This is a genomic window from Amycolatopsis anabasis, from assembly GCF_009765355.1.
GTDB classification, from domain to species: domain Bacteria; phylum Actinomycetota; class Actinomycetes; order Mycobacteriales; family Pseudonocardiaceae; genus Amycolatopsis; species Amycolatopsis anabasis.
Genome location: NZ_VTHK01000033.1, coordinates 1 through 57,671, shown reverse-complemented (window position 1 = coordinate 57,671; position 57,671 = coordinate 1). Strand labels below are relative to the sequence as shown.

At 69.2% G+C, this 57,671-nt stretch carries 47 protein-coding genes, 4 tRNA genes and 4 pseudogenes (1 of these 55 running past the window's edge); 21 read left to right on the top strand and 34 right to left on the bottom strand.

Annotated features, from left to right (window positions below):
• From FXO23_RS33790 to FXO23_RS33780, 3 genes are all read right to left on the bottom strand, one after another.
• Positions 1-277: the beginning of an aspartate 1-decarboxylase gene (locus FXO23_RS33790; protein WP_218952228.1), read on the bottom strand. It extends 518 nt beyond the left edge of the window; the window shows 277 of its 795 coding nt (coding positions 1-277); the start codon lies at positions 275-277; the stop codon falls past the left edge of the window.
• A gap of 88 nt (positions 278-365) precedes the next feature.
• On the bottom strand, positions 366-1,532 hold the full coding sequence (locus tag FXO23_RS33785; protein ID WP_158889801.1) for an FAD-dependent oxidoreductase: 1,167 nt from the start codon (positions 1,530-1,532) through the stop codon (positions 366-368).
• A gap of 33 nt (positions 1,533-1,565) precedes the next feature.
• The gene (locus FXO23_RS33780) at positions 1,566-2,942 is read right to left on the bottom strand and encodes an MFS transporter (RefSeq protein WP_158889799.1); all 1,377 of its coding nucleotides are present in this window, start codon (positions 2,940-2,942) and stop codon (positions 1,566-1,568) included.
• A 62-nt stretch (positions 2,943-3,004) separates the two neighbouring features.
• Here FXO23_RS33780 and FXO23_RS33775 point away from each other — a divergent pair, with 62 nt between their 5' ends.
• Complete coding sequence (locus tag FXO23_RS33775) at positions 3,005-3,730, top strand: ArsR/SmtB family transcription factor (RefSeq protein WP_158889797.1); 726 nt, start codon at positions 3,005-3,007, stop codon at positions 3,728-3,730.
• Between the two features lie 416 nt (positions 3,731-4,146).
• Here FXO23_RS33775 and FXO23_RS33770 read toward each other — a convergent pair whose 3' ends face one another.
• The 9 genes from FXO23_RS33770 to FXO23_RS33730 form a co-directional block, all read right to left on the bottom strand.
• Positions 4,147-5,064 (bottom strand): endonuclease/exonuclease/phosphatase family protein, encoded by a 918-nt coding sequence (locus FXO23_RS33770; protein WP_158889795.1) that lies wholly within the window; start codon positions 5,062-5,064, stop codon positions 4,147-4,149.
• 79 nt (positions 5,065-5,143) lie between these two features.
• Complete coding sequence (locus FXO23_RS33765; RefSeq protein ID WP_158889793.1) at positions 5,144-6,154, bottom strand: ABC transporter permease subunit; 1,011 nt, start codon at positions 6,152-6,154, stop codon at positions 5,144-5,146.
• The gene (locus FXO23_RS33760; RefSeq protein ID WP_246258197.1) at positions 6,151-7,071 is read right to left on the bottom strand and encodes an ABC transporter ATP-binding protein; all 921 of its coding nucleotides are present in this window, start codon (positions 7,069-7,071) and stop codon (positions 6,151-6,153) included. The genes FXO23_RS33765 and FXO23_RS33760 overlap by 4 nt, the downstream gene beginning before the upstream one ends.
• Positions 7,068-7,457, bottom strand: a complete 390-nt coding sequence (locus FXO23_RS33755; protein WP_158889791.1) for a GntR family transcriptional regulator — start codon at positions 7,455-7,457, stop codon at positions 7,068-7,070. The genes FXO23_RS33760 and FXO23_RS33755 overlap by 4 nt, the downstream gene beginning before the upstream one ends.
• A 143-nt stretch (positions 7,458-7,600) precedes the next feature.
• Positions 7,601-8,122, bottom strand: coding sequence for a DUF4262 domain-containing protein (locus FXO23_RS33750; RefSeq protein WP_158889789.1), 522 nt, complete (start codon positions 8,120-8,122; stop codon positions 7,601-7,603).
• Positions 8,123-8,190: 68 nt separating this feature from the next.
• Complete coding sequence (locus tag FXO23_RS33745) at positions 8,191-8,940, bottom strand: YebC/PmpR family DNA-binding transcriptional regulator (protein ID WP_158889787.1); 750 nt, start codon at positions 8,938-8,940, stop codon at positions 8,191-8,193.
• 77 nt (positions 8,941-9,017) lie between these two features.
• Positions 9,018-9,632, bottom strand: coding sequence for a pyridoxal 5'-phosphate synthase glutaminase subunit PdxT (gene pdxT, locus FXO23_RS33740; RefSeq protein ID WP_158889785.1), 615 nt, complete (start codon positions 9,630-9,632; stop codon positions 9,018-9,020).
• 123 nt (positions 9,633-9,755) lie between these two features.
• Complete coding sequence (locus tag FXO23_RS33735) at positions 9,756-10,079, bottom strand: AzlD domain-containing protein (protein WP_158889784.1); 324 nt, start codon at positions 10,077-10,079, stop codon at positions 9,756-9,758.
• The gene (locus FXO23_RS33730) at positions 10,076-10,774 is read right to left on the bottom strand and encodes an AzlC family ABC transporter permease (RefSeq protein WP_158889782.1); all 699 of its coding nucleotides are present in this window, start codon (positions 10,772-10,774) and stop codon (positions 10,076-10,078) included. The genes FXO23_RS33735 and FXO23_RS33730 overlap by 4 nt, the downstream gene beginning before the upstream one ends.
• A gap of 67 nt (positions 10,775-10,841) precedes the next feature.
• On the opposite strand from FXO23_RS33730, the gene FXO23_RS33725 reads away from it, so the two are divergent.
• Entirely contained in the window at positions 10,842-11,411 is a 570-nt protein-coding gene (locus tag FXO23_RS33725) for a helix-turn-helix domain-containing protein (protein WP_158889780.1), read from the top strand.
• 37 nt (positions 11,412-11,448) lie between these two features.
• Here FXO23_RS33725 and pdxS read toward each other — a convergent pair whose 3' ends face one another.
• The gene (gene pdxS / locus FXO23_RS33720; protein WP_158889778.1) at positions 11,449-12,363 is read right to left on the bottom strand and encodes a pyridoxal 5'-phosphate synthase lyase subunit PdxS; all 915 of its coding nucleotides are present in this window, start codon (positions 12,361-12,363) and stop codon (positions 11,449-11,451) included.
• Positions 12,364-12,701: 338 nt separating this feature from the next.
• Between pdxS and FXO23_RS33715 the strand changes: the two genes are divergently transcribed.
• Positions 12,702-14,819 carry an elongation factor G-like protein EF-G2 gene (locus tag FXO23_RS33715; RefSeq protein WP_158889776.1) on the top strand — a complete coding sequence of 706 codons (2,118 nt, stop codon included), beginning with the start codon at positions 12,702-12,704 and terminating at the stop codon, positions 14,817-14,819.
• 13 nt (positions 14,820-14,832) lie between these two features.
• Here the strand turns inward: FXO23_RS33715 and FXO23_RS33710 are convergent, their stop codons facing one another.
• The 6 genes from FXO23_RS33710 to FXO23_RS33690 all read right to left on the bottom strand — a co-directional run bounded on the left by FXO23_RS33710 (position 14,833) and on the right by FXO23_RS33690 (position 19,860).
• Positions 14,833-15,339, bottom strand: a complete 507-nt coding sequence (locus FXO23_RS33710) for an XdhC family protein (protein ID WP_158889775.1) — start codon at positions 15,337-15,339, stop codon at positions 14,833-14,835.
• 249 nt (positions 15,340-15,588) lie between these two features.
• Positions 15,589-16,578, bottom strand: coding sequence for an NUDIX hydrolase (locus FXO23_RS33705; RefSeq protein ID WP_158889773.1), 990 nt, complete (start codon positions 16,576-16,578; stop codon positions 15,589-15,591).
• A complete protein-coding gene (locus tag FXO23_RS33700; protein ID WP_158889771.1) occupies positions 16,575-17,720 on the bottom strand; it encodes a glycosyltransferase family 4 protein in 1,146 nt (381 codons plus the stop codon). The genes FXO23_RS33705 and FXO23_RS33700 overlap by 4 nt, the downstream gene beginning before the upstream one ends.
• Positions 17,717-18,640, bottom strand: a complete 924-nt coding sequence (locus tag FXO23_RS51885) for a phosphatidylinositol mannoside acyltransferase (protein ID WP_246258196.1) — start codon at positions 18,638-18,640, stop codon at positions 17,717-17,719. The genes FXO23_RS33700 and FXO23_RS51885 overlap by 4 nt, the downstream gene beginning before the upstream one ends.
• On the bottom strand, positions 18,637-19,248 hold the full coding sequence (pgsA, locus tag FXO23_RS51880; RefSeq protein ID WP_246258195.1) for a phosphatidylinositol phosphate synthase: 612 nt from the start codon (positions 19,246-19,248) through the stop codon (positions 18,637-18,639). The genes FXO23_RS51885 and pgsA overlap by 4 nt, the downstream gene beginning before the upstream one ends.
• A gap of 108 nt (positions 19,249-19,356) precedes the next feature.
• Positions 19,357-19,860 carry a MarR family winged helix-turn-helix transcriptional regulator gene (locus tag FXO23_RS33690; RefSeq protein WP_158889767.1) on the bottom strand — a complete coding sequence of 168 codons (504 nt, stop codon included), beginning with the start codon at positions 19,858-19,860 and terminating at the stop codon, positions 19,357-19,359.
• Between the two features lie 111 nt (positions 19,861-19,971).
• On the opposite strand from FXO23_RS33690, the gene FXO23_RS33685 reads away from it, so the two are divergent.
• Positions 19,972-20,517, top strand: coding sequence for a YceI family protein (locus tag FXO23_RS33685; protein ID WP_158889765.1), 546 nt, complete (start codon positions 19,972-19,974; stop codon positions 20,515-20,517).
• A 202-nt stretch (positions 20,518-20,719) separates the two neighbouring features.
• On the opposite strand, the gene FXO23_RS33680 is transcribed toward FXO23_RS33685, so the two are convergent.
• From FXO23_RS33680 to FXO23_RS33660, 5 genes are all read right to left on the bottom strand, one after another.
• Positions 20,720-21,265, bottom strand: coding sequence for an HIT family protein (locus tag FXO23_RS33680; protein ID WP_158889763.1), 546 nt, complete (start codon positions 21,263-21,265; stop codon positions 20,720-20,722).
• Positions 21,262-23,289: a threonine--tRNA ligase gene (gene thrS / locus FXO23_RS33675; protein ID WP_158889761.1), complete on the bottom strand. Its 2,028-nt coding sequence runs from the start codon at positions 23,287-23,289 to the stop codon at positions 21,262-21,264. The genes FXO23_RS33680 and thrS overlap by 4 nt, the downstream gene beginning before the upstream one ends.
• 143 nt (positions 23,290-23,432) lie before the next feature.
• On the bottom strand, positions 23,433-24,047 hold the full coding sequence (locus FXO23_RS33670; protein ID WP_158889759.1) for a malonic semialdehyde reductase: 615 nt from the start codon (positions 24,045-24,047) through the stop codon (positions 23,433-23,435).
• Between the two features lie 90 nt (positions 24,048-24,137).
• Complete coding sequence (locus FXO23_RS33665; RefSeq protein WP_246258194.1) at positions 24,138-25,409, bottom strand: MATE family efflux transporter; 1,272 nt, start codon at positions 25,407-25,409, stop codon at positions 24,138-24,140.
• Positions 25,410-26,894, bottom strand: coding sequence for a P-loop NTPase family protein (locus tag FXO23_RS33660; RefSeq protein WP_179956957.1), 1,485 nt, complete (start codon positions 26,892-26,894; stop codon positions 25,410-25,412).
• 309 nt (positions 26,895-27,203) lie between these two features.
• Here FXO23_RS33660 and FXO23_RS33655 point away from each other — a divergent pair, with 309 nt between their 5' ends.
• From FXO23_RS33655 to FXO23_RS33645, 3 genes are read left to right on the top strand one after another with little or no spacing between them, the layout of a single operon-like run.
• Entirely contained in the window at positions 27,204-27,950 is a 747-nt protein-coding gene (locus tag FXO23_RS33655; protein ID WP_158889757.1) for a CDP-alcohol phosphatidyltransferase family protein, read from the top strand.
• Entirely contained in the window at positions 27,947-28,366 is a 420-nt protein-coding gene (locus FXO23_RS33650) for an FAD synthase family protein (RefSeq protein ID WP_158889755.1), read from the top strand. The genes FXO23_RS33655 and FXO23_RS33650 overlap by 4 nt, the downstream gene beginning before the upstream one ends.
• A gap of 16 nt (positions 28,367-28,382) precedes the next feature.
• A complete protein-coding gene (locus tag FXO23_RS33645; protein WP_158889753.1) occupies positions 28,383-30,155 on the top strand; it encodes a right-handed parallel beta-helix repeat-containing protein in 1,773 nt (590 codons plus the stop codon).
• Between the two features lie 69 nt (positions 30,156-30,224).
• On the opposite strand, the gene FXO23_RS33640 is transcribed toward FXO23_RS33645, so the two are convergent.
• Positions 30,225-31,889 (bottom strand): delta-60 repeat domain-containing protein, encoded by a 1,665-nt coding sequence (locus FXO23_RS33640; RefSeq protein ID WP_179956956.1) that lies wholly within the window; start codon positions 31,887-31,889, stop codon positions 30,225-30,227.
• Positions 31,890-31,929: 40 nt separating this feature from the next.
• On the bottom strand, positions 31,930-33,054 hold the full coding sequence (locus FXO23_RS33635) for a DUF1972 domain-containing protein (protein ID WP_246258193.1): 1,125 nt from the start codon (positions 33,052-33,054) through the stop codon (positions 31,930-31,932).
• Between the two features lie 113 nt (positions 33,055-33,167).
• On the opposite strand from FXO23_RS33635, the gene FXO23_RS33630 reads away from it, so the two are divergent.
• Positions 33,168-34,421 carry an O-antigen ligase family protein gene (locus FXO23_RS33630; RefSeq protein ID WP_158889749.1) on the top strand — a complete coding sequence of 418 codons (1,254 nt, stop codon included), beginning with the start codon at positions 33,168-33,170 and terminating at the stop codon, positions 34,419-34,421.
• A complete protein-coding gene (locus tag FXO23_RS33625; RefSeq protein WP_246258192.1) occupies positions 34,418-35,554 on the top strand; it encodes a glycosyltransferase family 4 protein in 1,137 nt (378 codons plus the stop codon). The genes FXO23_RS33630 and FXO23_RS33625 overlap by 4 nt, the downstream gene beginning before the upstream one ends.
• Here the strand turns inward: FXO23_RS33625 and FXO23_RS33620 are convergent.
• Both FXO23_RS33620 and FXO23_RS33615 read right to left on the bottom strand, forming a co-directional pair.
• Positions 35,548-37,068: a sugar transferase gene (locus FXO23_RS33620; RefSeq protein WP_158889747.1), complete on the bottom strand. Its 1,521-nt coding sequence runs from the start codon at positions 37,066-37,068 to the stop codon at positions 35,548-35,550. The two genes, FXO23_RS33625 and FXO23_RS33620, sit on opposite strands and share 7 nt — an antisense overlap.
• A gap of 786 nt (positions 37,069-37,854) precedes the next feature.
• Positions 37,855-37,926 (bottom strand) — tRNA-Val (locus FXO23_RS33615).
• 417 nt (positions 37,927-38,343) lie between these two features.
• Between FXO23_RS33615 and FXO23_RS33610 the strand changes: the two genes are divergently transcribed.
• From FXO23_RS33610 to FXO23_RS33595, 4 genes are all read left to right on the top strand, one after another.
• Positions 38,344-38,769 carry an SsgA family sporulation/cell division regulator gene (locus FXO23_RS33610; protein WP_020672550.1) on the top strand — a complete coding sequence of 142 codons (426 nt, stop codon included), beginning with the start codon at positions 38,344-38,346 and terminating at the stop codon, positions 38,767-38,769.
• A 126-nt stretch (positions 38,770-38,895) separates the two neighbouring features.
• Positions 38,896-38,968 (top strand) — tRNA-Gly (locus FXO23_RS33605).
• 72 nt (positions 38,969-39,040) lie between these two features.
• Positions 39,041-39,112, top strand: a tRNA-Cys gene (locus FXO23_RS33600).
• A 1-nt stretch (position 39,113) separates the two neighbouring features.
• A tRNA-Val gene (locus tag FXO23_RS33595) sits at positions 39,114-39,188 on the top strand.
• 51 nt (positions 39,189-39,239) lie between these two features.
• Here FXO23_RS33595 and FXO23_RS51875 read toward each other — a convergent pair.
• The 4 genes from FXO23_RS51875 to FXO23_RS33580 all read right to left on the bottom strand — a co-directional run bounded on the left by FXO23_RS51875 (position 39,240) and on the right by FXO23_RS33580 (position 41,928).
• Positions 39,240-39,992 (bottom strand): site-specific integrase, encoded by a 753-nt coding sequence (locus FXO23_RS51875; protein ID WP_246258191.1) that lies wholly within the window; start codon positions 39,990-39,992, stop codon positions 39,240-39,242.
• 114 nt (positions 39,993-40,106) lie between these two features.
• Positions 40,107-40,292 (bottom strand): hypothetical protein, encoded by a 186-nt coding sequence (locus tag FXO23_RS51870; RefSeq protein WP_246258190.1) that lies wholly within the window; start codon positions 40,290-40,292, stop codon positions 40,107-40,109.
• A 353-nt stretch (positions 40,293-40,645) separates the two neighbouring features.
• Complete coding sequence (locus tag FXO23_RS33585) at positions 40,646-40,990, bottom strand: helix-turn-helix domain-containing protein (protein ID WP_158889898.1); 345 nt, start codon at positions 40,988-40,990, stop codon at positions 40,646-40,648.
• Positions 40,991-41,127: 137 nt separating this feature from the next.
• The gene (locus FXO23_RS33580; RefSeq protein ID WP_281356664.1) at positions 41,128-41,928 is read right to left on the bottom strand and encodes a DNA-methyltransferase; all 801 of its coding nucleotides are present in this window, start codon (positions 41,926-41,928) and stop codon (positions 41,128-41,130) included.
• 212 nt (positions 41,929-42,140) lie between these two features.
• Between FXO23_RS33580 and FXO23_RS33575 the strand changes: the two are divergent.
• The 7 genes and pseudogenes from FXO23_RS33575 (at position 42,141) to FXO23_RS33550 (ending at position 53,374) form a co-directional block, all read left to right on the top strand.
• Positions 42,141-43,303, top strand: a pseudogene (locus tag FXO23_RS33575) (PrgI family mobile element protein).
• Positions 43,300-45,216, top strand: a complete 1,917-nt coding sequence (locus FXO23_RS33570; RefSeq protein WP_425484934.1) for a VirB4 family type IV secretion system protein — start codon at positions 43,300-43,302, stop codon at positions 45,214-45,216. Before FXO23_RS33575 ends, FXO23_RS33570 begins: the two are co-directional and overlap by 4 nt.
• Positions 45,152-45,766 carry a hypothetical protein gene (locus FXO23_RS33565; RefSeq protein ID WP_158889745.1) on the top strand — a complete coding sequence of 205 codons (615 nt, stop codon included), beginning with the start codon at positions 45,152-45,154 and terminating at the stop codon, positions 45,764-45,766. Before FXO23_RS33570 ends, FXO23_RS33565 begins: the two co-directional genes overlap by 65 nt.
• Before the next feature lie 214 nt (positions 45,767-45,980).
• Positions 45,981-46,391 (top strand): annotated as a pseudogene (locus FXO23_RS50865) (hypothetical protein); the annotation flags it as partial.
• Between the two features lie 351 nt (positions 46,392-46,742).
• A pseudogene (locus FXO23_RS50860) lies at positions 46,743-47,471 on the top strand (C40 family peptidase); the annotation flags it as partial.
• A gap of 442 nt (positions 47,472-47,913) precedes the next feature.
• Positions 47,914-52,659: a PA14 domain-containing protein gene (locus FXO23_RS33555; RefSeq protein ID WP_158889743.1), complete on the top strand. Its 4,746-nt coding sequence runs from the start codon at positions 47,914-47,916 to the stop codon at positions 52,657-52,659.
• 241 nt (positions 52,660-52,900) lie between these two features.
• On the top strand, positions 52,901-53,374 hold the full coding sequence (locus FXO23_RS33550; protein ID WP_158889741.1) for a hypothetical protein: 474 nt from the start codon (positions 52,901-52,903) through the stop codon (positions 53,372-53,374).
• On the opposite strand, the pseudogene FXO23_RS33545 reads toward FXO23_RS33550, so the two are convergent.
• Positions 53,371-53,931, bottom strand: a pseudogene (locus tag FXO23_RS33545) (hypothetical protein); the annotation flags it as partial. The gene FXO23_RS33550 and the pseudogene FXO23_RS33545 overlap by 4 nt on opposite strands.
• Before the next feature lie 633 nt (positions 53,932-54,564).
• The gene (locus FXO23_RS33540) at positions 54,565-55,434 is read right to left on the bottom strand and encodes a TetR/AcrR family transcriptional regulator (protein WP_158889737.1); all 870 of its coding nucleotides are present in this window, start codon (positions 55,432-55,434) and stop codon (positions 54,565-54,567) included.
• A gap of 89 nt (positions 55,435-55,523) precedes the next feature.
• Here FXO23_RS33540 and FXO23_RS33535 point away from each other — a divergent pair, with 89 nt between their 5' ends.
• The gene (locus tag FXO23_RS33535) at positions 55,524-57,314 is read left to right on the top strand and encodes a right-handed parallel beta-helix repeat-containing protein (protein ID WP_158889735.1); all 1,791 of its coding nucleotides are present in this window, start codon (positions 55,524-55,526) and stop codon (positions 57,312-57,314) included.
• Positions 57,315-57,671 lie beyond the last annotated feature (357 nt).

Below are 57,671 nucleotides of genomic sequence, written 5' to 3'. Positions count from 1 at the left end.
GGCTCTGATCCAGCGTGGTCCGCGAGATCGCGCAGCAGACGTCCCCGCTGCCGAGCAGGTGCGCCACCGATCCGCGCGCCTCCACCTCCTCGGTGTCCCCGGGCAGCACGTAGGTGTACATGCGATTCATCCAGTTGTCGCCACCGATCTTGGTGACGATCACCTGCTCGAACGGGACCAGATCGGCCAGGGCCAGCATCGCCTCCGGCAGCACGAGCCCCTCGGGAACTTCGGCGTCGGAGAACGGCACGGCCGAAGTGACCCGGATGTTGTGCAAGCAGGATCTCTTGACCCCATGTAACGTAACATTCATCACATTACCCCAATTTCTGCGATTCCTTCGCGCCCTTAGGTCAGGGCGGAGTTCAGGACGAATTCGCGCGCACGGCCTCGGTGATCATGCGGGCGGAAATCCGCGCGGCCGCGGTGAAATCGAAGAAGTGCCCGAAATCGCGCACGGCGAATCTGCTCGTGAAATACAGGCCGGGAACGGTGCTGCGGAAGAATTCGTCCAGGACCGGGAACCCGTCGGCCACCTCGACGCCGCCGAGCGCCGAACCCGCGGTCAGGAACGGCAGCCGCCGGACGTCCATCCGGTAGCCGGTGGCCAGCAGGATCCGGTCGGCCGTGAGGGTGGTCCCGGTGTCGAGTTCGACCCGCACCGCGCCGCCGGGCGTGCGGTGCGCGGACCGCACCCGGGACTCCGGCCACAGGCGCACCGCGGGCCGGTCGAGCCGGGGCGCCAGCCAGGCCTCGAGCTGCATCCGGCCGATGCGCCACATCCGATGCGTGATCTCGTCCCGTTCCGCGCCGGTCAACTCGCGGTACCAGCCGGGATCGGCTTCGAACCGGTCCAGCAGCGGGGTGACCCAGGTCCAGTCCGCCGGCGCGAACCGCGGGGTGGCGTGCCGGTGGGAGACGTGCACCTCGGCGGCGCCCGCCTCGGCGGCCAGCGCCGCCCATTCGAACGCGCTCTGCCGGCCTCCGACGATGAGGCAGGACTTCCCGGACAGCGCGGTCAAGTCGGCGCAGGCGCTCGTGTGCGCGAACGATCCGGCGGGCAGGCGTTCGGCGAGTTCGTCCGGGATGTGCGCGCAGGCGCCCATCCCGGTGGCCACGACGACCTGCCGCGCCTCGAGTTCGGTCCCGTCGTCCAGCGCGAGCCGGAACCGGCCGGGCCGCGCGCTCACCAGGTCCAGCCGGGACACCAGCCGCGGATCGGTGACCAGGCCGCGTTTTTCCTGGAACCAGGCGGCGTAGTCGAGGTAGCGGGGCAACGGGATCGGGTCCAGTTCCCCGGGGCCGAGCCCGTGGTCGGCCGCGTAGCGCTCCAGGGTGTAGGTCTCCAGCGGGTCCAGATGCCAGTCGCAGGTGGACCGCAACAGCATCCCGGACGGCATCTGCTCGCTCCAGAACGACATCGGCCGACCGAAGACGAGGTGGTCGACGCCCGCCTGCCGGCACTGCGCCGACAGGGCCAGGCCATACGGTCCGGCCCCGATGATCACCAGCGGTACTGTCGCGTTCCGCATCGATTCTCCTTGCCGGGCAGGGGTTTGTCGCGTTCAAGTGCGGGCGCCGCGCGCGGTGGCCAGCACGGCGAGCGCGAGGACGACGGCGGCGACCGCCTCGGCGGCCGGGATCCGGGCGGTGACCTGGTCGGCGGTCAGGGAACCGAGCAACGCGACGCCGAGCACCCCGCCGAACTGACGGCTCGCGTTGAGCAGGCCGGAGGAGACGCCCACGCCGTCCGCAGGGGCGTGCGCGAGGACGAGCGCGGTCATCGACGTGGTGATCAGTCCCGAGCCGAGCCCGAACACCAGCAGCGCCACCGCGAGCAGCGGGTAGGACGTCGAGCCGGCGAAGGCGAACCCGGCCGTTCCGGCGGTGGCGCAGAGCTGCCCGATCAGCAGCGGTCCGCGCGGGCCGCGCCCCGCGGTCCACGGGCCGGCGAGCCAGGTCGCCACCGGGGTGTGCATGGCGGTGAGCGGCAGGAAAGCGAGCCCGGTGAGCAGCGGCGAGTACCCGCGATCGTGCTGCAGGGCGAGCGTGTACACGAAGAACGAGCCGTACAGCGAGAAGTTGAACGCCGCGCCCGCGATGAGCCCCGCGCGCAGCGGCGGGGAGGTGAGCACCGCACGCGGGATCAACGGCTGGTCCAGGCGCCGTTCCCAGGCGACGAAACCCACCAGACCGGCCAGCGCGAGCGCGAAGGCGCCGAGCACCAGCGGTGCGTCCCAGCCCAGCCGGCTGGCCTCGATCAGCCCGGCCGTGGCGGCGGTCAAGGTGATCGCCGCCAGGACCTGACCGGTGTGGTCGAGGGCGATGCGGCGCGACGGCGATCGGTCCAGATGCCACCACACCAGCAGGATCGCCGCGGCGCCGAGCGGGATGTTGATCAGGAAGATCCCCCGCCAGCCGATGGTCTGGACGAGCCCGCCCCCGACGACGGGCCCGGTGGCGAAAGCGATCCCGGAGATCGCCGCCCAGGTGCCCAGCGCCTTGGCCCGCGCCCGTTTCTCGCGGTATGCCGCGTGGATGAGCGCCAGCGAGGTCGGGGCCAGCAGGGCCGCGCCGATTCCCTGCAGCACCCGCGCCGCGATCAGCCAGGCCACATTCGGGGCGAATCCGCAGGCGAGCGAAGCCGCGGTGAACACGATCGCCCCGGCCAGGAAACCCCGCCGCGCCCCCCAGCGGTCCCCGAGCAAACCGGTGGACAGCAGGAGCCCGGCGAAGGCCAGCGTGTACGCGTCCACGATCCAGAGCAGTTCGCTGGTGTCGGCGCCCAGCTGATCGCGCAAGGTCGGCACCGCGACGTTCAGCACGTTGGCGTCGAGAATCACCAGCGCGAAGCCGAGGCACACCCCGGCGAGCCCCCAACCCCGCCGCCGCCCACCGGATCTTTCCGGCCGCACCGCGGCGACGGGAGCACTGTCGGTCACGCGATTGATACTGCCCCGAAGTTATTTCCAGCCAGACAGAAATGTCTGGCAACATCGAAGTCATGACGATCTGCGGCCGAGACGGCGAGGGAGGGGACGCCGACGTGGCCGCCGTCGCGGCCCTGTTCGGCGAGCCGGCGCGGGCGCGCATCCTCCTCGCCCTCGCCGCGAACCACGAACTGCCCGCGACCGCGCTGGCCATCGAGGCCGGCCTGTCCACGCCGGCGACCAGCGCGCATCTGCGCAAGCTGCTGGAGGGCGGGCTGGTCGCGGTCACCCAGGCCGGGCGCTTCCGCTACTACCGCATCGCGGGCGCCGAGATCGCGGCCACCCTCGAGACGCTGGCCGGGCTCGCGCCGCCACGCCCGGTCCAGTCCCTGCGGCAGAGCCGGCGCGGGCAGGCGCTGCGGTTCGCCCGGATCTGTTACGACCACCTCGCCGGTGATCTTTCGGTCGCCATCACCGACGCGCTCATCGCCCGGGACGCGATCCGCACCCTCGAATCGCCGGGGTCGGCGGACCGCCACTGGGTGCTGGGCCCGCGCGCCCCGCAGGTGCTCGGCGAACTCGGCATCCGCACCGAACTCGAGGGCGCGGCGCCGCTGCGCACCTGCCACGACTGGAGCGCCCGGCGCCCCCACCTGGCCGGTCCGCTGGGCACCAGCCTGCTGACCGCGCTGCTCGAACGCGGGATGCTGGCCCGGGTACCCCGGCAACGCGCGGTCACCCTCACCGAGGCGGGCACTCGAATACTCGGCACCACCCTCGACCTCACCACCCCCAGCTGAATCCGGAACTCGGACGCCCGAAACGGGGAACTCGCGGCGCGCGGGGACCCGCAGTTGGCGGTGCTGCCCCGCCGCCGCGAGTTGCACACTCAGGCACGCGAATTACACGTTCGGGCACGCGAATTACACGTTCAGGCACCCGAGTTACACACTCGGGCAGGCGAGTTGTCCCCGCGGGTCCCGCAGGCGTATTCGGGATGCCGGATGCCGGGTGTGCGGTACCCAGCAGGTTTCCCGGTCGCGGTGGGCGCCGGGACGTCGACCGGTGTCGCGGGGTGGTCCCGAGTGTGTATTTCGGTTGCCCGAGTGTGTAGTTCACTTGCCCGAGTGTGGAACTCGGCGACCGGAACGGGGGGACTCGCGGCGGGCCGGGGCCCCTGCCGCGCGCGAAACCCCACACTGAGACCCCCTTGGGATCAAGCCAGCCGCAGCAGCGCCTGCACCGGGGCGTGGTCCGAGGGCCAGCGGCCACGCACGCGGAACGTGTTGATCGCCGCCTGCTCCACCCGCACCCGGGAGTTCGCCAGGATCCAGTCGATCCGGTCACCGCCCAGCACCGGATCCTTGTACCCCGGGAACGTGCCCCACTGCGGGGTCACCCGCTGCTCCGCCGCGAGCCAGGTGTCCGCCAGGCCACCCGCGGTCACCAGGATCCGGTACGACTCGGTCTTCTCCGCCGCCGTGTTGAAGTCGCCGGTCAGCACCACCGGCAGCGCCGGGTCGAAACCGGCGATCCGGTCCCGCACCAGTGCCGCCGAGCGCTGGCGCGCGTTCTCCGACTGGTGGTCGAAGTGGGTGTTCACGTGCACGAACTCCCGGCCGGTGCGGCGGTCGAGGAACCGCACCCAGGTGACCATCCGGACCACGGTGTTGCCCCACGACTTCGACCCGATCACGAGCGGAGTGTCGGACAACCAGAAGTGGTCGTAGTCGAGCGGTTCCAGGCGGCGCGTGTCGTAGTACACCGCCATGAACTCGCCGCGCCCGCCGCCTTCCCGGCCCAGCCCGATCCACTCGAACCCGTTCGGCAGATCCTCCGCCACCTGCTTCACCTGGTGGTACAACGCTTCCTGGACGCCGAGCACGGTCGGCCGCTCGGTCCGCAGGAACTCGGCCAGCACCGGACGCCGGTCGGTCCACGAATCGGGGGTGCCGGGCGCGGCCTTGGCGTCATACCGGATGTTGAACGTGATCACGTGCAGCCGGTCGCCGCGCGCCGGACCGATCACCGCCCGGCCCGGCGAACCTTCGGCGGTCCCGGTGCTCAGCAATCCGGCCACCCCGGCCGCACCGGCGATGCCCAGCGCCCCTCGCCTCGATATCCCGTCAGCCACGAAAACCTCCTCGATGCCCCAGTCGTCGGGGAACACTCTGTCCGGTGATCATGTGCGGCGGCTGACGGCCCGGCGAACATCAGGCCACGGTACGGGCCCGCACCCGGCGCCAGGCGAGGACGAACAGGGCGACGGCGAACACGGCGAAGAAACCGATCTCCATCCACTGGAACAGCAGGACCCGGCTGCCCGGCTGGAGCCACTCGGTGTACCCGGTCACCCCGTGCGCGCGCAGGCACGGAACCCACTCGCGCTGCGTTCCCCCGCACAGGTTCGGGAGCCCGTCCATCCGGTTCCCCGCCGCATCGGTGAATCCCGACTCGACGTGGAGCGAGTTCGGCGGCCGGTCCGCCACGATTTCGATCTTGTCTTCGCCGAGCGGCTGGGTCATTACCAGCGGCGGCAGGAAGTACGGCCGGGCGAAGTACAGGCCGAGCCGGACCGCGGCGAACGCGACGAAGGTGATCGCCATGGCCGGGACGGTCCGCCGGACCAGCGTGCCCACCGCGATGCCGAGGGCGAGCGCGAACAACGTGTAGGCCAGGAACACCGGCGCCGAGGTGTCGAAGACCTGGTACTCCCACGGCGTGAACGCGGTGACGTCGGCGCCCGCCTCTTCGCGCACCCCCTCGACCGCGGTGACGCCGACGGTGAACACCAGCACCAGGCCCGCCGCCGCGACGGCGAGTACGGCGGCCTTGGCCACCAGCCAGCGCCCCGGGCTGACGTCCTGGGTCCAGGCGATCAGGTGGGTGCGCTGCTCGTACTCGCGGGACACCAGCGGCGCCCCCAGGAAAACGGCGATCGCGGTGGCGATGACGGCGAGACCACCCCGCTCGAGGTTCGTCGCGAAGTCCTCGTGCCCGCGCCACGCGTCGCCGGACGCGCAGCCACCTTGGCAGGCCTGCACCTGGGGCAGCAGCCCGCGCATCTGCGCGGCCTGCCACAGGAGCAGCCCGGTCGTCGCGGCGACGAGGACGAACCCGCCGACGAGGAACCAGCGGTGCTGCCGCCAGGTCAGCCAGAGCAGGTCGCGCAGGGCCACGGCGGACCGGACGCGCGGCTCGGGAACAGCGATGGCGGTGGTCATGCCGCGCTCTCCTTGCTGGTGGAAAGGTGGGCCAGGACAAGGTCTTCCAGGGTTACCGGCCGGGTCGTCCAGGGCGGCTCGGCGACCGGCGCGGTGGCGCCTCCGGGCATTCGCAGCAGGAACTGCGACTGCGATTCGGTGTGCCGGACGTGCACCACCTCCCCGGGCACGGGCGGGTCGGCCGAACGCGGGCCGATCCACCGCACGTGGGCCGCCAGCAACTCGTCGAGGTCGCCGTCGAGCCGGAGCCGGCCGTGGTCGAGCAGCAGCAGGTGATCGGCCACGCCGCCCAGCTCGGCGACCACGTGCGTGGACAGCAGCACGGTCATCCCGCTGTCGGCGACCTCGGTGAGCAGTTCCGCGGTGACCTCGCGGCGGGCCAGCGGATCGAGGTTCGCCAGCGGCTCGTCCAGGAGCAGCACCGACGGCCGGGAGCCGAGGGCGACGGCGAAGGCCACCTGTGCCTGCTGGCCGCCGGACAGCTTCCCGCACGGGCGGTTGAGCGGGATGTCGAAGCGCTCCAGCCAGCGCCGCGCCCGCGCCTGGTCCCACACCTCGTTCAGGCGGCCGCCCAGCCGCAGCATGTCCGCCACGCTGAACTGCCGGTACAGCGGTTTGTCCTGCGCCACGAAGGCAACCCGGCCGTCGGCGCCCCCGATGGGCCGACGGACGACCTTGCCCAGCGACACCCGTCCCGCGGTGGGCGCGAGCACCCCGGCGAGCACGCTCAGCAGTGCGGACTTGCCGGCGCCGTTCGCCCCGACCAGCGCCACCACCCGGCCCGCGGGCAGCGCGAACGTGCACTCGCGCAAGGCCCACGCCTTGCCGTACCGCTTGCCGAGCCCGTCGGCCGCGATCGCGACGCCGCTGCCCGGCAACCCGGTCGCGACGGCCTCCGCCGCAACACCCGTAGTCACTTGACCTTCTCCGTTTCTGCCTCGGTGAGGACCGCGCTCACCAGGGCGTGGATGTCCTCGTTCTGCATACCGGCCGCCCTCGCCTCGCGAACCCAACCGGCCAGTTCGACCCGCAGCCGCGCCATGGCCTCCGGATCGGCCGTCCCGAGCGAGGCCTTGACGAACGTCCCGGCCCCCTGCCGCGCGGCGACCAGCCCTTCCAGCTCCAGCTGCCGGTAGGCCTTGAGCACGGTGTTGGGGTTGACCCCGCTGGAGGCCACCACCTCGCGCACGGTCGGCAGCCGGTCCCCCGGCCGCAACCAGCCCAGCCGCAACGCTTCGCGGACCTGCTGCCCGAGCTGGACATACGCGGGAATCCCGCTGCCCCGGTCGACCTGGAACTCCACTGCGGCACCTACCCTCACGGCTGATTGTGCTACTTAACTAGTACACTAGTCAACCAGAGCACTTCAACAGGTATGGACCACCACGACGAAAAACGCGCGCCGGCCGAAGCCGACGCGCGTGGCGTTTTCGAACAGATCGGGGGTCAGGGACCGTCGACGCCCGGGGTCCAGCTCTCCGGGTCGCCGCTTTCGGTGAGGATCGGCTGCCACTCGGCGAAGCCCTCCGGCGCGTCCTCCTGCCACGGCCACTCCCCTTCCGGGGTGGGCACAATGATCTGGACCGCCGGGAAGTCGCCGTCCGGGTAGACCAGGAACGCGCTGCCGAAGAACTCGGGGTAGTGCCCCTTGGCCACCCGCTCGAACGTCACCGGGACGCCTTCGAAGAAATCCTCGTACAGCTTGCCGAACTCGAACTTCTGGCCGGTGGCCGCCCGGTCCACGTAGGCGTCCAGCAGGACCGGGCCGACCTCCTCCGGCAGACCGATCACGACCGCCTCCGGCACCTGGTGCTGAGCCCAGGCGCAGGCGGTGAAGCAGTAGCCGGATCCGTTGGCATCACTGGAAACATTGATGACGGCGTTACCCCGCTTCTCCGCCTGCTCGACAATCCAGTCGAGGAGTTGTTGATCTTCGGGAGCGAGGGTTTCGATCGTCACGGCGGCCATTGTGCCGTATCGACGCGGACGCGCCCAGGGCCAACACGCTGTGTTAGCACGGGTTTCGCGCCCGGTGCTTACCCGACTTCGGCGAGGACCTCGTCGGACACATCGAAATTCGCGTACACGTTCTGGACGTCGTCACAATCCTCGAGCGCGTCGATCAACCGGAAGACCTTCTTCGCGCCCTCGGCGTCGAGCGGCACGCTGACCGACGGCAGGAAGCTCGCGTCCGCCGACTCGTAGTCGAAACCGGCTTCCTGCAACGCCTTTCGCACCGCGACCAGATCGGTCGCCTCGGAGACGATCTCAAAGCTCTCGCCGAGGTCGTTGACCTCCTCGGCGCCCGCGTCCAGGACGGCCAGCAGCACGTCGTCCTCGGACAGGTCGTTCTTCGGCATGATCACGACACCCTTGCGGTTGAACAGGTACGCCACCGAACCCGGGTCGGCGAGCGACCCGTTGTTGCGGGTGAGCGCGGTGCGCACCTCGGACGCCGCGCGGTTGCGGTTGTCGGTGAGGCACTCGATCAGGACCGCGACGCCGTTCGGGCCGTAGCCCTCGTAGTTGATCGTCTGCCAGTCGGCGCCGCCGGCCTCTTCGCCGGCGCCGCGCTTGCGCGCGCGCTCGATGTTGTCCTGCGGAACCGAGTTCTTCTTGGCCTTCTGGATGGCGTCGTAGAGCGTCGGGTTCCCGTCGGGATCGCCCCCACCGGTCCGCGCGGCGACCTCGATGTTCTTGATCAGCCTCGCGAACAGCTTGCCCCGCTTGGCGTCGAGGGCGGCCTTCTTGTGCTTGGTGGTGGCCCACTTGGAGTGGCCGCTCATCTCTCCTCCATCTGTAACGTGCTCAGAACCCGATCAGCCCAGCGTAGCCGGGTCCTCGGCAGCCCGGTTCAGGTACATCACCCTCGCGCGAGATCGACGAACAGGCGGTGCACCCGCTCGTCGCCGGTGAGCTCGGGGTGGAAGGCGGTCGCGAGGACCGGCCCCTGGCGGACCGCGACGATCCTAGCCGCGGCGGCCCCGGCCGCCGGAGTCTCCGGCACCCGGGCGAGCACCTCGACCTCGTCGCCGACCTTCTCCACCCAGGGCGCGCGGATGAAGACCGCGTGCAGCGGGCCGCCTTCGAGACCGGTGAAGTCGAGGTCCTCTTCGAAGGAGTCCACCTGGCGGCCGAACGCGTTGCGGCGCACCACCACGTCCAGCCCGCCGAGCTGCTGCTGGTCGGGGCGCCCGTCCAGCGCCTGCTTGGCCAGCAGGATCATCCCGGCGCAGGAGCCGAACGCGGGCATGCCCGCCGCGATGCGTTCGCGCAGCGGCTCCAGCAGCTCGAACGACTCGAGCAGGCGGGACATGGTGGTCGACTCGCCGCCGGGCAGCACCAGTCCGTCCACTTCGGACAGTTCACCCGGGCGCCGGACGGGCACCGCCCGCGCGCCCGCGCGCTCCAGCATCGCCGCGTGCTCCCGCACGTCGCCCTGCAGCGCCAGCACCCCCACCACCGGTCGCACCACCACAGCCGCCTTTCCCTGAACGATTCCGCAGGTCAAGCGTATGCCGCGGGCTCCGCTCGAGCACCCTCGGGGTGGGCGGCGGGGCGAACCCAAGGGCGCGCGACGGCCTGCTGCCGGGGTGTCAATTCAGGGCACGCCGAGCAACCGCAGCCCGGCCGCGGTTCCGGCGGCCGCGAGCACCACCAGCACGAACGGCGCCTTCCGCCAGGCGAGCACGCCGCCGACCAGGACCCCGGCCGGGCGGGCGAAGCCGGCGAAGGACTGCTCCTCGGTCAGCGCGGTGGTCGCTACCAGCGCGGCGAGCAGCACGACCGCGGCCATCGCCATCAGCTTCTCCGCGCGCGGTGAAAGTTCGATCTTGCTGCGCAACGCGGGGCCGGCCAGGCGGAACGCGTACGTCCCGCCGCCCAGCACCACCGCCGCGATCAGCAGCACCACCGGACTGCTCATACCTTGGCCTCTTCTTTCTTCTCCGGCTCCCCCGCCGCCAGCCCGGCCAGCACCCCGGCGAGCGCGAGCAGCACCGGCAGCCCGGCGGGCAGGAACGGCGTCGCCGCCAGGGCCAGCACGACCCCGGTCAGCACCGCCCGCCGGGTCGCGGCGTCCTTCAGCGAGGGCAGGACCAGGGCGAGCAGCACCGCCGGGAAGGCCGCGTCCAGGCCGAAGACGTCGGTGTCGCTGATCGCGGTCCCGGCGAACGCGCCGACCACCACGCCCACGTTCCAGCACACGAACAGGCCGGTCCCGCAGGCCCAGTACGCCGCGCGTTTGCGATCGGTTTCCTTCTGCGCCAAGGCGAAGGCGACCGTCTCGTCGATCATCAGGTGGCTGCCGAGCAGCCGCTTGGCCAGGCTCCCGCCGAGGACGTCGGCCACCGCGAACCCGAACGGCACGTGCCGGGCGTTGACCAGCAGCCCCGCGACGACCGCGGCGATCGGGCTGCCCCCGGACGCGATGATGCCGATGAACATGAACTGCGCCGCACCCGCGAAGACCACCACCGACAGCAGCATCGGCACCCACACCGCGAAGCCCGAGCTCACCGTGATGGCGCCGTAGGAAACGCCGACGAGCGCGTCGGCCAGGCAGACCAGGGCGATGTCGCGCGCCAGGCCGCGGTCCAATGTTCGCCAGATCGAACGCATGGACAGTTATCCTGAACAAAACGGACGCGTTCGTCAAGGCGAACAAGTGGACTGTTGGAGCGAACACATGCCCGACCAGCAGGGAAAAGGCGGGGCGCCACTGGACGTGATCGCGGCGTCACTGCGCCGGGAGCGAGCCCGGGCGTCGCTGTCCCTGACCGAACTCGCGCGGCGGGCCGGGATCGCCAAGTCGACGCTCTCGCAACTCGAATCGGGCACCGGCAACCCGAGCGTGGAAACGCTCTGGGCGCTCGGCGTCGCCCTGGACGTGCCGTTCTCCCGGCTCGTCGAACCCCCGGCGCCGCGGGTGCAGGTGATCCGCGCCGGGGAGGGGCCCGCGGTGTACTCGGAGCGGGCGAACTACGTGGCCACCCTGCTGGCGTCCTGCCCGCCGAACGCGCGCCGCGACATCTACCTGATCACGGCCGAACCGGGCGCGCCCAGGGAATCCGAACCGCATATGCCGGGCGTCGTCGAACACGCCGTGCTCGCGTCCGGCCGCGCCCTGATCGGCCTCACCGAGGACCCGGTCGAACTGCGCCCGGGCGACTACATCGCCTACCCCGGCGACGTGGCCCACGTCTTCGAAGCCCTCGACGAGGGCACCGTCGCGGTGATGGTCTCCGAACACGTCTGACCGGCGATCCGTCGCCGGATCACCGGTCGGACGGGAGTCACCAGCCGCGTTCGGCCAGGCGGTGGGGTTCGGCAACGTCGTCGACGTTGATGCCGACCATCGCCTCGCCCAGGCCGCGGGAGACCTTCGCGATGACGTCCGGGTCGTCGTGGAACGTGGTGGCCTTGACGATCGCCTCGGCCCGCTGCGCCGGGTTGCCGGATTTGAAGATGCCCGAGCCCACGAACACGCCCTCGGCGCCGAGCTGCATCATCATCGCCGCGTCCGCCGGGGTCGCGATCCCGCCCGCGGTGAACAGCACCACCGGCAGCTTGCCCCGTTCGGCGACCTCCTTGACCAGCTCGTACGGCGCCTGCAGTTCCTTGGCCGCGACGTAGAGCTCGTCCTCGGGCAGGGAGGACAGGCGGCGCAGCTCCGCGCGGATCTTGCGCATGTGGGTCGTCGCGTTGGACACGTCGCCGGTCCCGGCCTCGCCCTTGGAGCGGATCATCGCGGCGCCCTCGTTGATCCGGCGCAGCGCCTCCCCGAGGTTGGTCGCACCGCACACGAACGGCACGGTGAACGCCCACTTGTCGATGTGGTTGGCGTAGTCGGCGGGGGTGAGCACCTCCGACTCGTCGATGTAGTCCACGCCGAGCGACTGCAGGAGCTGCGCCTCGACGAAGTGACCGATCCGGGCCTTGGCCATCACCGGGATCGACACGGCCTCGATGATCCCGTCGATCAGGTCGGGGTCGCTCATCCGGGCCACGCCGCCCTGCGCCCGGATGTCCGCGGGCACGCGTTCGAGCGCCATGACGGCGACCGCACCGGCGTCTTCGGCGATCTTGGCCTGCTCCGGGGTGACCACGTCCATGATCACGCCGCCCTTGAGCATCTCCGCCATCCCGCGCTTCACGCGCGCGGTGCCGGTCGCGGGCGCGACTGAGTTGGTGGGTTGAGCGTCAGACACTGCAGGAGCCTTTCAACGAAATGGGGGATTGCAATTCGAGTTTAGGCGCACGTGGACCGCTCTCCCATGCCAATAAGCGGCTATTTCAGCAGTCCACTTTCCTCTGAGGAGATCACTAGACCGTCGACGGCGGTCCGGTCGGGTGACAGCCCGGTGCGCCGGTTGACCGGCGAGATCGCGCACCGGGGCCTCGGCGAGCACGTGACGCCTCCCTGAATGCGGCCCGATCTGGAAGTGACCAGGTCGTAAACGGGTGCCTTGCCTTGCCGGACCGGGCGGATCGGGTGTGTGATCGAGGGCACACCCCTGGACACCGATGTCGGCGCAAGGAGGCCCCCATGGCCGAGAAGCAATCGAGGAACGGTGACTCCGGAGCCGCGGTCGCTGTAGACGACCCACGCAAGGTGCGCAATGTCGTGCTGGTGGGTCCTTCCGGTTCCGGGAAGACCACGCTGACCGAGGCCCTGCTCGCGGTGTCCGGCACCGTGAACAGGGCCGGTTCCGTGGTAGAGGGCACCACGGTGTGCGACCACGATCCGGCGGCGGTCCGCCAGCAGCGGTCGGTGGGGTTGGCGATCGCCCCGCTCATGCACGACGGCATCAAGATCAACCTCATCGACACGCCCGGGTACGCCGACTTCGTCGGGGAGTTGCGCGCCGGGTTGCGCGCCGCCGACGCGGCGTTGTTCGTGGTCTGCGCGGCCGAGGGCGTGGACCCGGCGACGGTCGCGGTCTGGGACGAATGCGCCGCGGTCGGCATGCCGCGCGCGGTGGTGGTCGCCCGGCTGGACCACCAGCGCGCCGACCCGGACGCCGAGATCGCCGCGTGCCAGCAGGCCTTCGGCGCCGGCGTGCTGCCGCTCTACCTGCCGGCGGGTGGCGGCCGGACCGGGCTGATCGGGTTGATCACGCGCCGGTTCTTCGACTATGCGAACGGCCATCCCCCGGTCGTCAGCGAACCCGATCCGGCCGACCTCGAACGGCTCGACGAGGCGCGCAACGAGCTGATCGAGGGGATCATCGCCGAGAGCGAGGACGAGACCCTGATGGATCGGTACCTCGCCGGGGAGGAGATTTCCGAGGACACCCTGATCGCGGATCTGGAGACCGCGGTCGCCCGGGGTTCCTTCCATCCGGTGATCCCGGTCTGCGCGATGACCGGTGTCGGCCTCGCCGAACTGCTGGAGGGAATGGCCCGCGCCTTCCCGTCGCCGCTGGAGCATCCGCTGCCCGAGGTCACCTCGCCGGAAGGGGCGCCGCACGCCGAGTTGCGGGCCGATCCCGAGGGGCCGCTGGCCGCCGAGGTCGTCCGGACCGCGGTGGACGCCTACGTCGGCCGGGTCTCGCTGGTGCGGGTGTTCTCCGGAACGCTGCGCCCGGAACGTCCGGTGCACGTGTCCGGGCACGGGCTCGCCGAGCGGGGTCACGAGGACCACGACGCCGACGAGCGGGTGGCGCACCTCTACTCGCCGCTCGGCGTCAACCTCCGCGAGGTCCCCTACTGCGTGGCGGGCGATCTGTGCGCGCTGACCAAGGTCGGCTCGGCGGAAACCGGGGACACGGTGTCCTCGCCGGACGAACCGCTGCTGATGAAACCGTGGGCCATGCCGGAACCGCTGCTGCCCGTCGCGATCGTCGCGAAGAGCCGCAGCGACGAGGACACCCTCGCCCGGAACCTGTCCCGCCTGGTCGCCGGTGATCCGACGCTGCGGCTGGAACGCAACGCCGAGACGAACCAGCTGGTGCTGTGGTGCATGGGCGAGGCGCACGCCGACGTGGTGCTGTCCCGGCTGCGGGCCGGTGGCGCGGATGTGGGCACCGAGCCGGTCAAGATCAGTCTCCGGGAGACCTTCGGCGGGCCCGCGAAGGGCCACGGGCGGCACGTCAAGCAGTCCGGCGGGCACGGGCAGTACGCGGTGTGCGACATCGAGGTGACGCCCCTGCCGCGAGGTGGTGGGTTCGAGTTCGTCGACCGGGTGGTCGGCGGGGCGGTGCCGCACCAGTTCATTCCGAGTGTGGAGAAGGGAGTGCGCGCGCAGCTCCAGCGGGGGCTGCTCGACGGTCATCCGGTGGTGGACGTCCGGGTCACGCTGGTGGACGGCAAGGCGCACAGCGTCGACTCCTCCGACGCCGCGTTCCAGACCGCGGGGGCGCTCGCGCTGAAGGATGCCGCGGCGAACGGGCGGATCGCGTTGCTGGAGCCGCTGGAATCGGTGACGGTGCTGCTGCCGGACGAACATCTGGGCACGGTGCTCGGTGACCTTTCGTCCCGGCGCGGGCGGGTGCTCGGCACCGAGGCGAGTCCCGGCGGGCGCACCGTGATCAGGGCCGAGGTCCCGGCGACCGAACTGCTGCGGTACGCCATCGACCTGCGCTCGATGACCTCGGGCACGGCGTCCTTCACCCGGCAGCACGCCCGGTACGAACCGCTTCCGCAGGGCGTGGCGACCGGCTGAGTCCGCGCGGGCTTCAGAACTCGAATCCGCCGGGGCGGCCGTTGCGGTCGGCGATCAGCCCGGCGAGCGTGGCGATCGCGATCTCCGGCGGGGTGCGGGACCCGATGTTCAGCCCGACCGGCCGGTGGACGCGGGCGATCTGCTCGTCGCCGACCCCGAGCGCGGTGAGCGCTTCGACGTGCGGGCCGGGGTGGCGGGGATTGCCCAGCACGCCGAGCCAGCGCGCGGGGTAGGCGAGCGCGTCCCGCAGGAGCTCGCCGAGTTCCGGGCGGTGGTGATCGGTGACCACCAGGTCGGTGGTCTCGTCGAGTTCGGGCATGCTCGTGCGCGCGCCGGGGACCCCGGCTGCCCGCTCGGCGTCCGGTTCGACCAGGACGGTCCGGTAGCCGAGGTCGCCGCCGAACTTCAGCAGGTACGCGGCGACCGGCGACGCGAACACGGCCACCAGCACCCGCGCGGTCACCTCCTGCCCGGCAACGCCATGCGCCACCGCACACGCCTGGTCCTCCGCACGCACCATGCCCCCAGTATCCGCCAGTCCCGCACTCCCGCCGCCCGAGTCCCCGAGTTACCCGTCCGGGCACGCGAGCCACACACTCGCGCACGCGAGTTCAACGTTCGGGCACGCGAATCGCACACTCGGAACCGCACCTCAGCCCACCGCGTCGCCAAAAAAGCAAGGGACCTTCGCTCCACCTCAACCGGAGCGAGGGAGCTTTACTACCGTCAGACCGTAGTAAATCTCCCTTGCTATTTTTCGCCGCCGCCGTCAGTCGAGCAGCCGGGTCTGGCCGTTCCACGGGGACCCGAGCAGGTCCGGCAGCAACTCGCCGAGCCGCTCCGGGTAGACGGTCTGGTCGGTCTCGCGCAGTTCGTCCGCGCTCCACCAGCGGTACTCACGGATCGTCGCCCGTTCGATCTCGTTGAACCCCGAGACGTCCACCGCCACCTCGCCGTCGCCGCGCAGTTCGGCGAGGAAGAACCATTCGTCGCCGTCGTACGCCCGGCCCTCGAAGCTGAACCGCACGCGGCGGCGCCAGACCGGCCCGGTCAACCGGTCCGCGGGCAGTTCGAGCCCGGTCTCCTCGCGCAGTTCGCGCCGCGCGGCCGCGAGCACGTCCTCGCCCCGTTCGACGCCACCCCCGGTGGTGAACCAGAACGACTCCGCCGGATCCGCCGGATCGAATCCGTTGAACAGCAGCACCCGGCCGTCCCGGTCGACGAGCACCACCCGCGCCGAGGTCCGCGGCGTCGGCAGGGTGTCCTCCGGTTCCAGTTCCGGCTCGGCGATCTCGAAGTACTCCGGCTGGGGCGCGGTCCCGGCCAGTTTGAAGTACCGCACACGCCGCCGGCGCCGCAGCGCGAGCGTGTCGCGCACCGCGTCGTTGTGCACCCGGCGGGCGATCACCACCCGGTGCTCGGCGTCGGTCAGCTCGTCGGCGAGCGGCGGCGGCAGTTCGGTGCGGTCCACTGTGGACAGAAGCCGGGTGAGTTCGTTCTCCTCGGCCTCGCGTTCGGCCCGCGGCGCGCCCTCGGCCCGTTCCGCGACGGCCCGCAGCTCCGCCGCCCCGGCGCCGCGGAACGCGGCCACCGTCCGGGCGACCACCGCGCGCCGGGCGAGCGCGGCGTCCAGCGCGGCCCATCCCGCGTCCATCCGCACGTGCAACCGATCCAGCCGGTTCGCGGTCGCGACCAGCCACAGCCCGCCGAGCACCACGAGCACCGCCACGATCGCGGCGGCGAGCACGAACCCGTTCATCGCAACGCTTCCTCGCCGTCCGCGCTGACCCGCCGGGGATCCGCGGCCACCGCGGTCTCGTACACCCGCAGCACCTGGGTCGCGACCACCGGCCAGTCGTAGATCGCGACCCGCTCCCGCGCCGCCGCGGCCAGCGCGGCCCGCCGCGCCGGATCGGCGAGCAGTTCGCGCAGCACCCCGGCGAGCGACGCGGCGTCCCCGGTCGGCGTGAGCACCCCGGCCCGGCCGTCGTCGAGCACCCGCCGGAACGAGTCCAGACCGCTCGCCACCACCGGCGCGCCCGCCGCCATCGCCTCGGTCAGGATCATCCCGAAGCTCTCCCCGCCGGTGTTCGGCGCGCAGTACACGTCCACGCTGCTCAGCGCGCGGGCCTTGGTCTTGTCGTCGACCTGGCCGAGCAGGTCGATCCGATCGGCCAGGCCCGGCCCGGCCTGCCTGCGCAGCGCGTCCGGATCACCGCTGCCGACCACCAGCAGCCGCAGGTCCGGGAGCCCGGGCCGCAGCCGCCGCAGCGCGTCCAGCAGCACACCCATCCCCTTGCGCGGTTCGGTGAACCGGCCGACGAAACCGACCGTGCCGCCCGCGCGCGGGTACCCGTCCAGCGGGGCGGCCCGGGCGAAGAAGTCGACGTCGACCCCGTTGGGGATCTCCACCGCGTCCCCGCCCGCGTGCTCCACCTGCACCCGGCGGGCGAGCGCGGACACCGCGATCCGGGCGGTGATCTTCTCCAGCAACGGCCGCAGGACCGGCTGGAACGCCGACAGCGTGCGGGAACGCGGCGTGGACGTGTGGAAGGTGGCCACGATCGGCCCGTCGGCGATCTTCAACGCGAGCAGGGACAGGCTCGGCGCCGCCGGTTCGTGCAGGTGCAGGACGTCGAACGCGTTGTCCCGCAACCACCGCCGCACCCGCGCGTAGGACACCGGGCCGAACTGCAGCCGCGCCACCGAGCCGTTGTACGGGATGCCGAGCGCCTTGCCCGCGGGATGCACGAACGCGGGCAGCTCCGCGTCCTCGTCGGCGGGGGCGAGCACGGACACCTCGTGCCCCCGGGCCAGCAACGCCTTCGCGAGCTCGACCACGTGCCCCTGCACCCCACCGGGCACGTCGAACGAGTACGGACAGACGATGCCGATCTTCATTCCCCTACCCCGCCTCCCCCAGGCGGCTTCGCCTCCTCCGCTTCGAGATCGGCGAGCCAGAACTTCTGCAGCATGTGCCAGTCTGCGGGATGCGCGGCGATATCGCCCGCGAACACGTCGGCCAGCGCCTGGATCGCGGCGGGGATCTCGGCGCGCGCGGTCACCCGGACCCGGGGGTGGATCCGCAGTCCCCACCCGTCCTCGGTGTACCAGCAGCCGACCGGGAGCAGCGCCGCGCCGGTGCTCGCCGCGAGCCGCGCCGCGCCGCCGGGCATCTTGGTCTGCTCGCCGAAGAAGGTGACCGGCACCCCGCCCGCGCCGAGGTCCCGGTCGGCGACCAGGCAGACGACCTTGTTCTCCCGCAGCCGCTGGAGCAGCAGGCGGAACGACGTGGTGCCCCCGCTGGCGGGCAGCACCTCGAAACCGAGCGACTCCCGGTACGCCACGAATCGCCGGTACAGCGACTCGGGCTTGAGCCGCTCGACGACCGTGGTGAACGGCCCCGAATGCCCGACCAGCCAGATCCCGGCGACGTCCCAGTTGCCCGAATGCGGCAACGCCAGGATCGCGCCGTTGCCCTGGGCCAGCGCGGCGTCCAGGTTCTCCTTGCCGCTGATCTCCGCTTCCGCCTTGCGGTAGATGGCCTCGGCGTCCATCGACGGCAACCGGAAGGTCTCGTGCCAGTACCGGGCGTACGACCGCATCGCGCGCCGGGTGAGTTCGTCGAGTTCGGCCTCGTCCGCCTGCGGCACCACCCGGGCGAGGTTCCGGCGCAGTTGCCGCACGCCGCCCTTGCCGCGGCGGGACACGAAATCCGCGCCGAGGGAGAAGAGCGTGCCGGTGAAACCGCGCGGCAGCGTCCGCACCAGGCGCCAGCCGGCGGCGTACCCGAACGCGCTCAACCGGTCGGCGGCACTCACGACCGGGCCTCCCGCGCCGCCGCCGCGACCGCGGACGTCCGCTGCACCAGGGTGATCACCGACAACAGAGCCAACAGCCACAGCGTCCCCTCGACCAGGTAGGGCAGCCCGAATCCCTGCAGGCCGGTGCCGACCAGCGCGATGATCAGCCGCTCGGCCCGTTCCACCAGACCGCCGTCGGCCTCCAAACCGGACGCTTCGGCGCGCGCCTTCACATACGAGATGACCTGCGCGAGCACCAGGCAGATCAGCGCGGCCGCGGCGGCGCGGTGGTTGCCGTCGATCACGAAGCACCACCACGCGATCGCCGCGAACAGCGCGCCGTCGACCAGGCGGTCGCAGGTGGCGTCCAGCACGGCGCCGAACGGGGTGCCGTGCCCGCGGGCCCGCGCGATCGCCCCGTCGAGCAGGTCGAGCATCGCGAACCCCCACACGGTGAACGTGCCGGTCAGCAGGTGCCCGTTCGGAAACGTCAGCAAAGCGCTGATGATCGCGCCCGCGGTGCCGATGACCGTCATCACATTCGGGGTGACGCCGACGCGCAGCAGCGCCCGGCCGATCGGATCGGTGACGCGGGAGACGGAAGCGCGCGCGAAGATATTGAGCATGAGCTGAAGTCGGTGCACCTAAGCTGCGTGGGCGGATGGGCGATCGCAGCCTATCGACAAGCCCCGACGGTCCCGGCAAGAGCATCGCGCGCCGAGCCGATTTGTCTCCTAGTGGGCTTCGGACGCCTGCTCTTCGGCGGCCTTGGCGGCGGCGCAGCGGGGCGCGAGCTTGTTCCGGATCGCCCGGCTGATCTCGCCGAGCATCTCGATCTGTTCCGGGGTGAGCACGTCGAACAGGCTCTCGCGGACCGCCTCGACGTGGCCGGGCGCGGCCTGTTCGAGGGCGGCGAGGCCCTCCGGGGTGAGCCGCGCCCAGGCGCCCCGCTTGTCCGTGGGGCAGGCCTCCCGGCGCACCCAGCCGTTGGCTTCCAGCCGCGCGACGGCGTGCGAAAGGCGGCTGCGCGAGGACTGGCTGGCCTCGGCGAGCTCGCTCATCCGCAGCATCCGGTCCGGCGACTCGGAAAGTCGGACGAGCACTTCGTAGTAGGTGTGCGGCATGCCCGAGTCGTGCTGCAGCTGCCCCTCGAGGTGAGCCCTGAGCATGCTGGTGGCGGCGGAGAACTCGCGCCAGACGCGTTGTTCCTCGTCAGTGAGCCACCGGGTGTCCTCCATGTAAGACATACTACCCCATGGTTGAGCGCTCAACCAATCTGCGCTAGGGTCGTGGTTGAGGGCTCAATCATTGATCATGAGTCCTGTCCACATGCGATACAGGAGGACTCCATGAGCGCAACCGCGACCGAGATTCCCGGCTACGTCGCCGGCACCTGGAACATCGACGCGGTCCATTCGGACATCACCTACAGCGTCAAGCACCTCGGCCTGGCCAAGTCCCGGGGCAGCTTCGTCTCGTTCAGCGGTCAGATCACCACCGCGGAGAACATCCTGGACTCCTCGGTGACCGCCGACATCGACGTCAAGTCGGTGGACAGCGGCAGCGCGCAGCGCGACGAGCACCTGCTTTCGGCGGACTTCTTCGACGCCGACAACAACCCCACCATCAGCTTCCGCTCCACCGGGATCCGCGAGGACGGCGACGACTACGTCATCGACGGCGAGCTCACCTGGCGCGGTGTGACGAAGCCGGTTGCGCTGAAGGCCGAGTTCAACGGCGTCGGCCCCAATCCGGCCAACGACAACGCCACCACCCTGGGCGTCTCCGCCGAGGCCACGGTGAACCGCCGCGACTTCGGCATCGGCCCGGAGGGCAACGCCTTCCTCGGCGAGAACGTCAAGATCAACCTCGAGATCGAGGCCGCGCTGCAGTGATGTGGGGGGCGACCCCCCACACCCCCACGGTGCGAGCTACTCGCCTTGGCGAGCGCTGGGCGCGTTGAGGGACACCAGCGCCGGATGCGTACTTTTCGAAAGTGCCGCGCTTGGAGAGCTGGGGGCGTGAGTGTTCAGATCGGCTCTGACCGGCCTGGCCACTCACGACCAACTCGCCGCTGAGGTGCGGGCGCGCGGGCGGTCAGGTCGCGGCGGGCCAGGCGGCCGCGAGGAGGTCGCGGGTCTGGCCGAGCAGCTGGGGCAAGACCTTGGTGTGGCCGATGACCGGCATGAAGTTGGCGTCGCCGCCCCACCGCGGCACCAGGTGCTGGTGCAGGTGGGCGGCGATGCCGGCGCCGGCGATGACGCCCTGGTTCATGCCGATGTTGAACCCGTGCGCCCCGGAAACCGAGCGCACCACGGTCATCGCCCGCTGGGTGAACTCGGCGAGCTCCACGGTCTCCCCCGCGGTCAGCTCGGTGTAGTCGGCCACGTGCCGGTACGGCACCACCATCAGATGCCCGGGGTTGTACGGGTACAGGTTGAGCACCGCGTAGACCACCCGCCCGCGCGCGAGGATCAGCGCTTCGGCGTCGTCCTTCTCCGGCAGGCGGCAGAACGGGCAGCCCTTCGGCTCGTCGTTCTTGTCGTCGGTCTCCCCCTGCACATACGCCAGCCGGTGCGGGGTCCACAGGCGCTGCAAGGCGTCCGGGACCCCGACCCCGTCCTGGAGTTCCGGTTCCGTCACGCCAGAACCGCTCCCAGCGCCTCGGCGGTCGGCGAGGCGTTCTCCCGCCGGGCGACCCAGCCCGCGATGGCCTCGACCGCGTCGGTGACCGGCACCGCGTTGATCTGGCCCCCGTCGCGGAACCGGAACGACACCGCGCCCGCCTCCACGTCCTTGCCGCCGGCGAGCAGCAGGAACGGCACCTTCTGCGTGGTGTGCGTGCGGATCTTCTTCTGCATCCGGTCGTCACTGGTGTCGATCTCGACCCGGATTCCCTTGGCGCGCAAGGCTTTCTCCACGCCACGCAGATGCTCGACGTGTTCGTCGGCGATCGGGATGCCGACGACCTGCACCGGCGAGAGCCACGCCGGGAACGCGCCCGCGTAGTGCTCGGTCAGCACGCCGAAGAACCGCTCGATCGAACCGAACAGCGCCCGGTGGATCACCACCGGCTGCTTCCGGGTGCCGTCCGCGGCCTGGTACTCCAGCCCGAACCGCTGCGGGTGCTGGAAGTCGACCTGGATGGTCGACATCTGCCAGGTGCGGCCGATCGCGTCCCGCGCCTGCACGGAGATCTTCGGCCCGTAGTACGCGGCGCCACCCGGATCGGGGACGAGCTCCAAACCGGACGCCTCGGCCGCCTCGCGCAGCGTCTCGGTCGCCTCCTCCCACTCCTTCGGGTCACCGATGAACTTCGGCGAATCGTCCCGAGTGGACAGTTCGAGGTAGAAGTCGGTCAGCCCGTAGTCCCGCAGCAGATCGAGGATGAAGCCGAGCAGGAACCGCAGCTCGCCCTGCATCTGCTCCTTGGTGCAGTAGATGTGCGAGTCGTCCATGGTGAGGCCGCGCACCCGGGTCAGGCCGTGCACCACACCGGACTTCTCGTACCGGTACACCGTCCCGAACTCGAACAGGCGCAGCGGCAGTTCCCGGTAGGACCGCCCGCGCGACCGGTAGATCAGGTGGTGCATCGGGCAGTTCATCGCCTTGAGGTAGTAGTCCACTCCCTCGAACGGGATCGGCGGGAACATGCTGTCCGCGTAGTACGGCAGGTGGCCGGAGGTCTCGAACAGCGAGCCCTTGGTGATGTGCGGGGTGTTGACGAACTCGTAGCCCGACTCCTCGTGCCGCTGCCGCGAGTAGTTCTCCAGTTCCCGCCGGATGATTCCGCCCTTCGGGTGAAATACCGGGAGCCCGGAGCCGATCTCGTCCGGGAAGGAGAACAGGTCCAGTTCGGCGCCCAGCTTGCGGTGGTCCCGGCGCTCGGCCTCGGCGAGCAGTTCCAGGTAGGCGTCCTGCGCCTCCGCCGATTCCCACGCGGTGCCGTAGATCCGCTGCAACTGCGGGTTGTTCTCGTTGCCGCGCCAGTACGCGGCCGCGACCCGGGTCAGCTTGAACGCCGGGATGTACTTGGTGGTCGGCACGTGCGGCCCGCGGCACAGGTCGCCCCACACCCGTTCCTTGGTCCGCGGGTCGAGGTTGTCGTACACGGTCAGCTCACCGCCGCCGACCTCCATCACCTCGGAGGTGTCCACGTCCGACTTCAGGTCGACCAGTTCCAGTTTGAACGGCTCGTCGGCCAGTTCTTCCTTCGCCGCGTCCACCGATTCCAGCACGCGCCGGGAGAACTGCTGCGCGCCCTTGATGATCTGCTTCATGCGCTTCTCCAGCGCCTGCAGGTCCTCGGGCGTGAACGGCTTGTCCACCGCGAAGTCGTAGTAGAACCCGTCCTTGACCGGCGGGCCGATGCCCAGCTTGGCCTCCGGGAACTGCTGCTGCACGGCCTGCGCGAGCACGTGCGCCGCCGAGTGCCGGATGACGCTGCGCCCATCCTCGGTGTTCGCGGCGACCGGCTCGACCTCGACCTCGGCGTCCGGCGTCCAGGCCAGGTCCCGGAGCTTGCCCTCGGGGTCGCGCACGACGACGATCGCGTCGGGCCCCTTGCCGGGCAACCCCGCCTCCCGCACCGCGTGGCCCGCCGTAGTGCCGGCCGGAACCACCACACGCGAGGCGGGTACGGCGGCGACTGACAACGACTGGGACACGACTGGCTCCTAGGTTTCGGATTTCCTGACTCGCGGCATCCGCGACGACCCCTTGATGCTAGCCGTCACCTGGTACGGGCCCCGCAACGCCCTGAAGGACGCCGCGGGGTCCGCTGCGTCCTTCCAAGGCGTCGCTGACGAGGTCAGACGGTCTCGACGACCTCGTCGTAGTCGAGGCGGGGCAGGCGGCCGAACCACGGGTTCTCGCCCGGCTTGCCGATGTTGATCACGACCAGCGACTTCCACGGCTTGCCGCCGAAGAACTCCCGCTCGATCCCCGCGTTGTCGAAGCCGATCATCGGACCGGCGGCGAGCCCGGCCGCGCGGATCCCGATGATGAAGTAGCCCACCTGCAGCAGGGCGTTGAACTTGGCGGCCTCGGCGCGGGGGCCGTCCTCCGCGAAGTACTCCCGGGCCTCCGGCTTGTGCGGGAAGGTCTTCTCGAAGTTCTCGTGGAACTCGGTGTCCGCGGCGAGGATGACGGTCACCGGCGCGGTGGCGGTCTTCGCCCGGTTGCCCTCGGCCATCAGCGGCAGCAGGCGCTGCTTCGCCTCGTCGCTGCGGATCACCACGGCGCGCAGCGGCTGGATGTTCATCGAGGTGGGCGCCCACTTGACCAGGTCGTAGATCGCCTGGAGCTGCTCGTCGGTGACCGGTTCGGAGCTGAACGTGTTGGCCGTACGAGCTTCCCGGAACAGCAGGTCCTGGACGTCGTGCGGAAGTTCGAGGGTTTCGGTGCGGGAGGTCGCCGAGGTCATCGGGTGCTGTCCTTTCGTCGTTGAGCGTTCAACCCTCCTGAACATAGTTGAGCGCTTGACTATTTCGCGGAGATCCAGATGTGCGGTGCCTCACACGTGCGGAATGCGGACGGTCGCCTCGAGATCGATCCGGGACCGTTCCGGCCGTTCGGCGCGCGTGCGCCGGGCCAGGCTCCGCAACCGGAGGACCGAGTACAGCCCGCCCAGTGCCATCAGCCACGGCACCGCGGCGACCGGCGCCCCGGCCAGCAACGCCGCCAGCGCCAGCGCGAGCCCGGCGAGCGAATCGACGAGCCGGATCGTGAACACCGCGCGGGAGAGCTTCCGGGCCACCACCTCGGTGACGTACGGCAGCCCCGCGGCCCAGACGCCGAGATAGGCGACCCAGCCGAGCAGGAGCAGCGGATCGACCTCCTGCCCGGTCATCAACCGGCCGAGCGGATGCGCGAACACCGAAAGCACCGCTCCCCCGCCGACCGTGACCCCGACCAGCAACCAGGCGGCCCGGGTGGCCAGGTTCCCGGCGCCCCGGCCGCCCCGCTCGTGCGCCGCGAATCCCGCGAGCAGGAAGCTCCCGGCGCCGTTGATGACCACCTGCAGCGGCGCGACCACCAGCCGCCCGGTCTCCAGGATGCCCACGGCCGTCAGCGAAACCAGGTTCGCGACGAGCACGCGGGAGGCCAGCATCGCGGCCGGGCGCAGCGTGGCGTGCAGCGAGCGCCACCCGGCGAAGGAGGCGACCGCCCGCAACCCCGCCCGGCCCGGGCGCACCCGCCGCAGCTCGGCCGCGGGCACCTGGGCGAATCCGGTGACGATCGCGGCGACCGTGCCGACGCCCATCGCCGCGAAGATCATCGGCAGGGTGACCGTCCGGGCGGTGAGGGACCAGGCGCCGAGCGCGGCGAACGTGCCGAGCAGATAGGCCACGTCGTTGCCGACCAGCTTCCAGAACTCCTGCCGGGCGATCAGCAGGCGCCGGAACGTCTCCTCGGCCAGCCAGCCGACCACCATGGCCGCGTAGAGCAACGCGGTGCCGAAGTCGCCGTCGCGCAGGATCAACGAGGTCGCCAGCCCGCCCGCGAAAGCGAGCACCAGCGCGGCGAGCGCGCTGGTCACCAGGGCGGGGCGGGTGACCGGGTCGTGCCGGTCGAGCACCGCGAGGCTGTCGCCGACGTAGCCGGTGTAGAGCGCGGTCGCGCTCACCAGCACGGCGAGGAACACCGCGAACGAGCCGTACTCGGTGAGTCCGAGGGTGCGCGCGGCGACGATCTGCAGCAGCAGGCTGGTGCCGGCGGTCAGGCCCTGCGAGATGACCGGGGCCCCGATCTTCCCGGCCAGGCGGTGCAATCCTCGGACGGCCACTTATTGCTGACGCCGGAGCGGGTTCGGCATGATGGCGCGCCGCGGCATGTCCCGCTGCGGGCGCGCGAAGGTGAACAGGTACCCGATCACCGAACCGCCGAGCAGCCGGATCTGCTCCCGGAGCCGGTGCACCGACCGGGATTCCCGGTCCCGGCGGACCACGACCACCACGCCGTCGGACTCCCGGATGATCGGCGTGACCTCCGGGGCGATCGACGGCGAGGCGCAGTCCACGAGCACCAGATCGTAGGCGGTGCGCATCGCGGCCACCGACTTCTGCAGCAGGCTGGAGCGGAAGTGGTCCAGCGTGGCCTCCTGGTACTGCCCGGCCGGGATCGCCCACAGGTAGACCCGGTCGCCGAGGTCGACCACGCGCGTGCATTCGTCCGCGCGCATCGCGCCCACCGCGATCGAGGTCAGCCCGTGCGGGTCGTAGCGGAGCCCGAGCAGATCGGACAGCCCGTGCGACCGGACCGACGCATCGACCAGCAGCACCCGCGCGCCGCTGCGGGCCGCCGCGGTGGCGATCTGCAGGGTCGAGGTCGTGCTGCCGTCCCCGGGCGCGCTCGCGGTCACCACCACCACGCCGCGGTCCACCGCGGTCCGCAGCCCGGAGGCGGCGAACTGGTAGGGCCACAGCGGCGGGCTGCCCACCTCGCGCAGGGCGGCCACCTCGGGATCGGTCAGCACCTCGATCTCGGCGAGCACCGGCTCTCCGGTGGCGCCGGACAGGTCGTCGCTGTCGCGCATGCGCCGGTCGCGGTCGGCGCGGACCCAGGCGACCGCCGCGGCGAGTAGCAGACCGAACGCGAGGCCGATCGCCACGTCGCGCAGCAGCGACGCGGCGGCCCCGGCGCTGTCCGGCACCGCTTTGTCCACAAAGGACACACCATCGCCGAACTGGTCGGCGGCCACGCGCACCTGGGTCGCCTGCTTGTCCAATTCGCTCAACGTGGTCGCCGCGGCCGAGGTGTTCGGCTCGGCGGCGGCGTCCTTGCGCCGCGCGGCGAGGGTGTCCAGGGTCTTCTGCGCCGACGACTGGACGTCCGCGCGCGATTCGGCCTGGTACGCCTTGGTCACCGCGTCCGCGGTCATCAGCGACTGGTCGAGGCTGCCCGCCGTGACCGTCACCACGATCGACTCGCCGTTCTCGGACGCCTTGGCGGTCACCTGTTCGCGCAGCGTGTCGAGCGGCACCGCGCCGCCCATGCTCGCGCTGGCGCTGGTGAGCACGCGATCGGACACCACGAACAGCGCGCGCTGGTTCACGTAGCGGACGAACGCGGACTCACTGGTCGAGTCCACCCCGACCACCCCGGCCTTGTCCGGGGTCTTGAGCACCACGCGCGCGGTAGCGGTCGTGCCGCCGCCGATCACCAGGGCCACCGCCGCACTGAGCACGACGACCAGCAGTACGATCGCCAGCGAGCTCCACCGATACCTCCAGAGCGCGTCGAGGATCCGCGGTGACGGCTGCTCGTCCATACGTCCTGTATCCGATCATTTCACCGAGAGTGGCCAGCGAAATATATCAGCAGCTTCGGCGTCAGAGTCCTCGGACATCCGCATCGTTTAGTCCGGTAACGAAAGGATTAGAAAGGGCGACAATTCATGGACCACCCCGGCAACGACCCGAGACCCTGTGACCGAAAAGCAGCCGACCCCGGCGGACACTGATAGCGTTCACCGGATTACCCGATTCGTCCCCACAACGTCCCCCTGTCACCACCGGTGAGTAACCTGACATGAACCCATACGCGAACGGCGGTCCCGCCTCCGGGTTGCGGGTGCCGAGTGAGTGAACCGCGCCCCGCGAAGGCGACCGGTTTCACCGCGACCCTCCGCCGCCTGCCGTCGGCCCAGAAGAGCGCCCAGGGCGCTCCCGCCTACTCCCGCTTCGTCAATCGAAGGCTGGGCGGCTACCTCGCCGCGGCGGCCTACCAGGCCGGGCTGACCCCGAATCAGGTCACCGGGGTGAGCGCGGTGTTCACCTTCGGCGGGATCGCGACGGTCGCGCTCGCCGAACCCGCGGTCTGGGCCGGGATCGCGGTGGCGCTGGCACTGGTCATCGGATACGCGCTGGACTCCGCGGACGGCCAGCTCGCCCGGTTGCGCGGGGGCGGCAGTGTCGCCGGAGAATGGCTCGACCACGTCGTCGACGCGGTGAAAGTCTCTTCGCTGCATTTGGCCGTGCTGATTTCCGGTTACCGTTTCTTCGACCTTCCGCGCGGTTTTCTGCTGGTGCCGATCGCTTTCCAGATCGTCGCGGTGACGCTGTTCTTCGGAATGATTCTCAACGACCAGCTCCGCCGGAGCCGCGGCGTTCCCGCCGGTCCCGCGGGCGCGCCCTCCACCCTGCGCTCGCTGCTGGTGGTTCCCACCGACTACGGGCTGACCTGCCTGGTGTTCCTGCTGTTCGGATTTCCGGAGGTGTTCGCGGTCGGCTACGGACTGCTCTTCGTGGCGAACTTCGCCTTCCTGCTCGCGGCCCTGCCGAAGTGGTTCCGGGACATGGCCGCGCTCGAAGGGGGCGGGGCATGACGGTGATCGGTTACGCCCCGGGGGCGTACGACATGTTCCACATCGGCCACCTGAACATCCTCCGGCGGGCGAGCCAGGAATGCGATCGGCTCGTCGCGGGCGTGGTCTCCGACGACGTCGTGTTCAAGGCCAAGGGCAAGCTGCCGATCGTGCCGTTCGAGGAGCGGCTGGAGATCGTCCGCAGCATCCGGTACGTCGACGAGGCGGTGCCGGACCTGCACACCGACAAGTTCGAAGCGTGGCGGCACCTGCGCTTCGACATGCTGTTCAAGGGCGACGACTGGCGGGGTACCGAACGGGGGAAACGACTCGAATCGCAACTCGGCGAGGTCGGCGCCCGGGTAGTCTATTTCCCCTACACCATCCACACTTCCAGCAGCGCGCTGCGCAGCAAACTGATCTCCATACCGTCTTAGGAACACGCGAGGGGTTATGAATCCTGCCCGGCGCCGCTCCCTCGGCTACGCGGCGGTCACCCTGGCCGGGGTCCTCGCCCTCGCCTTCACCGTGCTCCCCGGCGACGGCCGGACCGAGATCCCCGGCGAACCCGCGGCGACTGCCGTGGACCTGACCGTGCCCGCCACGCGGTACGCGGTCCCGGCGGACGCGATCGTCGTGGCGCCCGCCGGGCAGGACGGGGCGAGCGGCACGGTCGCCGCGCCGCTGCGCACGGTCGCGGCGGCGGTCGGCCGCGCGCGGCCCGGCCAGACGATCGTGCTGCGCGGCGGCACCTACCGGGAGACGCTGGGCAAGGTCACCAAGCGGATCGTCCTGCAGCCGTACCCGGACGAGCAGGCGTGGCTCAAGGGCACCGTCGTGGTCAACGGCTGGTCGCGCAGCGGCGGCGGCTGGCGGCACGACGGCTGGGACGTCGACCTGTGCCACAGCTGTTTCCTCGGCGCGATCATCGATCCGGCGCATCCGTTCGCCGGGCTGCCCGACATGGTGTTCGTGAACGGGAAACCGCTGCGCCAGGTCGGGGACGCCGACGACGTCGGCCCCGGCCGGTTCTTCGTGGACAAGGCGGCCAAGGCCCTGATCATCGGCGACGACCCGGCCGGGCGGACGGTCGAGGCGACCGCGTTCGACCGGCTCGTGCAACTGGACGGCGAGGGGGCGCGCGGCAGCGTGCTGCGCGGGATCGGGGTGGCGCAGTACGCCTCCAACCAGGACTACGGCAACCGCGGCGCGATGGTGGTGGCCAACGCCCCGGACGTCACGATCGAGAACGCCACCTTCGCGTGGTCGGCGTCCAGCGGCGCGGCGGTGTACCAGCCCGGCGGCAAGGTCACCGGGAGCACGTTCACCGACAACGGCCTGGCCGGGCTGGTCGCCAACCGCGCCGACGGCCTCCGGGTGACCGGCAGCACGTTCAGCCGCAACAACCAGGAGCGGTTCGCCCTCAGCGGCGAGGCGATCGGCGCGTCCGGGGCGAAGATCGCGCACACCCGGCAGCCGTACATCGCCGGGAACGTGTTCGCCGACAACATCGGCACCGGCTGGTGGTGCGATCTCGGCTGCACGGACGCGGTGGTGATCCGCAACGTGGCCAAGGGAAACGCGGTCAACGGCCTGTACTACGAGGTGTCCTCGCGCGCGATCATCGCGTCGAACGTGCTGGTGGGCAACCGCGCGCGGGGGCTGAAGATCTCCAGCTCCGACCACGTCCGGGTCTACCAGAACACCTTCGCCGACAACGCGACGAACCTCGGCCTGTACAACGATCCGCGCGATCCCTCGTCCGACAACTACAGCAAGCAGAACGGGTTGTCCTGGTACACCACGGACACGGTCCTGGTGAACAACTTCTTCGCGCAGCCCAAACCGGCGAACCCGATCATCGACTCCGCCGATCACAAGGACGAACCGCTCGAGGGGCATCCGTTCGTGGTGCTCAGCGACGGCAACGCCTACCTGCGCGGGAAATCCGGGACACCGGCGCCGCTGGTGATCTGGTCGCTCGGCTCCGGCAAGACGGCCGGTTACCCGACGCTGGCGGAGTTCACCCGCGCCACCGGGCGGGACCAGCACAGCCTCGCCGCCGACCTCGCCGGGTCCCCGTTCACCGATCCGGCGAAGAACAACTTCACCCTGCGCTCGGGCACCCCGGGCCAGCGCGCCGGGCAACCCCTTCCCGCCGACATCGCCGCCGTCCTGGGCGTACCGCCCACCCCGAACCCCGACATCGGCGCCCTCCCCCAGTAACCCCGAGCTTTCATGAGGGGACCCCTCCAGACAAATTTTGTCCGGAGGGGTCCCCTCATGGAAGTGCGGCTAGCCGATCGAGGAGCGCGGGGAAGCGATGGTGACCCCGTCGGCGTCGGTGGCCTTGATCCGGTAGGTCCCGGCGTTGACCTGGCGGTCGACGTACTTCAGCTGCGGGGTGTCCCACGGCCGGGAGGCCTGCGTCACCGTGTGGATCGGATCCGCGGTGCCGTCCCGGAAAACCTGGTACGTGACGTCGGAGTTCTGCGCGTCCCAGGTGGTGTTCCAGGTGATCACCGGGCTGCCGATCGAACCCCATTCCCGGGTCAGCACGGGCGCCTTGAGCAACGCCTGCTGCGGACCGTTGTTGACCGCACCGGGCACCCCGCGCGCGGCGAACCGGGTCAGGCTCTGCTGCGGCTTACCGTTGACCGTGGTGAACTCGCCGCCCACGACGACGTACTGGCTGTTCGAATCGATCGCCCACGGCCCGTTCTTCCAGACGCTGTCGTCCGGGCCGCCGTTGGTGTTCGGGAACCACGGCAGCATCTCCGGAATCGGATCCCCCGCCCTGACGTGGTTGACGTTCCTGGTCGCCGTGCCGACCGCCGCCGCGGTCTCGCCCACCAGCCGGTAGTAGCCGATCGGGCCGTCGTCCGGCGCCGCGTTGATCGCGCTGCAGTCGTGCGTGTGCGAGGCGCTGTAGACCACTCCCCCGGTCACCGTGACCGCCTGGGTGTCGCCGTAGCAGCCGTCCCACCACTTCGCCGTGCCGGTGGCGATGTCGATCGCGGCCCGGCCCTCGAACCGCCGGGTCCCGCCGTAGTTGTACGAACCGAGATACGCGGTGCCGCTGCCGTCGGTGACGATATCGGTCACCGTGTCGTGGGAGTCGGGCGTGCGCGCCTCGAAGCCGACGTTCACACCGGACGCCGCGTCGACCGCCATCAGGGCCCGGCGCGGTTCGCCGTTGACGGTGTTGAAGCCGCCGCCGATCACCACGCGGCCCTGCTGCGGCGCCGCCAGGAGCGCGTACACCTCGCCGTCCGCGGCCGGCGCCCACGGTTTGAGCGAACCGTCCAGGGTGAGCGCGGCGAGCCGGGTGCGCGGGGTCCCGTTGACGGCGTTGAACGCACCGCCCACGTAGACCGTGTCGTCAGTGATCGACAGCCCGCGGACGCGGCCCGCGATCTGCGGCCGGAACGCCGGGTCCAGCGCCCCGCTCGCCGCGTCGAACCGGGCGATCCTGGAGCGCCACTGGCCGTCGACCTTGTCGAAGTCGCCGACGACGTAGATCTGCTTGCCGTCCGGCGAGGCCTTGATCCGGAACACCGAATCGCACGTCCACGTGGATTCGGAGAGTTTCCGGCAGAACGGGCCGGGATCCCTGGTCAGCGTTCCGCTTCCGGAAATCCCCGGCGCCCACGGCAACAGCTGGCCGGTGGTCAGGTCGAACGCGAGCAGGTTGTTCCGCGCGACTTCCCCGGCGCCGCCCGGAGCGACACCGGCGGGCCGGGCCTTGCTGAACCGGCCACCCGCGTAGACGGTGTTGCCGACGATGGCCACCGACCAGACGATCCCGTCGGTTTGCGGCGTCGGCATGGCCCCGGCCGTCATGGTTGCCGGAAGCGGAACCTGCGCCAGGGCGGGCAGAGCGGGCAGCGACAGGAAGATCGAGCTCGCCGCGACGACCGTGGCGGCGAGGGCGACGGGCCGGCGTCGCAGTGGGGACATGGAGTTTTCCCTTGTACTGGTGGGGGTTGGGGAGGGGCGGTCAGTTCTCGGGGGTGGGACTGCGGCTCCCAGCGTGGCGGTTGGCGAGCCGGAAGGCCAGTGATTCATACGATTCCGCGACACCGTCCCACTCGTATCGGTGCAGCGATGCGAGCTGTGCGTGACCGCGGCGCAAGGTCGCTTCCCGATTGGCCTCCGCGTCCTCGTACAGCGCGGCCAGTTCGTCGGAGTTGGTGAAGAAGCGGCCGAACTCGGCGAGCACCTCGCGGTTGAAGTTCACGTCAAAAGCGGAAGTCGCGGCCCCGGCGCCCATCGCCCGCAGCAGCGACGGGTTGGTACCGCCGACCGAGTGACCGTGCACATAGGTCAACGCGTTCCCGTAGAGCTGATCGAGTTGGCGCTGATCCCACAGCGCGCCGAGCAACCGCACGCGCCCGTCGGCGCCCGCGAGGCGTTTGATCTCCGCGGTGTATTCGTCGGCGTAGGGCGCGGATCCGACCACCACCAGCGGATGCGCCGCCGCACTGCGCCGGTACGCGTCGACCGCGAGATCCACGTGGTTCTCCGGCTCGAACCGGGAGACCACCAGGTGGTAGTGCCGCGGCGCCAGACCGAGTTCGGCGATGCGATCGGTGCCGACGCCGGACAGCACCGGCGCCCCGTAGGGAATGAACTCGGTGGCCACCGAAAACCGCTCCGAATAGTAGTCCTGAATACCGCGGGCGTCCGCGATGAGCGCGTCCGACCAGCGCACCGCGAGCGCCTCGGCGGCGCGGTAGTAGCGCTGGCCGAAACCGTTCCACTTGGCGCGTTTCCACTCCAGACCGTCCACATGGGTCGCCACCGGAATGCGCCGGAACCGCAGCACCGGAAGCAGCGGCGCATTCGCCGCGTTGAAGACGAACGCGACATCGGGCCGATCGGCGGCGGCGTGCCGGACGGACAGCGCGGTGTGGCTCAGGGTCTCCAGCGTCTTCCGCCGCAACGCGGGCAAACGCACCAGGCGCATGCCCAGGTACTCACCGAGCGCCACCTCGTCGTCGCCCTCCGCAGCCCGGCAGTACACGGTGACGTCGTGGCCGCGTTTCACCAGCCGCTGACCGACTTCCTCGAGGCAGGTTTCGAAGCCGCCGTAACGCGCGGGAACGCCGCGCGTGCCAATCATCGAAATGCGCATCTGTCACCGATCGAGTAGCCAGCACCGCATAGTAATATCCCAGTTCCATTCCGTCGTTACACCGTTCGTGGCAGCCAGGCGGCCGGCCCGTGAAGGAATCGATGAGCTCGAGCACCATTCGTGACGCGACTCGGCGTCTGGTCGCCCCGCGGCGGTGGCCGGTGGCCTGCGTGCTCGCGCTCGTCGTCGCCAGCGACTACAAGTTCCGGCTCCGCGCGAACGATCAGGCGGTCTCCGGGAACGCGGACCCGTTCGTCCTGCTCGAAGTCGGGTTGTACGCGTTCGTCGCATGCTTCCTCTTCCTGCGGTTCCGCCCGGCGACCCGGCCGAGACGCGCGGACCCGCTCGTCTACCTCGCTTACGCCTACGCAGCCGTCCTGGTTGGCTCCGCGCTGTACTCTCCGTACTACCAGCTCGCTCTGGTCCGGGCGGGACAGGTCCTGGTCGTGCTCGCGCTGTGCCGGTCGATCGCGCGGCACGCCGACGCGGGAGCGCCGCACCGCATCGCGCACGGCTATGCGATCTTGATCACCGGGTCGGTCGTGTTCGGCGTGCTGGTGCCGTTTCCCCGGCTGCCCAAGCAACCCGACCGCTTCACCTGGCTGTACATCCACCCCGTGCAGAGCGGCGCGATGCTGGCCATCGCGGTCGTGCTGCTCGCGGGCTACCTGCTCACGCACGGCCTCGACCGCGCGGGTCCCCGGTGGCCGCTGCCGGTGTACGGCGTGCTGTTCGCGATCTGCGCCGCCGGGCTGGTCGCCACCAAGACGCGGGGCGCGGTGCTCGGCGCGATCGCCGGCATCCTGGTGCTGGTGTGGACCCGCTGGCGCGGGCAGCGCAAGGTCGAGGTCGGCGTGGTCCTCGCGGTCGCGCTGATCGCGATCGCGCTGACCACCTCGTCGGCCATCGAGTCGTTCTTCGCCCGCGGCGAATCGGTGGAACAGCTGTCCACGCTGAACTCGCGGACCAACCTGTGGGCGTTCGCCTTCGACAAGATCGCCGAACACCCGTTGTACGGCTTCGGTTTGACCTCCTCGCGCGGGCTGTTCCTGGAGAGCATCGGGCTCGGCGGCGGGCACAACGCGGTGATCAACCTGCTCGTCGACACCGGTCTGGTCGGGTTGTGCGTGTGGCTCGCGCTGCTGGGGTGCCTGCTGTTCACCACCCATCGCCTCATCCGGCGCACCCCGCCGCCGCTCGCCGACCGGTGCGTCCTGCTCGCCGTGCTGTTCGCCATGATCGTCAACTCGGTGTTCACCGAGGGGCTCGGCGCGCCGGCGAACGTGCTGTGCACCTGGCTGTTCGTGCTCGTCGCCTGGGTCGGTGTGCTGTCCCGCCGCGAGGCAGGCCCGTGACCGTCCGGACCGCGCTGCTGGCGCACGGGTCCGCCGAACTGTACGGATCGGATCGGGTCTTCCTGGAATCGGTCACCGGGCTGGCCGAGGCCGGGTGGCGCGTGGTGGTGACGTTGCCCCGGGAAGGCCCGCTGGCGGCGGCGGTCGAAAGGGCGGGCGCGCGGGTCGTGCACTGCCCGGTTCCGGTGCTGCGCAAGGAAGCCTTGCGTCCGGCCGGTTTCGCCCGCCTGCTGGCCACCGCCGGGCGGGCCGTGCTCCCGATGGCCCGGCTGCTGCGGGCGGAACGTCCCGATCTGGTGTACGTCAACACGGTGACCGTGCCGATGTGGCTGCCGCTCGCGCGCCTGTTCCGGCGACCCGTCCTGGCCCATGTGCACGAGGCCGAGGACACCGTCGCCGCGCCGGTCCGGAAGGGGCTGGCCGCTCCCCTGCTGGCCGCGAACACGATCGTGGTCAACAGCTCGGCGACCGGGCGAGTGTTGCGGGATTCCTTGCCGCGCTTGGAAAAGCGGATCCGGTTGGTCTACAACGGAGTGCCCGGCCCGGCCGAGCCCACCGGGCCGAAGGCCGAACCGGGAACCCCGCTGCGGATCCTGTTGATCGGGCGGATCTCACCGCGCAAGGGCACCGACGTCGCGGTGGAGGCGCTGGCCCTGCTCCGCGCGGCCGGTCGCGCCGCGGTGCTCGACGTCGTGGGCTCGGTGTTTCCCGGCTGGGAATGGTTCGAACGGGACGTCCGGAGCGCGGTGCGCGCCCGCGGGCTGGACGACGTCGTGCGGTGGCACGGTTTCCGGTCCGACGTCTGGAGCGCGCTCGGCGAGGCGGACATCGCGATCGTCCCGTCCCGCACGGAAACCCTGGGCAACACCGCGATCGAGGCCCAACTGGCGGGCGTGCCGTTGATCGTGACGGATGTCCAGGGCCTGCCGGAAACGGTGGAACACGGCCGGTGGGCGCCGGTCGTTCCGGCGGAGGATCCGCGGGCCCTCGCCGAGGCGATCCGCGCACTGGCCGAGGACTGGCCCGCCACCGCCGAACGCGCGCGGGGCGCACGCCGGCGGGCCGCGGAACGGTTCGCGCCGGAGCGCTACCGCCGGGAAATCGTGGCGCTGGCCGAGGAGTTCGGTCAGTAGGCGCCTTCGCCGAGCAGGACCGCGCGGACGGTCTTCCAGAGGATCACCAGATCCAGGGCGAGCGACCAGTCCTCGACGTAGCGCAGATCCAGGCGGATGCTCTCGGCCCAGGTGAGATCGCTGCGGCCGCTGACCTGCCAGAGCCCGGTCAGCCCCGGCTTCACCAGCAGGCGCCGGCGGGCGTCGCGTTCGTAGGTCTCGGTTTCCTCCGGCAGCGGCGGCCGTGGGCCGACAAGCGACATCCGCCCGGTCAGCACGTTGAACAGCTGTGGGAGCTCGTCCAGGGAGTAGCGGCGCAGGACCGAACCGATTCTGGTGACCCGGGGATCCTTGCGCAGCTTGAACAGCGGCCCCGCGGCCTCGTTGTCCGAAAGCAGGGTCTCCCGCACCGCGTCGGCGTTCCGGACCATCGTGCGGAACTTGAACATCGTGAACGTGTTGCCGTCCCGGCCGACGCGCCGCTGCCGGTAGATCACCGGGCCGCGGTCACCGAGCTTGATCGACGCCGCGATCAGCAGCAGCAGCGGGGAGAGCAGGGTCAGCAGCAGGGCCGAGGCGACCCGGTCGACGACCTCCTTCACCAGCCGGCGCCCGCCGGTGAACGCGGGAGCGGCCACCCGCAGCAGCGGCATGCCGAGCACTCCGGAGACGTTCAGCCGCGGCCCGGCGACTTCCATCAGCACCGGGGCCACCACCATTTCCGCTTGCGTGCCTTCGAGATCCCAGGCCAGCTGCTGCAACCGGCGCGGGCTCCAGTAGTGGTCGGCGGTGATCGCGACGACCCGGTAGCCGCCGCGCCGCACGTGATCGGCGACCTGGTCGAGGCGTCCGACGACCGGGACCCCGTCGACGTCACCGCCGCTCCCGGTGACCGTGCACACGGCCGCGACGCGCCAGCCGACATGCGATTCGGCACGGGTGCGCCGGATCAGGTCACGGGCGGTTTCCGGGCTGCCGGCGACCATCACCGGCAGCAGGCACCGGCCGTGCCGCCGGGCGCGGTGCAGCAGGCGGCGCAGCAAATACCGCTGTGGCAGGGCGAACGCGCCGATCAGCGGGATGATCCCGAAGACCCAGGGCTGGACGTCGAGTTCGCGGAAGAGCAGCCCGGCCAGCGCGATCAGCACCGCCGCGGAGAACAGGCCCCGGCCGAGCCGCCGGTACTCCTCGGCGCCCTCCCCCAGCATGCGCTGGCTCCAGCCGCGGCTGCCGGGCAGTGCGCAGAGGACGGCCGCCGCGGTGCCGAGGGCGAGCCAGATGTTGGTGCCGGCGCTCACGTGCAGGCGGTCCAGGATGAACCCGCCGATCGCGATGGCGAGCACGGTCGCGACGACGTCGCTGAAGATGACCCAGCCCCGGTAGCCGGCCTCCCAGGCCGTGGCCGGGGTTCTCGGTGAGGCCACCTCGGACGGAACGGCCGGGCGAGCGCGCTCCGGCTTGCGCGGCACATTGTGGAGGTCGATGTGCGGCAGCGCGTCGCTCGGCGGCAACGAAGATCGCGCCGACTCTTCCATCGGACCTCCCACAATCGATCGGAAGAGCCCGAATCCACGAGGAAAGACTCCTCAAAGTAATCGGGCTTGATATACGCTCAGTAGTCAAACTGGGCGATACATGCGGTGGTATCGGTTACCCTCATATGGGTGTTACAAGGGCTTCCTGGTGTCGCGATTACGCAATTCGGATGACACAAACACACTAAGATAACGAAAAGGTAGCGAAGCGTGATCGTTGGTACCAGCCAAACAACTACTGTATGTAGCCAGTAATTCAGTCACGTCGCCCGCCCAGCCCCGCCAGTTGCCCCAGCCGAGCGACGATCTCCGCCGATGCGCAACCGCACCATCCACTGTGGACCGCGCAACCCTGGAACCATCCACAGTGGACATCGCGGGGATCCCCGATACACCCCCAACGAGCCGATCCGGCCAGTGAAACCCCAACGTGACACAACCCACAGCCACGTCACATCACCCCCTAACCCGGCGGCACGCCGCCACGAACGGACCCTTCATTGATCCGTACGTGCCCCACGGATTACGCGGCTAAAAACGTGACCCGGAACACACCCCTCCGTTACCCCCTCGGAACCCCTCAACCCGCCCCTGACCAAAACCTGATCAAGACAACAAAAAACCCGGCACCCCGTGCCGGGCCAAACCCCACCGATCAACGCAACCCCACCGATGGGGGTCCGGGGGCGCGCCCCCGGGCGGGGCGTGGGGGTTGCACCCCCACAAAACACGACGGGCGAGGCCGGTCCACGCTTTCCGTGGACAGACCCCGCCCGTGAGTCCGCGTGGGCGATACTGGGATCGAACCAGTGACCTCTTCGGTGTGAACGAAGCGCTCTCCCGCTGAGCTAATCGCCCCCGTTGCGGTGCGAGTCAGGACTCTACAGGACGCCTTTCGATGCCCTGCAAACGGGTGGTTCCTCATGAGCACGGTCCGCGCATCTTCCGGTACGGAGCGAACAACCGCGTGCTAGGCGGGGCCTCCGCGGCGGCGATCGGGCCGGTCAGGGGCTGTGCGAGGACAAAGCTCACGTCCGACATTAGCGGGACGGTGCTATCGCCGAGCCGTCAAACCGAGCAGTATGTACATCGTGGACGGTCAACAGGGGGCGGACACGGAGGTCTGGGTGCCGAGGGTGATGATGGGGTACGCGTCGGCCGGGTTGAACCCGTACGGGTGATCTGCGGCAAATCCGCGAGCGAGCGGACGGCCCGGCGCGTCACAACATCAGAGCTCGGCAAAACAGGCCGGGAAGGGAGAAGAAGGGTAGGACGATGCGCAACGATCACGTGACGCTCCGCTCGACGGCGGTCTTCGATTTGCTGGCCCCGCGAACCCCCGCGGTTCCGGTGAAGGTGGAGCTGCGCTACGACACCCGGGATCCCTACGCGGTCGTCGCGGCGTTCCGCACCGGCCGGGCGGGTTGGGTCGAATGGGTGTACGCACGTGACCTGCTCGCCGACGGCCTCCTCGCCGACGCCGGCGACGGAGACGTCCGGATCCGCCCTTCGGTCGAAGATCCCGAGTCGGTCCTCATCGAGCTGAACTCCCCTTCCGGGCACGCCATGTTCGAGGCGTCCGCGCAGGAGCTGGCCGACTTCCTGGACCGGACCTACGACGTCGTCCTGCCGGGCAACGAACACCTGTGGGTGGACGTCGACGACGCCCTGACCCATCTGATCCCGAACGATTTGAGCTGACGTTCGTCGTGCGGACACAGAGTGGCCACCCCCCTGTGACCGCCCGATCCGGCATCCGATATGGTTTTGCCACACCACGACGACGGGTCAACGGAACAAAGTTCCCGAAACCCGGAGTCTGGGAGTGCGGACGTAGCGCAGTTGGTAGCGCATCACCTTGCCAAGGTGAGGGTCGCGGGTTCGAGTCCCGTCGTCCGCTCGGCTGCGGCGGCACCCCGCAGTTGGACCGGATCACTGGGGTAACCTCTCGGTAGTCCGATCCACGTAACACGGCGGAGTGGCCGAGTGGTTCAGGCAAGGGCCTGCAAAGCCCTGTACGCGGGTTCGATTCCCGCCTCCGCCTCGCGCGATTAGCTCAGCGGGAGAGCGCTACCTTGACACGGTAGAGGTCACTGGTTCAATCCCAGTATCGCGCACCAGCACGTTTCAGCAGGTCAGAAGCCCTGTCCCTCCTCGCGAGGGGCAGGGCTTCAGTCGTCAAATGGCGATGAAATGGCGATGATCTTCGGAGCGCGCTCGATCCGCAGCCGTGTGTAGGCGTCGCGCAGGTGCGGGAACCAGGTCGCCAGCTTCGCCCGCTCAACGTCGGTCAAGGCCGCGAGCGAAGCCATCCAGCGGGTCTCCAGCACTTCGATGATCTGGCGCAGCATCGCCGGAGTCACATGGTCGTAGACGCGGCCGATGCCCTTCATCTTCTGCCCCAGCCGAGCCCGACGAGCCACCTCCGGGATCCCGTCCTCGGCCAGCCACGTGGCATGCGAGTGCCGACCTTCGTGGAAGGTGAACCAAGGCAGGATCGCCGGAATGTGATCTTCCGAACTCGGATCATCCGAGTGCACCCCGTCCCACGCCGGTCGCCAATGCCGCTGCCGGAAGTTCGACCGCCGCCACGGGCGCCCTTCGGGTGTGCAGAGAACGAACGGATAGCGATGGCTATCCAGCAGTTCCTCGTAGAACACCGCGATGCTGGGCGGCAGTTCCACCGACCGCGTCCCGGACGGGGTCTTCGTCCGCCCCTTCCTCCGGCCACGCCGCCGCAGGGACGGAGGGACCAGATTGCCCCCTCCCCCACCGGGCGCGTCGGCGGACCTGCCGCCTTTGAGCAGCCTGCCACCGATCTCCTTCAACGGCGCCCGGATCTCGATCGCCCGCCGCTCACTGTCGTACTCGTGCCGCTGCTGCCCAACCAGCTCGCCCCAGCGACCGCCGGTGTAGAAATCCATCAGGCACAGCGTGAAGCCACCGACTCCGAGACCGGCCTCGCACAACCGCATCGCCGCCCGGAGACCCTGCACGGGGGGTTGCCACCAGTCGTTCCGATTCGTACTCCCCCGACGTCACCCGGATGCCGTAACACGGTTCGTGGGAATCATGCGAGCACGCGCCGCGGCGTTCAGGAAGATCGAGAACGTCGCGAAGACCGACGCCACCGTCGACTCGGCATACTCCTCATGCAACTCCGAGACCCACTTCTCGATCTCGATATAGCTGTTGAAGATCCCATCAACGGCCACGCCCGCCACTGCGACAGCAGATGACAATCCAAATGCGACCGATACTTCGCAACCGTGCCAGGCTCCAGTCGCGGAGCAACCGCCGCGAGTGCATCCTCAGCGAACCTCCCGAACGGCGCCTCCGCATCCCGCGGATCGATCCACAGATTCCGACGGATCAGCGCTTCCTGCTCGTTCCCCAGTCATCGGCTGCCTTGTCCGATGTGAAGCCCGACCGGCTGCCCCACGTCCCATCGGGACGCTTGTAACGGGCTCGCCACGTCTTGCCGTCTTCTCTCCTTTGGCCGTAGGGCCACGCCCACTCCCTTCTCTCAATGCAACCGCCCAGGCGGAAATCCCTTCTCTTCCCTCGCCCGGCGTCCTCAGGCAACTCGCAGCCCACCCCGGCGCCGCGGGGCTCTGCCCGTGAGCCGGACGATCTCAGCGATGTCCTCCCGGCTGAACCGGTAGTGCTTGCCGAACCGACGATGTGGAAGAACCCCTGCCGCGGCCTGGTCTTTGAGTGTGCGAGGTGGCAGTGAGAGCAGTTCCCCTACTTGTTCAGCCGTCAGCAACGCGTCAGGATCTCGGGGGCTGCGGGCGGCCAGCTCTCGGACCGCGTCAGCAAGCTCGCGCACGGATGCGGTCAATCCGTCCAAGGCGGCCGAAGTGAACGATGCCGGACGCAGGCGAACGACCGCAGCAGTTTCCTCTGGGACGTTTGTCATGCGGTTCACCGACCTTTCGTCGCGAGCAATGAAATCGAAGCGCCCCTCACAGAGGACCCGCCCACAGCAATCGGGCCCGGAAGCGTAACGCCGGCCACCACGAAACGGAGGCCCCAAACGGGTGGGCCTAGCCACGATCACCGGATCTCGCCTTCGTCCACCGCCCGTCGGATGCAGCCCTTGTCCCCAAACTCATGGCGTAACCGCCGAAGGGCCTGAGCGTGGTAAACGGGGTTGATGTCGATGCCGGTGAATATGCGGCCGAGTTGGCGTGCGGCGATTCCGGTGGTGGCGCTGCCGCTGAACGGGTCGAGCACGTGTCCACCGGCCGGGCATCCCGCGGCGATGCAGCGGCGCGGGATCTCCACCGGGGACGGTGCGGGGTGGCCAGCGCGGGACCGGTCGGGCGGAATGGTCCACACGTTGCCGGGATTGCGCCCACGCTGCTCTTGCGCGAGTGTGCGGGGCCAGGTGCCGCAGGCGGTGTTCGGCCTGCTGCCGCCACGGTGCGTCCGGCGGGAAAGGGCACGGTCGCCGGTGTAGGGCTGGCGGACCGGGTCGAGGTCGAAGTAGTAGTCGGGCTGGGCGACGAACAGGAAGATCATCTCGTGGCGGGTGGCGAGCCGGTCCCGGATCGGGCTGGGTGTGGCGTGCGGTTTGTGCCAGACGATCGCCGACCGCGGAATCCAGCCGTCATCCTGTAGCGCGAACGCGACGCGCCAGGGCATGCCGACAAGGTTCTTGTGCGGCAACCCAGCGGGTGGCCGGTAGCGCGGTTGGCAGGGTTGGCCGGGCTCGGTGCACCAGTAGCCGTCGGAGTTGGTGGAGTAGCTGTCCCCGAGGTTGATCCACACCGTGGCCCGCGGGGCAAGTACCCGGCGCGCGGCGGCGAACACGCCGCGCAGGGTGGCGATGTAGTCCTCGGCGGCCGGTTCCAGCCCGATCTGCGGATGGTCGCGCAGCGCGCCGCAATCCCGGCATCGCGGGCGGTCACGGCATCGTCGCCGCCGCCCGTGTCACTGGTGTTCCGCCCAGCGCAGCCTGAACCGCGCATCGGGGACGCCCGCCCGCGCACGCAGTCCGTGCCGCCGGTCGCGTTCCGCGCCCCCACCCCACCCGCACCCAAGCCTGTCCGAGGAGGTGACACGAAGTGACGCAGCCCGTCCGCATACCGTCTGACGTGGACCGTGAGGACCGTGTCCTGGCCAGTCTCACCGCGCGCCAGCTCGCGATCCTGGTGGTGACCGGGATCGTGCTCTACGGCGGCTGGATGCTCGCCCGCAGCGTGGTCCCGTTGCCGGTGTTCCTGATGTCGCGGTCCCGGTCGGGGTCACCGCCGCGGTGCTCGCGCTGGGGCAGCGCGACGGCATCAGTCTCGACCGGCTGTTGGCCGCGGCGATCCGGCAGCGGCTGCAACCTCGCCATCGGGTGGCCGCACCGGAAGGGGTCCGTCCGGCACCGGAGTGGCTCACCGCCCAGGTCGCCACCCGCGACCGTGGCGCCACCGCTCCCGGATCGGGGATTTCCCCGGTGGCGTTGCGGTTGCCGGCTGAGGGGGTGACCGAGGCCGGTGTGGTCGACCTCGGTGTGGATGGTGTCGCCGTGGTCGCGGTCGCCTCCACGGTGAACTCCGCCCTGCGCACCCCCGGCGAGCAGGAAGCCCTGGTCGCCAGCTTCGGCCGGTATCTGCACAGTTTGACCGCACCGGTGCAGGTGCTGGTGCGGGCCGAACGGTTGGACCTGTCCGGGCAGATCGCCGAGTTGCGGCAGGCCGCCCCGGGGTTGCCGCATCCGATGCTGGAGGCCGCAGCTCGCGAGCATGCCGACTATCTCGATCAGCTTCGCCGTAGCACCGATCTGCTCCGGCGCCAGGTGCTGTTGGTGTTGCGCGAACCGGTGCGGGTGGGCGGTCCGACCGACGGGCTTGGCGGTGCCTCGCCACTGGCGACGTTGCGCGCCCGTCGTGAACGGGCCCGCACACCCGGGGTGTCCGAGGGGGCGCGCCGCGCGGCGGAAACCCGGCTGGTGCGGCGCCTGGGCGAGGCCACCGAACTGCTCGCTCCCGCCGGGATCGCGGTCACCCCGCTGGATGCCGGGCAGGCCACCGCCGTGCTCGCCGCGGCCTGCAACCCCGACTCGCTGGTCCCGCCGAGCGCCGGGCTCGCTGGGGCGGACGAGGTCATCACCACCACCGCAGCCGACCCCGCCGACGACGAGCCGATCGGCGTGGCTCGCTCGGCGGGCGGACGCAGCCAGACGGTGCGGGAGCCGACGCCGAGTGAGGTCGACGAGTGGGAAGGCGGTGACCTATGACCGGCACGAGCGGCAGCCGGCGACGGGGGAAATCCTCGCTTGCCTCGAGTGCGGCGCCGATGGGGCGGGCGAGCGCGTTTACCCCGGATTCGCTGTCGGTGGCGGCGCGGCATCTGGAAGTCGGGGGCGAGTTCGTCGCGACGTTCGCGATCACCGGCTATCCCCGCGAGGTACATCCCGGCTGGCTGCAACCCCTGCTGTCCTACCCCGGCCGCGTCGACGTCAGCTTGCATGTGGAGCCGATCGACCCGGTGACCGCGGCGAACCGGCTCAAGCGGCAGCTGTCCAAGCTGGAATCCGGGCGCCGCCACACCCACGAGAAAGGCCGCCTGCTGGATCCGATGGTGGAGGCTGCCACCGAGGACGCTTACGACCTGTCGGCCCGGGTGGCGCGGGGCGAGGGCAAGCTCTACCGGCTCGGCCTGTATCTGACCGTGCACGCCGCCAGCGAGGAAGCCCTCGCCGACGAAGTCGCCGCGGTGCGGTCGCTGGCCGCGTCGCTTCTGCTGGGCGCCCAGCCCACTACCTACCGGTCCTTGCAGGGCTGGGTGTCCACCCTGCCGCTGGCGCTGGACCTGATCGGGATGCGCCGCACCTTCGACACCAGCGCGTTGGCGGCGGCGTTTCCGTTCACCTCACCGGATCTGCCCCCGGCGGATCCCACCAGCGTGGCCGCCCCGTCCGGGGTGCTGTACGGGTTCAACGTCGGCTCTCAGGGGCTGGTGCACTGGGACCGGTTCGCCGCGGACAACTACAACTCGGTGATCCTCGGCCGCTCCGGCGCGGGTAAGTCTTACCTGGTCAAGCTCGAAGCCCTGCGGTCGCTGTATCGCGGGGTCGAGGTCGCGATCATCGACCCGGAGGACGAGTACCGCCGCCTGTGTGACGCGGTCGGTGGAACGTATGTCCACCTTGGCGCCGAGGACGTCCGGGTCAACCCGTTCGACCTGCCCATCGCCACCCGCCCGGATGGCCGTCGCACCGCGCCCCGCGACGCGCTCACCCGCCGGGCGCTGTTCCTGCACACCGTGATCGGCGTGCTGCTCGGTGCGGAGTTGTCCGCGCCGCAGCGGGCGGTGCTGGACCGGGCGATCATGGCGACCTACCAGCGCGCCGGCATCACCAGCGACCCCCGGTCCTGGAGCCGTCCGGCGCCGCTGCTGGCCGACCTCGCCGCAACCCTGGCCGACACCGGTGACGGGATTGCTGTTGATCTCGGGGCGCGGCTGCATCCGTATGTCGAGGGCGCGTTCTCCGCGCTGTTTGCCGGGCCCACCACGACCCGCCCGGAAGGGCATCTGACCGTGTTCAGCCTGCGCGACCTGGCCGACGAGCTGAAGCCCATCGGCACCCTGCTCATCCTGGACACGGTGTGGCGGCGGGTGTCCAACCCGACGATCCGGCGCCCCCGCCTGGTGACCGTCGACGAGGCGTGGTTATTGATGCAGGATCCCGCTGGGGCGCGGTTTCTGCATCGGATGGCGAAAGCCTCGCGTAAGCAGTGGGCGGGTCTCACGATCGCCACCCAGGATGTCGGCGACGTCCTGGGCACCGACCTGGGCAAGGCGATCGTCGCCAACGCCGCCACCCAGATCCTGCTACGCCGGGCGCCGCAGGCCATCGACGAGGTCGTCGCGACCTTCAATCTGTCCGTGGGCGAAAAGCAATTCCTGATTTCCGCGGACAAAGGCCAAGGTCTGTTGTCGACCGGCACTCAGCGCGTGGCCTTCCAATCACTGGCCTCACCACAAGAAAATGCGTTAATCACGACTGATCCTGCCGAATTTGCTAAATATCTCGAGCAGGAATCTACCGCAGACGACGGAGGGTTTGTGGATCTCGGGGTCGATGACGCCGATCGTCGTATCGATCCAGACTCCGATGACCACGTCGACCTCGACAGCGCCGCGTAAAACCCTCTCTGACCCCGGAATCGTTGCACGCTCCAACGCAAAGAAGGGAACGATCATCATGCACTCGGTTGACGTCGCGATCAGTCACGGCTCTGTCAGCTCGGCGCTGCAGGTCGCGGGCCATGGAACCTTGCTGGATTACGCCAAGGTTTTCGCCGACGTGGCGCTGATCTGGCTTGCCGCTGCGGTGATTGCCCTGAGTGGCTGTGTTCTCGGCATGCTGGTTTACCGGGCTGTGCAGGTGATTGTCCGCGCCTGTTATCGGTCCATCCGCCGTCGATCCGGTCGTGGGTATGCGCACCTGGTCACGCTCGACCACACCGGTGCCACCGCCAAGGTAGTCAGCCTGGACCGCTATCGCCGTCGCCGCCGGTACCCCCGCAACGACCCGCCCACCGACGTTGGTGGCACGCACCACGACGACAAGACCGCCCAATTCTCGTTGATCTTTCCACTGTGGATGGTGGTTGTGCTGGGCGGCACGCGAAGTGTCTGCACGCAACGCAAACCCCCGCCTTTCTCGACCATTCCCATGAGGAGAAGGCCGTGATGGCACACCAACTCACCGGTCCCGCACTGACGTCTCCGATCCAGGACTATCTGCGCAACCCCGGTGGCGCGCTACACGCGGTCCTGGCAGCGCTGCGGGAGTTCGCCCTCTCGTGGGGACCGATCCTCGGGCCCGTCCCTGGCCCTCGCCGTGACCGCAAGCCTGATTGGGCGCCGCTGGTGGTGGCGGCGGTGTCACGACCGGATGGCCACCGATGCCCGCGTGGGCCCGACGGCGCCGCAGCTCTGTACGCCAACCTGGTCGGGCTGCTGCGCCCCGGCTGGAAACGGCGGATCCACGGACAGCCACACATCGCGTGGGAGTACGTCTTCTCCCACACTGGGGTCGCGCTGCGGATGTGGCTGCCCGGGATCGTCCCGCCGGGCATGGCCGAGCGGGCGATCGAGGCCGCCTGGCCCGGCGCGCACACCCGCACCGCCCGGCCAAGCCACCCATCCCGCTCACCACCCCCGCGGGCAAGACGATCGAAAGCGTAGGTGGCGAGTTGCGGCTGGCCCGCAGCGAGGCCCTGCCGATCCGCGCGGACTTCCCCACCGACCCGGTGCGGGCGTTGCTGGGTGCCCTGGTCGGGCTCGCCGCCCACGAGCGGGCGGTCGTGCAGACCCTGGCCCGCCCGGTCACCGGCGCCCGCGTCCGCACAGCCCGCCGCGCCGCGCGGAGGGTGCGGGCGGGCAGTTCGATCACGCTGGCCGGCCGCCTGCTGGACCTGATCACGCCGCACACCGCTTCCCACCGAACCAGCACACCGGCGAAGAAGCCGGTGACAGATCACCAGACGGCGTTGGAAACCTCGGCGCAGGACCGGGTGATCGTCACCAAACAGCGTGGCTCGCAGTACGAGACCCGCATCCGCTACGCCGTCGCGACCCTCGTGCCCGAGGGCATCACCCCTGCCGAGCGGGCCCGGGTGCGCGAGCACCTGCGTGGCCGCGGCCACGCCATTGCCAGCGCGTTCGCCGTCACCACAGCGATCACCGAGTCCCAGCTGCAGAACCTCGACTACGGCGACCGCGACAGCGTTGGCCTGTTCCAACAGCGGCCGTCAATGGGCTGAGGAACCGTCGCGCAGATCATGGACCCCAGCTACAGCAGTGAGCAGTTCTACCGGCACCTCACCGCGCTACCGACCTGGCAGAGCATGAGCGTCACCGAAGCCGCGCAAACAGTGCAAAAGTCAGGGTTCCCGGAACGCTACACGAAATTCGAACCAGCAGCCCGCCACATCGTCGGCGCCGTACAGGGGCGCCACCTGCGCCACCCACGGAACCGGCGACTGCAACAACATCCAAGCCCCCAACCCCACAGCCATGACCGCCATCGATTTCGCCTGCGGCCAACGCGGACTCCCGTACGTGTGGGGCGGCAACGGCCCCGACCAGAGCGATGCTGGGTTCGACTGTTCAGGCCTCACGCAGGCCGCCTTTGCCGCCGCTGGTGTCCACCTGCCCCGCACCGCCCATGCACAGTTCCACGCCGGCCCGAATATCCCCGACGGCCAATAACTTCTCCCCGGAGACCTCGCCTTCTATGGCAACCCGAACACCAAGATCCACACGTAGCGCTCCACGTCGGCAATAACAAGATCATCAATTCGCCGACGTTTGGACAACCCGTCCAAGTAGACGATCTTCGCCATCCCGGTGACCAGTACGCGGGAGCCACCAAGCCCTGGTCCATTGCCTAGTTTAGGCTCTTAACTATCTTTCGATTTCTCAATGGGTTTCACCTAATCTTCGCGGGTAAAACTTTGACGCGAATTACCTGCGCCAGTTTAGGCTCCGTCAGTCAAGTCGGAGCGGCCTGCTGCCGGGCGTCCCGGAGGGGCCCAGTTCGATGCGTTATGGAAGGTTTTCTAGCCGCGGCGCGAGTGTCCACGTTGCAGTCTTCCGTATGCCGAGATCTCGATGACATCCTTTGCGCTGGCGATATGGCTTGCTTTCGCTAGCGAGGCCAGGTTTGCCGTGCGCTTCGGTGAAGCTTTCCAGCGCTGCGACAATGGCGTAATCGTGGTGAAAGTGTAGGAGTGAAGAGCTCCCGCATCGTCACGATGGGGTTGCTACGGCCAGTTATGTCTTGTTGGTTTTGATGTCAGCCGAGGAGACGGGTGTTTTCCTGACGGTGACCGGGTGCAGTACTGCTTCCGCGTGGCGACCGGGGCGGACGCGAATTCAGGCGTGATAGTCGACTCGGGCTGCCTCGACACCCCGACCTGGACCGTACCGGTCGGGGCACTGCAGGACGGCATGACCTACACCTGGCAGACCACAACGTACAGCGGGACCACCACCACGAAACCGACGTGGGTAGGCCATCTCAAAGTCGACCAGCGCATCGGTGACCACGGGCCCGCGCCGGTGGACAAGGCGGGGCCGGTGTCGGTGAACCTGGCCAACGGCAACGTCACGACCACACAGGCGTCACCGACCTTCGTCACGGTTGGCGGCACGGCGGGGCTGAACTTCACCTACAACTCCCAGCAGGTCGAGTCGAAGGGTTTGAAGGCCTCCTATTTTGTGGACCTGTCCCACAACGGGTTGATCAACGACGCGCAGCAGCCGGTGCTGGTCCGCACCGAGCCGCAGGTCAATGTCGAATGGGGCAATGATTCCCCGTTCGCCCCGGCTTTGCCGGCGGACTGGTTCGTCACCCGATGGGAGGGGTATTTCCAGGCACCGGTCGCGGGAACCTACGAATTCGCGGGCACGCATGACAATGGCGCCGTGGTCTGGGTCAACAACACCAAGGTCTATGACGTCGGTACCCCCAGTGACGTGAACTGGACCCAAGCCACCAACGTCAAGCTGGCCGCGGGGCAGCGGGTGCCCATCAAGGTGGAGAACGCCGAAGCCACGGGTGCGGCGAAGATGCGGCTGTTCGTGCGCACCAGCGACAACACCACCGTACCCCCGCAGATCGTCCCCGCCGACTGGCTCTACACCTCGGACCTACCGGCCCTGCCGCAAGGGTGGACACTCTCGGCCGACCTGGACGGCACCGGCGAGACGTACACCGAGGCGAAGATCGCCGACCAGGCCGTGGTGCTCACCGACGCCACCGGAGCCAAACACACCTGGACCAAGAAGGGCACCGGCGGCTCAAGCTACACCCCACCTCCGGGTGAGGACGGTGTACTCGGCGTGGACACCAATGGACGGATAACGCTCACCGAAGGCGCGGTCGTGTTCGTCTTCCGCGGTGATGGCAAGCTCGAGAGCCAGTCGTCGACGCTAGACAGCCGTAAGCCGGCGGCGCTGCAGAACGTCTACGATGGCAACCCCTCACGGCTGCGGGAAATCAACGACCCGGTGTCCAGACGCTCCCACGTCCTGCACTACAACCGCCCCGGCGATGACTGCTACGGCGGGGTCACACCGCCCGCGGGGTCGGATGCCCTTCCCCCGGCGCAGACGCTGTGCCGCATCAGCTACTGGGACGGCACCGAAACCCGGCTCTGGTACAACCAGGGCAGACTCGCCCGGATTGAGGACCCAGGCAGCGAGAACAGCGACTACGCCTACACCGCGGCCGGACTCCTCGAATCGGTGCGCGACAACCTCGCCACCGACTGGACCGCGGCCGACACCGCGACACGCGGCGGCAACACCGACATCCTCAGCAAGATCACCTACGACACCGGTACCGGCAAGCCCAAGGCCACGGCGGTCCAGGCCCCGGCGCCGACACCTGGCCAGCCTCGTCCTCAGCGTAGCTACGGCTACGACGCGGCGAATCGCACGACTAAGGTCAACGTGGCCGGCCTGACTCCGGCGTCGGGATTCTTTTCGCAGGTCACCTACGACGATGCCGATCGCACCCTGTCCACGACCGATGCCACCGGCAAGGTCTCCAGCCAGACCTGGAGCGCCAAAGACCAGACACTGACCTCCACCGACGCAGCGGGCCGGGTATCCACCTCGATATATGACCACGCCGACCGGCTCACCGATTCCTATGGTCCCGCACCGGCATCCTGTTTCGACGGACAGGTCCCGACCACCGCGTGCGCCGAAAAAGTGCCGCACAAACGCAGCGGCTACGACGAAGGCATCAACGGGCTGGCCGCGGCATTCTACGACAACAAAACGCTGTCCGGCGCGCCAAAGGTGCACGCCACCGGGATCGGTACCGCCGACGGCACCGTGAAAAGCCAGTGGGAGGCCGGCAACGACATCACCCCAGGTCTCTCCAGCGACGCCTTCTCACTGCGCCTCACCGGCGAGATCATCTTCCCCCAGGCCGGGGACTACTCACTGCAGACCTATTCCGACGACGGCGTCCGGCTATGGGTCGATGACGAACTGGTGATCGACAACTGGCGCGTCGGCGAGCCCGCGATAAGCAAAGGCAAGGTACACAGCGACAAGCCGGGCCACATCAGGAAGATCCGCGTCGACTACTACGACGACGGCGGCTACGCCAAGCTCGACCTCAACTGGACCACCCCAACCTTCAAAAGGGAAATCGTCCCCGGTTCGCAACTGCGCCCGCGGTACGGCCTGTCGACGTCCAACCTGACCTCGGAGTCCGGCGGAGTGCCGGACCAACTCTCGACCACCCAGTACACCCAGAACGGGCTCGACGCCGCGTACGGCCTGGCCACCGGCACGGTCACGGGAAGCGGTGCCGCGCAGACGACCAGCCGGACCGGGTTCGAGGCCCCCGGAGTCGGCTACCTGCGCCAAATCGACAAGACCATGCCGACCGGTGCCAAGACGATCTATGAAAGGTACGGAGAGAAAGAGACCCGGACCAATCCGTGCGTCGTCGGCAGTCGCGCGGTAAACCAGGGCGGTATGGCGAAACTGACCACATCCACCACTCCCGCCGCCGGTGTAGCTCGTGTGGATGAACAGGTCTACGACGCCTCCGGCCGGGTGCTCGCGAAGTCAACCTCCGGCGACTGGATCTGTACCACCTACGACGATCGCGACCGTGTCGTCGCGGTCAAGATCCCCGCCAATTCCACCACGGAAGAACGGACGGTCACGACGAACTACGCGGTCGGTGGCGACCCGCTGACGACCTCAGTCTCCGACCGATTCGGCACCATCACCTCTCGGGTGGACCTGCTCGGCCGCACCATCTCCTACACCGACGTGCACGGAACGAGGACCGACACCGACTACGACCAGGCCGGGCGCGTTTCCGCGGAGAAGGTGACTCCGCCCAACCCCGCCGACCCGCCGCAGGTGACGACCTACACCTACGACGACGCCGGTCGGAAACTCACGACGAAACTCGACACCACGGTGCTCGCCACCGCGACCTACGACGGCGCCGGCGAACTCGCGACCGCAAAGTACGCCAACGGCGCTGCCCTCTCCGCGACCGGTATGGACCCAGCAGGCCGGACAACGTCACTGACCTGGAAGACCAGCGACGACAAGACCGTGACCTCACAGGTGACCCGAACCCGTTCCGGCACCATCACAGATGAATCCCTGGCCGGGATCGACGCGCGCCCCGACGGACCCAACTACACCTACGACACCGCGGGCAGGCTCACCGAGGCCTACACGACAGGCCACCGCTACACCTACGATTTCACCTCAAACGCGCCCGTAGCATGTCCGGCGGGAACCCAAACCAATGCTGGACTAAACACCAACCGCGTCCGGCTGCTCGACCGCACCGCGGCCGGAACGGCCGAGACGGGCTACTGCTATGACGCCGCAGATCGGATCCTGGCCACCACCGGCGCCACCGGGATCACCGGAATCCGTTATGACAACCACGGAAACACAGTTGAGTTCACCTCCGGCGGTTCCACCACGTACCTCGGCTGGGACGCCGCCAACCGCCACCTTACTGCCCGCACCACCGGCGCCGATCCAGCCGATGTCGGCTATGTTCGCGATGCCACCGACCGCATCACGCATCGTAGAGTCGTTCAAGGCGACACCGCCACCGACGTGCTGTACTCCTACTCAGGTAGCGGCGACACCGCTGACCTCGCCCTAGCCGGCGACAAGAAGATCGTGACCCGCACCATTCCCCTCCCCGGAGGGGCTCTTTACACGGCCAGGGGCGGCAACGGCGCCGCACAATCCACCTGCGACATGCCGACCATCCGCGGTGACCTCGCCCTCACCACCGACAGCGCGGGAAAGCAGGTTGGTGACCTGCGCACCTACACCCCCTACGGCGAGCCCCTCAACCCCGCCGGCACCGTCAACCCCGACAACGTTCCCGACAATCAACCAGGTCAGATGGACTACGGCTGGCTCGGCCAGCACCAGCGACCGTACGAACACGCCGGCGCCCTGTCTCTCGTCCAAATGGGCGCACGGCCTTACAGCCCACTCCTCGGCCGTTTCCTCTCCGTCGACCCCGACGAAGGCGGCTCGGCCAACGACTACGATTACGTCACCGGAGACCCCATCAATAACACCGACCTTGATGGACGGTGCCGATGGAGCTGGAAATTCTGGAAGAAGGGAACCTGTACCGGTGACGCGGGCCGATCCGTCGGTCGCTGGGCGTGGAGGAATCGTGGAACCATCGCCTCAGTTCTCGCGACAGGAGCATGCCTCGTTCCCGCAGTCGGATGGGCGAGCTGCGCGGCGGTGCAGGCCGGCGCATACGGGGTCCGGGCACAGCAACGGGCGGCAAACGGTGGCGGCTGGCGAAAGACGTGGCGGGCCAACCTGGGAGACGCGCTGCTCACAGCCTCCACCTTCGGACTCCTACGTATTCCGGGATACATTGCGAAATTCGGCCGGATCCGGCCGTGGTGGCAGCGCGGAGGCTACCAACGCTCCTGGCTCAGACTGCGCAAATGGCAGAGATGGACTATCGCGGGCAACGGCACGCTTCCTGCAGCCCTCCACGGGCTGGGCTGCTACGTCTTGATACGAGGATGCGTCTTCTAGACCCCGGACACCACAGGCGGTGGAGCGTGACTCTTCAACGCTCCTCGGCCACCCGGTCGGCGACTCACTGCCTCACGCAGGGCGCCGCCGACCGGGCGGCCGCTGCTACGTCAGTCGGCGTAATAGCGCGACCCGGGGCGTTGGACAGCGCTGTATGATCGCCTGCAAACGTCAAGCAGCGAGACCACCATAGCCCACGTAAAGGGGCAAGTAGCTGTGCCGAGCGCGAAAGCTGAGACCAATGAAGCATGACCAGTTGCGCTATACTCTCCCTTATCGGGCGTCATCGCCCTGGAAGTGGATGGTGGCCCCACTAGGCGTGATTTTCCCGGCATTCGGTATCGGCATCGCGCTCACCTCTTCCGATGTCGCTTCGATCGCCATTGGCGTCGTGGTAACTCTAGTCGGTATATTTGCCCTGCTATCCGTGCTTCGGCGGGGTGTTGTACTCAACAAAGCAGGTCTGACAACGCACAACATACTCTTTAATACTCGCAAGGCGACCTGGAGCGAGATTGAAGGATTCGAACTGACGGACGGGTCCTCAATTCTCCCAATATCGACCGTCGTGCCTGCGATATTGATCCGCGAAGAGAAGGAACCCCTCCTTCTCTCGCCGATCTCATACTACTCGCTGCGCAAAGGAGTTGTTCCACATCGAGTTCAGAAAGTTCGCGAGATCATCGAAGCGCACAAAGCGAACCGAACGCCCTAGCTACTTCGACCTGAAGAACCGGTTCGCTGGTTGAGCGGGTGTCGAAACGGTGCCAGCGAGGGACGTATTGATCTTGGCGAGTTGTGGGCCAGGACGCCGTGTCCGGTCCAGATGCGGGCTCCTTCGGCGCTGTCGATGCGAGTGAGGTCCCAGCTGTATCCCCGTTCGAGGGTGCTGATTCGGCCATCGCTGCCGGTTCGCCATTTCACCGTTCGTCGGAATGCCCGGCAGTGTGCTCGGCGGTGTCGGGCCTTGCCGGGTCTGCCTTTGCGGGGGACCACGACCGTGCGCGCGCCCAGCTCGTCAACGCCTTTCTTGCCGTAGCCGCGGTCGGCGGCGACCGTCCTGGGCGTGCGGTCGAGCACGATATCGTCGTCGACGACGACTTGGGCCTTGTAGCCGAACTCGACCGGCGTGCCCAACCGGCCCTTGGCGATCGTGCGGGCATCCGGGTCATGCAGGCTGACCCGTCGTGGCCCGTGCGGGGTGACACCGGCCAGCCGGGTCTGCGCGGCGATCTGCCGGGTAGTGTCCAGTAACGCGGTGAGATCGTTAACGAAGCTTCACCCCCGGTGTTGGACACCTGACACACTTGGATCTCGATGGTCAGGGTGGACTGGAGTCCTGAGTAGATGGTGATGAAGCACTACCCGCCGGAGTGCAAAGCCGAGGCGGTCGCGTTGTACCGGTCCGGCCGGGGGCGACGATCAAGGTGGTGGCCGGTGATCTCGAGGTCAACTCCGAGACGCCACTGACTGGGCTGAGGTCCAAACAGTGGCTGATCGACCGCATCGAAGAGCTGGCCGCACGCACGGACGGCACGCTGAACCGGCTCATCGATGACTTGGAGGTATGGAAGATCAAGCCCTGGACGTGTCTTCACCTAGTCTTACAGGTCGGGCACGGCGAGGCGTCGCGTCCGCACCTCTCGCGGTGCACCCGGTGGGGTGAGGGCGTGTCATTTGACGTCTGCTTCGGCGGCGAGGGAAACGACGGTGAGAGCTCCGTCAGATCGCAGTGGGGTCCCTGCCAGCAGGCGTTGCATGGCGCTGCGGATGGTGTTCCGTTCGTTCGGAGGACTCATGGTTGGCCGTCCTCGAGGGTGATCCGCTGTTGGTGCTGTTGTTTCGCGAGGTGGTCGGCCTTGGCGTAGAGCCGGTCGGCGAGCGGAGCGGGGAGCAGGTGAAGAATCAAGACGGAGTCGACTGGCGTCGGCGATAGGCACGTTGCTGACAGGCCCTCGAGCAGTAGTCCCGCGGTCGTCCCCGCCCTCCCCCGTCCAACGGCTTCCCGCACATCACGCACTTGGCTCCCCTATTTTCGTCACGCATTACCTCACCCTTCTGGCTTTCGACGAGCACCTGGACACCATCGAGCGTGCGCTGCAGCCCGAACTCGAACGGGTCGAGTGGCTCGTCCATCCCGCCGCTCTCCCACAGCCTTCCCAAGGCCGGATAGGCGTCCAATCGCTCGAACAGGGACTCGCGTTCGCTCCACCAGCGCTCATGGGAGATCCCGGTGCGCCGCTGAAGTTCCGCGGTCTCCCCCGCCTGACGCGCGACCGACTCGACGAACCCACCCACGAGATTCACGACCGCGATCACCTGAGCCGGCGCCAGACCGCCGCGTGAAGCGACGTCGAGCGCGTGGTCGTACCCGGCCATGATGTTCGGCCCGGGCAGGCGGCGGCTTCCCGCGCTGTAGACCAGCCAAGGATGCCGTTGGTGGATCTCCCACGCCCATCGCGCCCAGCGTTCGAGGCCGGCGCGCCAGTCCAGCCCGTCCGCGGGCTCCAGAGGCGCCTCCCCGTAGACGGCGTCCCGCATGAGTTCCACCAGTTCCGCCTTGCCGGGAACGTAGCGGTAGAGCGACATCGTCGTGGTGCCAAACCGTTCCGCGACCTTGCGCATGGACAGCGCGCCGAGCCCCTCGGCGTCCGCGACCTCGATCGCCACCGCGACGATCCGGCCGAGGCTCAACCCTGGCCGGTCCGGTTCGCGCGCGCCCCACAGCAGCTCGATCGCACGTTCCGGATCCGGCTGCGCGCCGTCTTCAGCCACCCGCTGCTCCCTTGACACTTGTCACTCGACCGTGTTTAGCTGATAAACCTCAGTATATCCCATAAACCGTCTCGCAGGAGCGCCTCACCATGCCCGAAAACAGGTTGTACGTGTCCCCCGACGGCCAGGACGACTGGTCGGGCACCCTCGACCGGCCCTTCGCCACCCCGCACGCGGCTCAGAGAGCCGTCCGCGCGCTCACCGCCGAGATGACCGGCGACATCGTCATCGCCTTCCGAGCCGGTGTCTACCACCTCGAAGAACCGCTCACTTTCGACGACACGCAGGCCGACTCCGGAACGAACGGCTTCCGGGTGGCCTACCAGGCCCACGGCTACGGAACGGCCGATCAGGAGAAGGTCGTGCTCAGCGGCGGCCGCGAGGTCACCGGCTGGTCCGCGGGCGCCGACGGCGTATGGACCGCCCCGATCGGCGAACTGGAACCACGAAGGCTCTCCGTCGACGGCCGCCCCGCCGCCAGGGCGGCCCGCACCACCGGGCTTCCGGGAAGTGTGACGAAAACAGCTACTGGTTACGTCACGGACAGCGTGGAGCCTCAGTCGTGGCCGGATCCCTCAGGACTGGAGTTCGTCTACCCAGGCGTCTATCCGTGGTCCGAAGCTCGCCTGGCGGTCGCCGCGATCTCCGGAGACGGCTCCTCGACCACCATCACCATGGCCCAGCCTGCCTTCGACAACGCTAAGTCCCTCTACGACTCGAAGTGGTACGGCGCAGGGGGTGACGGGACCTGGGACGGCCTCGCCGCACCGTCTGTGCTCGAGAACAACGTGGCCTTCCTCGGCGAGCCGGGCACCTTCGCCGTCGACCGCTCCGAACCGGGCGGACACGTCCTGCACTACCGCCCGCGCCCCGGCGAGGAGATCGGCAAGACCACCGCGATCGTGCCCGTTCTCGAGACGCTCGTCAGCGCGAAGAACGTGCACGACATCGTGCTGCGCGGTCTCACCTTCGCCGAGACGAACTGGTCGGGCCCCAACCGCACCGGTGGTTACCTGCACTATCACGGCAACAGCCGCCACGAGCGGGGCGAATTCCAGAAGATCGACATGGGTGCCGACGTGGGCTATCTCCACGTTCCGGCGGCACCGACCCAGTTGCCGGCCAACGTCCTCTTCGACTCGGTCAGCCGGATAGTGCTGGAGGGCAACCACTTCACTCGCCTCGGCGCCGGCGGGCTGGCGATCGACGGCAGTACTGCCGTCGAGGTCCGCGGGAACGTTTTCGATGAGATCTCGGGCAGCGGGATCGCCGTCCAGGCCTCTGCTCGCGTCACTGTCGAGGACAACCTCGTCCACCACATTGGCACCGAGTACCGCGGTTCGCCCGCCATCCTGGTCTTCGTCTCCGAAGAGACCACCGTGGCGCACAACGAGATCCACGACGTCCCGCACAACGGCATCGTGATCACCGGCGGCGAGCGGGCCAAGGGCACCCAGGTGATCGGGAACCTCGTCGAACGGAGCATGAGCGTGTTGATGGACGGCGGCGGGATCTACCTGTCCGCACCGCAGGGCTCGTCGTTCGCCGGCGGGGCGGTGGTCCGGGGCAACGTGATCCGCGATGTCCTGACGTCGTACAACTTCGGGCTCTACGCCGACTACGGCGCCGCGTGGATCACCGTCATCGGGAACATCGTGTGCCGGGCCGACACGCCGATCGTGCTGCAGGTGGGCCCGCCGCTGGAGAACGTCGCCTTCATCGGCAACTTCTGGGACGTATTGCCCGACGGCTACGACGACCCGCCCAAGACGGTGACCGTGGCCGGAAACACCGTGCTGCCCAAGGAAACCTTCGACGAAGCGATCAAGGCCGACCCCGCGGCGGCCGACATCCTCGCGCGGGCGGGACGGCGCGTCTGAAACGATGATCGGGACTCCTGCCGGACGTACGAGCTGTACGCCCGACAGGATCAGCCCCGACACGCCACTGAGGAGACCACTCGCCATGCCGACCCTGTCCACGGAAACCCCGTCCAGCGTGACGCGCGCGCTAGATGCCGAGCGGCCGTGAGCAACACGCACGAAAGGGGGCGGGCCGCCAAACGTGATTCGCGAGGGGTCACCGTGGTGCGTGTCAGCTAGGCCGTGTTTCAGAAGTTGGGGGGCGTGTGACGGCGTGTCGTTGATCGGATAGGCGAGGTCTCCGGTAGGGGGTTGTCGACCAAGAAAACCCTTGCCTTACCGGAGACCTCGTGGCCAGCGTAGCGGTGGCGGGGC

What these genes read in the sequence shown, in the direction of transcription:
- FXO23_RS33785 (WP_158889801.1), bottom strand. Translation starts at nt 1,532, where the DNA reads ATGCGGAACGCGACAGTACCGCTGGTGATCATCGGGGCCGGACCGTAT.
- FXO23_RS33775 (WP_158889797.1), top strand. Translation starts at nt 3,005, where the DNA reads ATGACGATCTGCGGCCGAGACGGCGAGGGAGGGGACGCCGACGTGGCC.
- FXO23_RS33765 (WP_158889793.1), bottom strand. Translation starts at nt 6,154, where the DNA reads ATGACCACCGCCATCGCTGTTCCCGAGCCGCGCGTCCGGTCCGCCGTG.
- FXO23_RS33750 (WP_158889789.1), bottom strand. Translation starts at nt 8,122, where the DNA reads ATGGCCGCCGTGACGATCGAAACCCTCGCTCCCGAAGATCAACAACTC.
- FXO23_RS33745 (WP_158889787.1), bottom strand. Translation starts at nt 8,940, where the DNA reads ATGAGCGGCCACTCCAAGTGGGCCACCACCAAGCACAAGAAGGCCGCC.
- FXO23_RS33735 (WP_158889784.1), bottom strand. Translation starts at nt 10,079, where the DNA reads ATGAGCAGTCCGGTGGTGCTGCTGATCGCGGCGGTGGTGCTGGGCGGC.
- FXO23_RS33730 (WP_158889782.1), bottom strand. Translation starts at nt 10,774, where the DNA reads ATGCGTTCGATCTGGCGAACATTGGACCGCGGCCTGGCGCGCGACATC.
- FXO23_RS33725 (WP_158889780.1), top strand. Translation starts at nt 10,842, where the DNA reads ATGCCCGACCAGCAGGGAAAAGGCGGGGCGCCACTGGACGTGATCGCG.
- FXO23_RS33715 (WP_158889776.1), top strand. Translation starts at nt 12,702, where the DNA reads ATGGCCGAGAAGCAATCGAGGAACGGTGACTCCGGAGCCGCGGTCGCT.
- FXO23_RS33710 (WP_158889775.1), bottom strand. Translation starts at nt 15,339, where the DNA reads ATGGTGCGTGCGGAGGACCAGGCGTGTGCGGTGGCGCATGGCGTTGCC.
- FXO23_RS33705 (WP_158889773.1), bottom strand. Translation starts at nt 16,578, where the DNA reads ATGAACGGGTTCGTGCTCGCCGCCGCGATCGTGGCGGTGCTCGTGGTG.
- FXO23_RS33700 (WP_158889771.1), bottom strand. Translation starts at nt 17,720, where the DNA reads ATGAAGATCGGCATCGTCTGTCCGTACTCGTTCGACGTGCCCGGTGGG.
- pgsA (WP_246258195.1), bottom strand. Translation starts at nt 19,248, where the DNA reads ATGCTCAATATCTTCGCGCGCGCTTCCGTCTCCCGCGTCACCGATCCG.
- FXO23_RS33690 (WP_158889767.1), bottom strand. Translation starts at nt 19,860, where the DNA reads ATGGAGGACACCCGGTGGCTCACTGACGAGGAACAACGCGTCTGGCGC.
- FXO23_RS33685 (WP_158889765.1), top strand. Translation starts at nt 19,972, where the DNA reads ATGAGCGCAACCGCGACCGAGATTCCCGGCTACGTCGCCGGCACCTGG.
- FXO23_RS33670 (WP_158889759.1), bottom strand. Translation starts at nt 24,047, where the DNA reads ATGACCTCGGCGACCTCCCGCACCGAAACCCTCGAACTTCCGCACGAC.
- FXO23_RS33660 (WP_179956957.1), bottom strand. Translation starts at nt 26,894, where the DNA reads ATGGACGAGCAGCCGTCACCGCGGATCCTCGACGCGCTCTGGAGGTAT.
- FXO23_RS33650 (WP_158889755.1), top strand. Translation starts at nt 27,947, where the DNA reads ATGACGGTGATCGGTTACGCCCCGGGGGCGTACGACATGTTCCACATC.
- FXO23_RS33645 (WP_158889753.1), top strand. Translation starts at nt 28,383, where the DNA reads ATGAATCCTGCCCGGCGCCGCTCCCTCGGCTACGCGGCGGTCACCCTG.
- FXO23_RS33640 (WP_179956956.1), bottom strand. Translation starts at nt 31,889, where the DNA reads ATGTCCCCACTGCGACGCCGGCCCGTCGCCCTCGCCGCCACGGTCGTC.
- FXO23_RS33635 (WP_246258193.1), bottom strand. Translation starts at nt 33,054, where the DNA reads ATGATTGGCACGCGCGGCGTTCCCGCGCGTTACGGCGGCTTCGAAACC.
- FXO23_RS33630 (WP_158889749.1), top strand. Translation starts at nt 33,168, where the DNA reads ATGAGCTCGAGCACCATTCGTGACGCGACTCGGCGTCTGGTCGCCCCG.
- FXO23_RS33620 (WP_158889747.1), bottom strand. Translation starts at nt 37,068, where the DNA reads ATGGAAGAGTCGGCGCGATCTTCGTTGCCGCCGAGCGACGCGCTGCCG.
- FXO23_RS33610 (WP_020672550.1), top strand. Translation starts at nt 38,344, where the DNA reads ATGCGCAACGATCACGTGACGCTCCGCTCGACGGCGGTCTTCGATTTG.
- FXO23_RS51875 (WP_246258191.1), bottom strand. Translation starts at nt 39,992, where the DNA reads ATGGATTTCTACACCGGCGGTCGCTGGGGCGAGCTGGTTGGGCAGCAG.
- FXO23_RS33585 (WP_158889898.1), bottom strand. Translation starts at nt 40,990, where the DNA reads ATGACAAACGTCCCAGAGGAAACTGCTGCGGTCGTTCGCCTGCGTCCG.
- FXO23_RS33570 (WP_425484934.1), top strand. Translation starts at nt 43,300, where the DNA reads ATGACCGGCACGAGCGGCAGCCGGCGACGGGGGAAATCCTCGCTTGCC.
- FXO23_RS33565 (WP_158889745.1), top strand. Translation starts at nt 45,152, where the DNA reads ATGACGCCGATCGTCGTATCGATCCAGACTCCGATGACCACGTCGACC.
- FXO23_RS33550 (WP_158889741.1), top strand. Translation starts at nt 52,901, where the DNA reads ATGAAGCATGACCAGTTGCGCTATACTCTCCCTTATCGGGCGTCATCG.
- FXO23_RS33535 (WP_158889735.1), top strand. Translation starts at nt 55,524, where the DNA reads ATGCCCGAAAACAGGTTGTACGTGTCCCCCGACGGCCAGGACGACTGG.